This is a genomic window from Bradyrhizobium ottawaense (assembly GCF_900099825.1).
Taxonomy (GTDB): domain Bacteria; phylum Pseudomonadota; class Alphaproteobacteria; order Rhizobiales; family Xanthobacteraceae; genus Bradyrhizobium; species Bradyrhizobium ottawaense_A.
Map to the genome: position 1 here is coordinate 1,937,119 of NZ_LT629693.1, position 56,081 is coordinate 1,993,199.

Sequence of the window (56,081 nt, forward strand, 5' to 3'; positions counted from 1 at the left end):
ATTGTCCGAGGTCGCACCACAGGCCTGCGCCAGAGGTCCGGACATCTGCAGGGTCAAATCGGCGCCCGGCGTCAGCGTCAGGCGATCGGCGCAATCGGCGAACGCCACCACGCTTTCAAGATCATGATAGCCGTCGCTACGGCGGCCATTCACGCGCAAGGTCAGGTTGACCTTCGCACGCCCCTCTTCACTCAGTGCCTGCACCGCCCCAACGCCCTTTTTTAATCAGCCGCCCTTGCCGTCTTCTTTTTTCTTGTCGGCGGAAGCCGCAGAAGAGGTGTCCTCGGGCAGGCCGTTGGCGATCTTGGCCTCGATCTTCGGCAGTTCTTCCGCCTCAGGCTTGAGGTCGCGGGCATGGGCCCACTGGAACTTGGCTTCCAGGGTGCGGCCGATGCGCCAATAGGCGTCGCCGAGATGGTCGTTGATGGTGGGATCCTCGGGCTTGAGGTCGATCGCGCGCTCGAGATTCTTCACCGCGTCCTCGAAATTGCCGATGCGATAGTAGGCCCAACCAAGTGAATCGACGATGTAGCCGTCATCGGGGCGCTGATCGACGGCACGCTTGATCATCTTCATGCCTTCGTCGAGATTGATGCCCTGGTCGATCCAGGAATAGCCGAGATAGTTCAGGACATGCGGCTGCTCGGGCTGCAGGTCGAGCGCCTTGCGCATGTCGGCCTCGGCCTTGCTCCACTGCTTGGAACGCTCCTCGCAGATGCCACGATAGTAGTAGGTGACCCAGGTGTTCTTGTCGGTCACAGCCGCCGTCACGTCGAGCGCCTGCGAGTAGGTCACGGCACAATCGCTGAACTTCTTGCGGCCGCGCTCGATGTTGCCGAGCGCCATGATGGCCTCGATATCCTTCGAATCCTCTGCCGTGACTTCCTTGAGGATCTTGATCGCCTCGTCGCTGCGGTCGGCGGCGTCGAGATCGGTGGCGAGCTGGATCTGCGCGTTGCGCTTCAGCGGCGAGTTCGCCGGCATGCGCTCATAAACCTTGATCGCCATCTGCGGCTTCTTAACCGACTCATAGAGATCGGCGAGCGACAACAGCGCCAGCGGATGGTTGGGCTGCAGGTAAAGCGCGAGCTGCAGGTAGACCAGAGCGAGGTCCTCGCCGCCGCGGCGGGTCAGCGTGGCGCCGATGCCGTACAGCGCTTCGGCCGCACCGGCCTGTGCGCTGTCGATCAGCGGCGGCATCTTCTTGCCGGCCTTGAGTTCTTTCAAGCCTTCCTGCACCAGCGGATGGCGCGGCAGCTTTTTGTCGAAGACCTCGAAGATGGCGCTTGCCGCCGCCGTGTCCTTGTTGCGCGAGGTCCAGCGCGCATAGGCCTCGGTGATCCGCAGCATGGAATCGTCGAGCTTGTAGGCGCGCTCGAAACGGGCACCGGCGTCCTTTTCCTTGCCCGAGAGTTCGAGGATCATGCCGGCGTGAAGGTCCTTGAAGATCGGATACCATTCCGGCCCGGTCAGCTTGTCGATGGTGGCGACCGCCGTCTTGGCGTCGCCGGCGCCGTAGCTGGCCCAGCCCGACAGCAGCGTCGCCACCAGGTCGGTGATCGGGCCGCGGATCGACTGGTTGATGTTGAGCTGCGCGGACGGATATTTCTTCAGCTTGAGGTCGCGGACGCCGACCACCAGCCGCGCGACGCGGTTGGATTTGTCCAGCGTCAGGATGCGATCGGCGAGCTTGACCGCCTCATCGATGTCGCCATCCGCCAGTGACGAAATGAAGGCGCGATCGAGCAGTTCGTTGTTCTTCGGATCGGAGCGCAGCGCCGAGCGGTAGAACGCCGCCGCGGAAGCGGCGTCGCGTTCGACGCTGGCGTGACGCGCGGCCAGATAGCTGCCGGAGGTGGTCAGCGCCTTGAGATCGGTCTTGCTCGGGAATTGCGCGGCGCTGTCGCCGGTATGCTCGGGCGTCTGCGCGGCGAGCTGGCCGGGTACGGCCAAGACGGCAACGGTAACGGCAGCGATCGTCCAGCGATTGAAACGAGTGGAAAGCATCACGTTCGCCTAGCTCCAGGATTGACGGCAGGACATTACGATCAGTGACATCATGATCAGCGGCATTACGATCGGTCTGGCGATCAGTCTCGAATGCTAACCCAAACGGCGGCATCACGGCCTTCGACCAAGGCCCTCGACAATGCCGCTTTTGGCCTTCATCCGCAAGGATACGGGTTGGCGAATCGATTGGCAGATTAGGCGCTTGTCAGGCTCTTGGGCCGCCGATTCTGCCAGCCTGACCCGGAAACGCTTTTACTGTGGCGGTATCGTGGCCGGTCCGGGCGTTAGCCCGCCCGCCGGAACGCCGAAAGGCGTTCTGATTGATATTTTGACGCGTTTTCTTCACGCGAAACCGGCGCCCACTTCGCTGGAAAACGCTTTACCTCACGCAATCGTGGTCGGCGGGATGCGTTACATCGCCTCGTAGTTGGGCCCGCCGCCGCCCTCCGGGGGAACCCAGGTAATGTTGCCGTTCGGGTCCTTTATGTCGCAGGTTTTGCAGTGGACGCAGTTCTGGGCGTTGATCTGGAAGCGCGGGCCGGCAGCTTCCTCGACCCATTCGTAAACGCCGGCCGGGCAATAGCGATTCGACGGCCCGGCAAAGACGTCGTGTTCGGAGGTCTTCTGCAGGTTGAGGTCCGCGACCTTCAGATGAACCGGCTGGTCCTCTTCGTGGTTGGTATTGGACATGAACACCGACGACAGCTTGTCGAAGGAAATCTTGCCGTCCGGCTTCGGGTAGGCGATCGGCGCATGGGTCCTGGCCGGATCCAGCGTCTTGCGGTCGGGCTTGGCATGCGACTGGGTTCCGAACAGCGAGAAGCCGAACAGCGTGTTGGTCCACATGTCGAAGCCGCCGAGCGCCACGCCGACGATGGTGCCGAACTTCGACCATAGCGGCTTGACGTTGCGAACCCGGTGCAGGTCCTTGCCGATGGCGGAATCCCGCCAGGCATTTTCGTATTCCGAAAGCTCGTCATTGGTGCGGCCGGCGCCGAGCGCGGCGGCGACATGTTCCGCCGCCAGCATCCCGGAGCCCATCGCATTATGCACGCCCTTGATGCGCGGCACATTCACAAAACCCGCGGCGCAGCCGATCAGCGCGCCGCCCGGAAAACTCAGGCGCGGCACCGACTGGTAGCCGCCCTCGGTGATGGCGCGGGCGCCATAGGCCAGCCGCTTGCCGCCTTCGAACACGCTGCGGATCGACGGATGGGTCTTGAAGCGCTGGAACTCATCGAACGGCGAGAGGTACGGATCGTCGTAGTTCAGATGCAGCACGAAGCCGACCGCGACCTTGTTGTCGTCGTAGTGATAGAGGAACGAGCCGCCGCCGGTCGAATTGTTCAGCGGCCAGCCGAACGAATGCTGGATCAAGCCCTTCTGGTGCTTGGCCGGATCGATCTCCCAGACCTCTTTCAGGCCGATGCCGAATTTAGGCGGCTCGCTGTTGGCGTCGAGCGAGAACTTCGCGATCAGTTGCTTGGAGAGGCTGCCCCGCGCGCCTTCGGCGAACAGCGTGTACTTGCCGAGCAGCTCCATGCCGCGGGTGTAGGAATCCTTGTGGCTGCCGTCCTTGGCGATGCCCATGTCGCCGGTGGCGATGCCGCGCACCGCGCCCTTGTCGTCGTACAGCACTTCAACCGCGGCGAAGCCCGGATAGATTTCGACGCCGAGCGCCTCCGCCTTCGGCGCCAGCCAGCGGCAGACATTGCCGAGCGAGCCGATATAGCAGTGATGGTTGTCCATCAGCGGCGGCATCATGAAGTTCGGCAGCCGGATCGCACTGGTCGCCGTCGTCCAGTAGAAGCGGTCGTCCTTGACCTGGGTCTTGAGCGGGCAGTCGGCGTCTTCGCGCCAGTCCGGCACCAGTTTGTCGAGCGAAACCGGATCGATCACCGCGCCCGACAGGATATGCGCGCCGACCTCGGAACCCTTCTCCACCACGACGATGTTGAGGTCCGCGTTGAGCTGCTTGAGCCGGATCGCGGCCGCGAGGCCCGACGGGCCGGCGCCGACGATCACGACGTCAAATTCCATGGATTCGCGCGGGGGAAGTTCTTCGGTGCTCATGATCAGGTCCCGGCCCGGTTGAGAAGGCTTCTAAAGGTGCGTTGTTTCCGATTTTTCGGGGGAGGACAACCATGGAAATCGAATGTCAGGCGTTTCGCGGCGGGCCGATCCGTCCTAGATAGATTGGCATAATGGATTTCATGCCCGAACCAGCACCTACCGTGCAGCAATTGCTGGCCTTTTATCTGGAGGCCGGGGTTGATTGCGCGCTTGGCGACGCGCCGGCCGACCGGCTGGCCGAGCCGGATAGCGTTCCCGTCGCCGTCGCCGCGCCCCGCGAGATCGTGCCGCCAAGACCGGCGCGGGAAATTCCGGCGGCGATGCCGGCCGTGCCCCGGGCCGACGTGGCGCTGGCGCCGGACGAAGCGATTTCCTCCGCCCGGGAGGCGGCGCGAACCGCGCCTTCGCTGGAGGCGCTGCGGCAGCTGCTTGAAAACTTCGACGGCTGCGCGCTGAAACACACCGCCACCCGGCTGGTGTTCGCCGATGGCAACCCGCAGGCCCGCGTCATGTTCGTCGGCGAGGCGCCCGGGCGCGAAGAGGATATCGAGGGACTGCCGTTCGTCGGCCGTTCCGGCAAGCTGCTGGACCGGATGATCGCGGCGATCGGGCTCGACCGCAGCAAGGCCTATATCGCCAACGTGATTCCGTGGCGGCCGCCCGGCAACCGGACGCCGACCCCGCAGGAAACCCAGATCTGCCTGCCGTTCATCCGCAGGCAGATCGAACTGGTCAATCCCGACGTGCTGGTGACGCTCGGCAATCCCTCGACGCAGACGCTGCTGTCGACCCGCGACGGCATCATGAAGACCCGCGGCAAGTGGGTTGATTACGACACCGGCACGCGCACCATCCGCGCCTTGGCAACCTTTCATCCGGCCTATCTGCTGCGCTCGCCGTCCTACAAGCGGATGACCTGGCAGGATCTGCGCGCGATCGCAAAGGCGCTGGAGAACCCGGCCGCGCCGACGTAGCAAAACCGATGGACAGCGAGCGCGGCGGTCACGAAAAAAGCGAACGCTACCGGGATTTCTTCGACTTGCAGCTTCGTTTCGCCGAAGCGGTTGCCGAGAAGACATCGATGCCGATCGCCGAAGCGGTTTTGCTCACCACCAATTTGCACCGTCGCTTTGGCCTAGGCGATGCGCCCGCCGAGGGCGCACCGGGTCCGGCATGGCAGGAATATGCGCGCGGGCTCAAAGGCCTGACGACGCATCGGCAGCGCGCGGACTGGACCCAGATTTTCTATGCGCGATCACCTGAAGAGCCGTCTGCATTTCCCGATCATGTGTTCGGCTGCTTTAAATTTGATGCGAGCGATGCGACCGATATCGTCCGTCTCCACTTCTCCAACCGCGACGCCTCGAACCGTGATTCCTTGGGCCCGCTGAGCAAAGCCCGGGCGGAGGTGCGACGATGCGAACTCAAAAGCATGTTCGCTTTTATCAAGGCGCGCTTTCCGAACGCCGGCTATGTCGAGGGACGTTCATGGCTTTACGGCACCGAAGCCTATCGGCGGCTGTTCCCCGACGATTACGCAGGGTCGCGCGTCATCATCGAGAGCGGCAACCGGTTTCAGGGCATGTCGCGGTGGGGACAGGTTCTCGACCGCGAAGGTCGCGTAAAGCCTGAGCTGAAGGACAAGTTTCTCAAGAACATCGAGCGGCTGAACGCCGACCGGCTGTGGGAGGCTTTTCCGCTTCCATCCTTTCGCGTTCGCGCGCCGATCGATGTGTTCTACGAGAGAGGTTCGTTGCTCCGGGATCGTGCGTAAGCACCAGACCCGGAATGACGTAGCGCTACTGCGCCTTCGGCCGCACGATGGCCCAGCCGACGCGCAGCAGCGGTTGGCGGCCGTTCACCAGCCATTCGAACACGCGCGGCACTTCCGGCACCAGGCCGGGAAAGCGTTGCAAGAGTTCGGGCGGCGGCGTGCCCAAAGTATCGGACGCGCGCCAGACCACGACACCGCCGGTCTCGTTGAATTTCGCAACCGACAGCCACGGCGTTCGTTCCGGGGTGGTATCGAGCAGCAGATGCGGCCGGCCGGCGTCCATCGCAATGAAGCTCGCCAGTTGCGGATCGCCCGTCACGGCGCGAAGCTTCTGGTTGGTTCGCCGTTCAAAGCTGTCGCCGAAGAAATGCGCGATCGCCTTCGCCGGCAACGAGGTCTGCACTTCGTTGGAGCCGGTCCAGGGAAGAAACAACGTCGCCGCGATCGCCACGAAAGCGGGCGCGGCAACCGCCACCGCCCAGACCGAGCGCAACAGACGCTGGCGCCTGAGATAGACGAGGTCACCGGTCGCGACGATCACGGCAAGACCGGACATCAGCAAGACAACGCCGGCGCCGCCGCTGACGCGCTCGAGATTGAACAGGCCAGCGACCAGGCTGCCGAGCAGCGCCGGACCGATCGCAAAGCAATAGACGAACTGGCGCGCCAGCGGATCGACCGGCGGCCGGTAGATGATCGGCGCCTCCTCCGCGTTGCGGGCGAACCAGCCGGAGTTGAGCACTACCAGCAGCACGATGCCCGACATTGCCAGCACCAGGCCGCCGAGCAGGCCGCCCCAGTGCAGCGCGCGGGCCGAGAGATCGTCGATCGCAGGCCAGGGCGGCATCGTCAGCACATCGGCGCGGACGATCCAGATCAGCCAGGGCAGCGCCAGCACGACAATCACCAGCAGCGCATACAGCGGGTCGAGCGACATCAGGGTGCGCCGCCCGCGCACGGTAGCGACCGCAAAGCCTGCGACCAGCAGCAACAGCCCGATCGCGGCCGAGGTCGTCAGCAGCAACAGGCCGGCCTCGATCGACCAGGCGAACCACGCGCTGCGCCGGTTCTGGCCGATGATCTGCCACGAATGCAGCAGCAGCAGCGCCCATAGCGGCCGCGCCAGCACCAGCGGGCCGAATTCGACGCCGGGCGAGCTGAAGGCCACCACCGTCATCGAGAGCAGCACCGCGAGCACCGCCTGCTGTCCGCCGACGATGGCACGCGCGAGTTGATAGAAGGCCCAGAAGGTGGCGATCGCACAGAGCTGCGCCAGCAGATAGACGCCGAACATGTAATTGCCGACGGCGCGGAAGGCGATATCGGCAAGCCAGAACGCCAGCGGCGGACCGAAATAGGTTCCGACCTGGTATTCCCGGCCGAAGGCCAGCACGGTCGCGAGTTCCCCGGGCGGGCTGCGATAGAGCAGCACCGGCAGTATCAGCCACAATGCGGCCTGCAGCAGCACCACAAGCAACACCACCAGCCGCGGCCGGGCGCGGATCAGTTCGACAACCAGGGAGGTGAAGCGCATGAACCGTCCGAAATGCCCGGGCCGAGCAGCCCTGTTCGATGGCATTTGATAGAGCGCACCGGCCGCCGAGGCAACCTATCCTAAATGGTTGCCGGAATTTCGGTCACGATCTGCGTCTCAACCGTGAACAAGTCACGCTCGATGACGACGGTTTCTGGCTGGTGCTTCTCGCGCGCCGCGACCACAGGCGCAAAGAAGCGGCGGTGATGGACGCTCGGGCCGAGCCGGTCCAGCGCCTCGCGATGCTCGGGGACTGCGTAGCCCTTGTGGGTCTCAAAACCGTAGCCGGGGCAATCCAGTGCCAGCGCACACATCAGGCGGTCGCGCGTCACCTTGGCGATGATGGAAGCGGCGGCGATCGACATCACAATGCCGTCGCCGCCGATCACGGCATCGCAATCGCAGGCGACGTCGATGCGGTCGCGGCCGTCGACAAAGACATGCCGCGGGTTTTCCGGCAGCGCCTGCACGGCGCGCGTCAGTGCCCACAGCGAGGCGCGCAGGATGTTGTCGCGGTCGATCCGCGCCGGCGAGGCAAAGGCGACCGCAAACGATGCGGTCGCGCAGATCTCCTCGAACAATTCCTCGCGGCGCTCGGCGGTGAGCCGCTTGGAATCGTCGATGCCCTTGGGGATTCGCTTTGGATCCAGCACGACGGCGGCAGCCACCACCGGCCCCGCCAGCGGGCCGCGCCCGGCCTCGTCGCAACCGGCCACCGGCCAGACGCCGCGCTTGATCAGCGCGCGCTCGCGGCGAAAGCTCGGCGGCGTCACCGCGATCACGCCCCTGGCCGGTTTGGCTTTTGTCTTTGAAGACTTGTCCCGAATCATGCCGGGATGGTGCGAAAGCGGACGCCGCGGCGCAACCCGGAACCGCGTTCAATTCCCGCTATTCAATCCAACACTTGCCAAAACCTAGTCGGGCAGATGGACCCGCCGGTCGTCGCCGACCTCGATGCCCGGCGCGACCACGACCTCCCAGGGATGGTTGTCGGGATCGCCGAAATAGCCGGAATAGCCGCCATAGTCGGTCTTGTGCGCGGGTTTCAGCAGCGAGGCGCCCTTCGAAATCGCGAAATCCAGCACCTGGTCGACCTCCTCGACCGAGCCGCAGTTCCAGGCCAGCGTCACACCGCGAAAGGCTGTTGGCCGCGGCTGGTCCGGCAGCGTGACATCCGCGGCCAGTTGATCCCACGGGAAAAGCCCGATCACCGTGCCGCCGGTATCGAAGAAGGCAACAGCCTCCCCGGTGGCGCGAAATTTCCGTTGAAAGCCCAGCGCTTCATAAAAAGCGATGCTGGCGCGGATGTCGCCGACGCCGAGCGTGATGACGGTGAAGCGCGGGGTGGGTGCGTTGGAACTCATGATACTCCCTAGCTGTCATTCCGGGATGGTGCGTTAGCACCAGACCGCAGATGCGCAATTGCGCATCGGGGAATCTCGAGATTCCGGGTTCGATGCTTCGCATCGCCCCGGAATGACCGAGGAATTGTCGCTTCGCTCGCAATGACGACTAGAACAAACTCAACTGCTGACCGCTTCGATTCGGCTTGACGAAATGATCGATCGAAAGCTTCGAGCGGCGCTTGTTGAGGCCGAGCTTCTCGCAGGCGACCTCGAACCGGCGTCCGATCATCCAGGCCATCGGACCGGAGCCTTTCATCCGCGTGCCCCATTGCGAGTCATAGTCGCGGCCGCCGCGCATGTCGCGGATCAGGGTGAAGACGTGGCGGTAACGGTCGGGATAGTTCGCCATCAGCCATTCGCGAAACAGGTCGCGCACTTCCAGCGGCAGCCGCAGCAATACGTAGCTGGCCTCCCTGGCGCCGGCATGGGCCGCCGCATCGAGAATGCGCTCGATCTCGGAATCGTTCAGCGCGGGAATCACGGGTGCTACCATCACGGTCGCCGGAATGCCGGCGTCCGCCAGTTTCCGGATTGCCTCCAGCCGCTTCGGCGGCGTCGAGGCCCGTGGCTCCATGGTGCGCGCGAGCTTGGGATCGAGCGTCGTCACCGACAGTGCGACCTTGACCAGATTGCGCTTTGCCATCCGCGAGAGAATGTCGATGTCGCGCGTCACCAGCGCCGATTTGGTGACGATGCCGACGGGATGGCCGACGCGCTCGAGCACTTCGAGAATGCCGCGCATGATTTTGTACTCGCGCTCGATCGGCTGATACGGATCGGTGTTGGTGCCGATCGCGATCATGCGCGGTTCGTAACCCGGTGCCGCCAGTTCCTTCTCGAGCAGTTCGGGCGCATCGGGCTTGGCGAGCAATTTCGATTCGAAATCGAGCCCGGGCGACAGACCGAGATAGGCATGGGTCGGCCGCGCGAAGCAGTAGACGCAGCCATGCTCGCAGCCCCGATACGGGTTGATCGAGCGGTCGAAGCCGATATCGGGCGAGTCGTTGCGGGCGATGACCTTGCGCGAGGTGTCGATCCCGACCGTGGTCTTGAAGGCCGGCAGATCGTCGAGGCTTTGCCAGCCGTCGTCGAACGCGACCCGCGCCTCGGCTTCGAACCGGCCGCTGTCGTTGGACTGGGCGCCGCGGCCGCGCCGCCGCTCGCGCTCGATGGCGACCGCGAGCTCTGGAAAAGGAGTCGCACCCGCCGGAGCGGAGGGCGCCGTGACCGGCGGGTGCTTGAGGGCATGAGAGGATGCTCGGCTCATGGATCAGTACATAGCACGCCTTGAGAACAAAGCAAGAACATGAATCGCGGCAATCCACAGCGCGCGCGAAAAAATGCTGCTTGACCCACAGTTAGCGGCTGCCGCAAAAAACTGCACAACGGTGGCTGCTTTGAATGTGACAAGGTGATAACAGTGCGGCGTTTTTCACCGTTTGAGCCACCGAAGCCTCATCATGCTGAGCGTCATCATTCCGACCGAAGGTGTCGAACAACCAGCCGTCGCAACCCTTGCGGCGCTGGTGCCGGGCGCCGCTGCCGGCATCATCCGCGAGGTGCTGCTGGTCGATCGCGCCGGAACCGGTGTCATCGAACGGGTCGCCGACGTGGCCGGCTGCCGTTTTCTATCGTTTGAGGGCACCCGCGCCGCGGCGATGGCGGCGGGCGCACGGACCTCGCGCTCGCCCTGGCTGATGTTCCTGCACGCCGGCGCCGTGCTCGACAGTGGCTGGATCGAAGAGACCTCGCAATTCATCCAGGGCGTCGCCAACAGCGGCAGGCCCCGCGCCGGCATCTTCCGCTACGCCCACTCGCCCTATGCCGACACCGGCTTTCGCGACGGCCTCAAATTCGTCGCCCGCATGTTCGCCGGGCCGTCGGCGGACCAGGGACTGCTGATCGCGCGCGACCACTACGACCGGCTCGGCGGCTACCGGCCGGACTCCCGCCGTTCCGAGGCGCGCCTGCTGCGGCAGCTCGGCCGCTCCGCGCGCACGACACTGCGCAGCCGGATCATGGTGGTGGCCTGAACCATCCACTGAACCATCCACCGAACTATCCTTGGCCCGCGACGGGGGCTGGACCCAAAATCGCGAAAACAACCCCATGCAAAGTAGACCGGGAACCGCTTCGCGCGGAAATATACTTGCCAAAGTCAAATAATTGTTTGACGATGGCAAGTATCGAGGTTTGCCCATGTCCCAGACGGATACCGACCACCACGTCGCGGCGGTCCGCGCCTTCAACCGCTTCTACACCCGCAAGCTCGGCGTGCTCGACCAGCAACTGCTGAAAAGCCCGTATTCGCTGAGCGAGGCCCGGGTGCTGTACGAACTCGCCCACCGCGAAGACCTGTCCGCCAAGGAAATCGGGAGCGAGTTGGGCCTCGACGCCGGCTACCTCAGCCGGATCGTCCAGAATTTCGATGAAACCGGCCTGATCACGCGCAAGCCGCTGCCGTCGGACCGCCGCCAATACCGGCTCAGCCTGACCGCCAAGGGCCGGCAGGCCTGTGCCAGGCTGGAGCGCAGTTCGCAGGAAGATGTCGGCGCGATGCTGGCAGCACTGCCGGCAAACGGTAGCCAACAGCTGATCGGCGCCATGGCCGTGATCGAACGGCTGCTCGGCGCGCCAAATACCCCGCCACCCGCGGCCATCCTGCGCGGCCCCCGCCCCGGCGACATGGGATGGGTGGTGCAGAGCCACGGCGCGCTCTACGCCGGCGAATACGGCTTCGATTCCTCGTTCGAGGGTCTGGTCGCCGAGATCACCGCGAAATTCCTCGCCTCGTTCGACGCGTCGCGGGAACGCTGCTGGATCGCCGACATCGACGGCGCCCAGGTCGGCTCGGTGTTTCTGGTGCGGCATAGCGACGATGTCGCGAAAATTCGCCTGCTGCTGGTCGATCCGGCCGGGCGCGGGCAGAAATTGGGCCAGCGGCTGGTCGCCGAATGCATCGCGTTCGCGAAAGCCTGCGGCTACCGCAAGATCACGTTGTGGACCCAGAGCATTCTGCTCGCCGCCCGCAAGATCTATCAGGATGCCGGCTTCGTGCTGGTCGCGAGCGAGGCGAACCGCAGCTTTGGGCAAGACCTGATCAGCGAAACCTGGGAACTGGAGCTGTGAAACCGGGGCGCCGCGATTCTCCGCGACGCGTCACGCCGGATCTCATCGCGTTCTACACCAGGCGCGCGCACGAATTGCGCGCCGAATATTATCGCAACATGTGGCGCGCGATCTGGGCTCTGCTGACCCGCGGTTGGCGCTAACGTTCAATTGTACCGCCGTCATTGCGAGCCAACGGGTCGCGCGAATGCGCGCCCGATGACAGGCTCCGCGAAGCAATCCATATCGCGGCATAACGGATAGATGGATTGCTTCGTCGCTTCGCTCCCTTGCACAAACGCTTCGCGTTTGTTGCAGGCAATGACGGAGGGCGTCTTCAACGCGTCCCCGGCAACGCTAGGCCGACGCGCCCTTGGCCTTCGGCCGGCGCAGATGCTCGTCCAGCCGCGGCATGATCTCGACGAAATTGCAGGGGCGGGTGCGGTAATCGAGCTGGGCGGCGAGGATGCCGTCCCAGCCGTCGCGGCAGGCGCCCGGCGATCCCGGCAGGCAGAAGATGAAGGTCGCGCCGGCAACGCCGGCGGTGGCGCGGCTCTGGATCGTCGAGGTACCGATCTTGGCGTGGCTGAGCATATGAAAGGCGATGGAAAAACCGTCCATCCGCTTTTCGAACAGGGGCTCGACCGCCTCCGGGGTGACGTCGCGCCCGGTAAAGCCGGTGCCGCCGGTGGTGATGATGGCATCAACGCTCGCGTCGGCGATCCAACGCCGGATGACGACGCGGATCGCGTCGATGTCGTCGACGATGATCTCGCGCGCCGCCAGATGATGACCGGCCGCTGTCAGCCGGTCCGCCAGCGTCGTGCCGGATTTGTCATCGGCCAGCGACCGCGTGTCCGAAATCGTCAGCACCGCGATATTGAGCGGAACGAATGGATTGGTTTCGTTGGTGGAGGACATTGGACTCTATCCCTCGTGTCCCGGACGCGGTGCAGCGCGGAGCGATGCGCCGCAGAGCCGGGACCCACTGTTCTTCGCCGGCGCCATGGGCCCCGGATCAGCAGCGCACCGCTATCGCGCTGCGCAGCATCCGGGGCACGCGAGCGCCACTACCCACCCGACCCAAACGTGTTGCAGGCCTGCACCGTGCCTTGTTGATAGCCGGTCATGAACCATTGCTTGCGCTGCGCGGCGGAGCCGTGGGTGAAGGAGTCGGGCACCACCCTGCCCGTCGCCTGCCGCTGCAGCGTGTCGTCGCCGATCGCGCTTGCCGTGGTCAGCGCCGCGTCGATATCGCCGGCTTCGAGGAAGCCCGGACGCTTCTTCTCTTCGCGGTTGACCCAGACGCCGGACAGGCAATCGGCCTGCAGCTCGACCTTGACCTGCAGCGCGTTGGCTTCCGCCTTGCTGCCCGCCTGCTGCTGCAGCCGCGTGACGCGCGGCAGGATGCCGAGCAGGTTCTGGATGTGGTGTCCCGCTTCATGCGCGATAATGTAGGCCGCGGTGAACTTGCAGGCGTTGCCCGAGCAGCCGTGGAAGCGCGTCTCGACCTCGCGGAAGAAGTTGGTGTCGAGGAAGATCTGCTTGTCCGGCGGGCAGTAGAACGGCCCCATCGCCGCCTGCGCCATGCCGCAGCGCCCGCCATTGGTGGCGTTGCGGAACAGCACGATGCGCGGTCCCGAATAGGATTGCCCGCTGGCCTGGAAAATCTCGCTCCAGCGATCGTCGATTTCGCCGAGCACGCCGGAGATCATGCTGCCCATCTCGTCCTTCGGCGCGCCGGTCTTGGCCGGCCCCGACCGGCGATCGGTCTGATAGCTCGGTGCCTGGCTGCCGCCGCCGGTGAGGATTTCGGCGCCGCCGATCAGGATGCGCGGATCGATGCCAAAGGCATAGCCGACCAGGCCGAGCACGATGATGGTGCCGATGCCGAGCCCGCCGCCGCCCATCGGAAGACCGAAGCCGCCACCGCCCCCCATTCCGCCGCCGCCGCTATCGTCGCGACGGTCATCGATATCGTCGCTGCGGCGAAAATCATCGTAACGCATGGCGGTATTTCCTCATCCCGGCTGGTGGCTCAGATACCCAACGCAGCAGTCACGTAAAATTTCCATTCCGTTAATCAATAACCCGCCCGGCAATTATTGCCTAGTCCGCATAAGCGGCAATATCTCCTCGGCAAATCTCGCTCAGTACTTCGACCGATTAAGTCGATTTTTACTTTGCCCGGTCAATGTATCGCCAGTCGGTTGTTTAGTCCCGCGTCGCCGACAGCGTCGCCTGAGTCAGAGTAGTTGAGTCATGGTTGTGTCGCGTCGCGGGGCGTCTGCAAGGGCGCCCCGCACCAAATTCGAGTTCGATTCCAGCGCTCGTATCGTCGTCGGCGATTGCGTCGCCGAGATGTCGAAGCTTCCGGCCGGTTCGGTCGATCTGGTATTCGCAGATCCGCCGTACAACCTGCAGCTCAGGGGCGATCTGAAGCGCCCCGACGAATCCCATGTCGATGCCGTCAACAACGACTGGGACAAGTTCTCATCCTTTGCCGCCTATGACGACTTCACCCGCGCCTGGCTCTTGGCCTGCCGCCGGATCATGAAGCCGTCGGCCACCCTGTGGGTGATCGGCTCCTACCACAATATTTTCCGCGTCGGCTCGATCATGCAGGACCTCGGCTTCTGGGTTCTCAATGACATTGTGTGGCGCAAGACCAATCCGATGCCGAACTTCCGCGGCCGCCGCTTCACCAATGCCCATGAGACCATGATCTGGGCGGCGCGCGACGAGAAGGCCAAGGGCTATACCTTCAACTACGAAGCGCTGAAGGCCGCCAACGAGGACGTTCAGGCGCGTTCGGACTGGCTGATTCCGTTGTGCACCGGCGAAGAGCGCCTCAAGGGCGCCGACGGCAAGAAGGTGCATCCGACCCAGAAGCCCGAAGGCCTGCTGGCCCGCGTGCTGCTGTCGTCGTCCAAACCCGGCGATCTCGTCATTGATCCCTTCAATGGCACCGGCACCACAGGCGCCGTGGCAAAACGTCTCGGCCGCCGCTACATCGGGTTCGAGCGCGACCAGACCTATGCAACGGCCGCGGAAGAACGCATCGCCGCGGTCGAGCCGCTTCCCGAAGCCACGCTGGCGCCATTCATGACAGCGCGCGACGCGCCCCGCGTCGCTTTCTCCGAACTGATCGAGCGCGGCATGATTTCGCCCGGCACCAAACTGGTCGATTCCAAGAAGCGCCACGGTGCCCTGGTCCGCGCCGACGGCGCCATCATGCTCGGCGACAAGGTCGGTTCGATCCACCGGATGGGCGCGGTGGCGCAGGGCTCCGGCGCCTGCAACGGCTGGACCTTCTGGCACGTCGAGACCAACAAGGGCCTGCGCCTGATCGACGAGCTGCGCGCCGAAATCCGCTCGGGGATGGCGGCGGGCTGAGCCCGCGCGGCGTTCACGCCCTTTCGACTTGATTGGTCGCGAAAGCCGGGCTTAGAATTGGCAGTATCAGTTGCTGTTTCGATTGGTTCGCCGATGCGCAGTCGATCCGAGACATGGCTGCTCCTGCCGCTGCTACCGATATTCCTCGTCAGCATGTTCCCGATGCTGCTGATCGGCATGCTGGGATCCGCCGGCCTTGTCATCTTCGGTATCCTCCTGATCCGCGTTGGCATTGCCTGCACCATGGACGCCCATGGCGATTTCGATCGGGAAGTCATCGTCCACGGCTATGCTCGGGGACCGGACCGCGCCGCCCAGGTCTCCGACCTGAAGTCGGCAACCCGCATGGCTGTGCCGCTGCACCTGTCAGGCGCGGCAATGATTGTCGCAGGCCTCTTCCTGGTCGGCTGATCGACGAGCTGCGCGCCGAAATCCGCTCCGGGATGGCGGCGGGCTGAGATTCCTCACTTCAAGCTGTCATTCCGGGGCGATGCGAAGCATCGAACCCGGAAGTTCGAGACCTGGAATCTCGAACTTCCGGGTTCATCGCTGCGCGATGCCCCGGAACGACGGCAGACTCCCGCCCTCACGAACTCGTCGCTTGCTTCCCCCTCAAAAATTTGCGCATGGACAGACCGCCGCGCGGTTACCGTCGCCGCGGCCGGATTTTTTGTCGACTCCAACAGAGGCAGGGAGAATTTCCAAATGCTCAAATTCTACTTCAACGGATCGCCCAACCCGACCAAGGTCGCGCTCTTCCTCGAGGAAGCCGGGCTCGCCTACGAGCCGGTGGCCGTCGACACCCGCAAGGGCGACCAGTTCACGCCGGAATACCTCGCCATCAACCCGAACGCCAAGGTGCCGGCGATCGACGATGGCGGCGTCAAGGTGTTCGACAGCAACGCCATCCTGCTCTACCTCGCCGAAAAGACCGGAAAATTCCTCCCCGCAAACACCCCGGCCAATCGCGGCGAATTGCTGTCCTGGCTGATGTTCGTCGCCACCGGCGTCGGCCCCTTCTCCGGCCAGGCCGTCCACTTCAAGCATTTTGCGCCGGAAAAGGTCGACTACGCCCATAACCGCTACCAGTTCGAGGCGCAGCGGCATTACGCGATTCTCAACGACCACCTCGCCGGCAAGCGCTACATGGTCGGCGACACCTACACCATCGTCGATATGGACGTGTGGGGCTGGGCCCGCATGATCCCGTTCGTGCTCGGCGAGGACGCCGTTGCGAAATATTCCAACGTCAAAAAGCTGGTCGACGAAATCTCGGCACGGCCCGCGGCTGCCAAGGCGATCGCGCTGAAGGACAACTTCAAGTTCAAGGCCGAGATGGACGACGAAGCCCGCCGCAACATGTTCAAGCATCTGGCGGTCAAGGCCGCCTGATCTGACTGAAATATCCGCCGTCATTCCGGGGCACGCGCCTGCGCGTGGCCCCGGAATGACAACAATTCAGCCCGCCGCCACCTTGCGTTCTTCCGGAAACGGCCCGAGCACGCGCTCGACCAGCGCCGAGTCGCAATATTCCTTGATCTCCTTGATCCGGCCGTCCTCGATGCGCCAGACGATGCAATATTGATTGTCGTAGCGAAGGCCCGCCCTGGTGACGTTGTCGCCGCGCGCCTCGACCACGACATAGTCGCCTTCAGCGATGAAATTGAACGCCACGGTGCGCGGCCGCGCCGCGAGCAACGATCGGAGTTGGCCCAAAAGGCCGTTCTGAATCGCCTCACGTCCCTTGAACTCATGCGACCAGGAATATTGCCCGGTCACGACCCAGACCGCGTCCTCGGCGAGATGGTCGGCGAAGGTGGTGCCGCTGCGGTTGGCGGAATCCGTATAGACCTGCTGTACCAGTTTCTTGTTCGCTGCTGCGCTCATGGCGGCTTTCTCCGTTGATCCGATGCCTCAGACCATCGCGCGCCGCACGATATTCTTCCAATCGATAGTGGATATGATATATATTCACCCAATGAATTTGAATTCGCTTGACCTCAATTTGCTGGTCGCCCTCGACGCGCTGCTGAAGGAGGCCAATGTCAGCCGCGCCGCGATGCGGATCGGGCTGTCGCAGCCGGCCGCCAGCCATGCGCTGCAGCGGTTGCGCGACCTGATCGGCGACCCGCTGCTGGTGCGCACCGGCGCCCGCATGGAACTGACGCCGCGGGCCCAGGCGCTGCGCGGGCCGCTGGCGCAGGCGCTCGACCACGTACGCGCCTTGTTTGTTCCCGACGGTTTCGACGCTTCAACCAGCGAGCGTCAGTTTCGCCTGATGATGCCTGATCTGGCCGTCGAATTGCTGATGCCGCCGCTGATGGAAAAGATCACCAGGATCGCGCCCAACGTCCGGATCGACGTGGTGCCGTGGCGCGGACCGGCGATCTTCACCGCCGAGTTCGCCCGCACGATCGACATCGTGATCAGCATCGGCAACGCCTTCAGCGGCTTTCACCGGCAGCTTCTCTACACCGACAGCGACGCGCTTGCCGTGCGGCGCGGCCATCCGGTCGGAGCGAAGCTGAAGCGTCGCGAACTATTTCTCGATGCGCGGCATGTCGCAGTCATCATCCGCGGCCAGAGCGAAGATCTGATCGACACCTGGTTGCGCACCAAAGGCATCGAGCGGCGGATCGCATTGGTCGTATCAGGCTATCTCGAAGCGCTGCATGTCACCGCGCGCACCGATCTCGTCGCGTTCGTGCCGCGCCGGCTGATATCAGCGCTGTCGAAGCAATTGTCGCTTGTGGCGATCACGCCGCCGCTCGATCCCGGAATCGACGAGCAGTTCATGTTCTACCCGACCCGCGCCCAGATGGACCCCGGCTCGGTCTGGCTGCGCAACATCATGCTCGGCATCGGCCGCGATATGGAACGCGGGAAGAAGAAGGCATAGCGTTTTCAAGCGAAGTGGGCACCGGTTCGCGTGAAGAAAACGCGTCAAACAAAAAAGTCGCGTAGGGTGGGCAAAGCGAAGCGTGCCCACCCTTCAAGTGCGTAACGTAAAATGGTGGGCACGGCGCAAGTGCGCCTTTGCCCACCCTACGAAGTTACGCCTTCTCGTCCGCGAGCACCTTCTGCACGGCCGGCCGTTCCGACATCCGCTGGCGGTGCGCGGCGACTTTCGGCAGCGTCGCGATATCGACGCTGTCGCCTTCCAGCCAGCCGCCGAGCGTAAACAGATAGGCGTCGCAGGCCGTGTATTGCTCGCCCATCACCCATGGTCCCTTCAGCATGTCGCGCTCGATCAGCGCAAAACTGGCGGCCATGGTTTCCGGCACCTTGCGCTTCATGTCGGCGAACGAGGTTTCCTCGGTGGCCCAGCGATAACCGCGCCCCTTGTGGGCATGCGCGACATGCACCGTCGAACATAGATAGGTGTTAAAGGACTGCGCCTGTGCGAACGCAAAAGCATCTTCCGGCATCAGCTTCGCCTGAGGCGCAGTCTGCGCGACGAACGCCAGGATCGCCGGCGTCTCGGTCAGGACGCCGCGATCGGTCACCAGCGCCGGCACCCGGCCCTTCGGATTGATCGCGAGATATTCGGGGGTGGTCTGCTGGCTGCTTTTGAAGTCGAGCCGCTCAGCCGTATAGGCGACGCCGGCCTCTTCCAGAGCGATATGCGAAGCGAGCGCGCAGGTGCCGGTGGCGTAATAGAGCTTGAGCATTTCACATCCTCTTTTCGGGAAGGGCCACGTTAGCGGCGCGGTCCGGCGCCGTCCATCCCGCGGCCATCGACGACCGGAGGGGCCCGGTTTTCGCGGTTGCCCCCAGCGGCGCTCCCATGTCATGACCTTGTCAAATACGGGCGGACCAAGGGCGGATCATGACGGTTCTTATCGCGGGCGGCGGCATCGGCGGGCTGACACTGGCGCTCAGCCTGCACCAGATCGGGGTATCGGCCAAAGTCTTCGAAAGCGTGCCCGAACTGCGGCCGCTCGGCGTCGGCATCAACGTGCTGCCGCATGCGGTGCGCGAGCTGATCGAGCTCGGCCTGCACGATGCGCTCGACGCATCAGGCGTGCGCACCAAGGAGCTCGCCTATTTTTCCAAGCACGGCAAGCCGATCTGGAGCGAGCCGCGCGGCATCGAGGCCGGTTACAAATGGCCGCAATTCTCGATCCATCGCGGCACGCTGCAGCAGATCCTGCTCGATGCCGCGACCGAACGGCTGGGCAAGGAGAACATTCTTACCAGCCATCATCTTTCCGGCTGGACCGAGACCGATGAAGGCGTCCGCGCCGAATTCGTCGACAAGGCGACCGGTAAAGTAGTCGGCCATCATGAAGGCGCGCTGCTGATCGCCGCCGACGGCATCCATTCGGCGGTTCGCGAAAAACTTTATCCGAATGAAGGCCCGCCGATCTGGAACGGGCGCATCCTGTGGCGCGGCATCACCAAGAGCAGTGCCTTCCTCTCCGGCCGCACCATGATCATGGCCGGCCACGAGATCCTGAAGTTCGTCTGTTATTCGATTTCGAAGACAGCGGACGCCGACGGCAAATTCTCGATCAACTGGGTGGCCGAGCGGCACATGCCGCCAACCTATCAGTGGCGGCGCGAGGACTATAACCGCACCGCCAACCTCGACGAGTTTCTGCCCTGGTTTAGGGATTGGACATTCGACTGGCTCGACGTCCCCGGCCTGATCCGCAACTGCCCGCACGCCTATGAATATCCGCTGGTCGACCGCGATCCGATCCCGCAATGGACTTTTGGCAAGGTCACGCTGATGGGCGATGCCGCGCATCCGATGTACCCGATCGGCTCCAACGGCGCGTCGCAGGCGATCCTCGACGCCCGCGTCCTCACCCGCGAAATTCTCGCGCATGGCGAGGTCAACGCCGCGCTGGTGGCCTACGAAGCCGAACGCCGCCCCGCCACGTCAGACCTCGTGATGCTGAACCGCCGCAACGGGCCCGAGCAGGTCATGCAGATGGTCGAGGAGCGCGCGCCCAATGGCTACGACGTCGTCACCGACGTGCTGTCGCTCAAGGAACTGGAAGACATCGCCGCCAACTACAAGCGCGTCGCCGGTTTTCAGGTCGAAGGCCTCAACGCCAAGCCGCCGATCGTGCAGGGCAAGGCCGGTTGACGCGGCGGCTCACTTAACCTCGCCCCGCTTGCGGGGAGAGGTCGAAATTCGCGCTAGCGAATTTCAGGTGAGGGGGTACAGGTCTCACCTCACCTACGGAGTTCGCGGAGAGAAGCCCCTCATCCCTATCTTCTAAGAGCGAGATTCGCTCGTCTCGACCCCGTAAGAACGGGGAGAAGGAGAAGAATCAGCGTATTGCCTTGGCGGTCTCGACCAGCCGCGCGCTGGTCGTGGCGGTCGCGAGCAAGGTGCCATCCTCGGCCGTCAGCCGTCCCTCGACGAAGGCGATGGTCTTGCCGAGCTGGGTGACGGTCGCCTCACCGGTGATCGGCCCCGGTCTGGCCGGCGCCAGGAAATTTATCGTCATGGTCACGGTCGCCGTATAGAGCCTGCCGTCGGTCATGACGAACACCGCCGGGCCCATGGTGTCGTCGAGCATCGCCGAGAGAATACCGCCCTGGACGAAGCCGGCCGGGTTGCAGAAGTCTTTCTTGCCGTCGAAACCGATCCGGACCCAGCCGTCCCCAGGGCGGGCATCGATGAGATACCAGCCGAGCAGTTTTGAAGACGGCGGGGCAACGAGAGTGTCGAGGGCAGTTGCGATCATGGGAACCTCCGTGAGGTCCCTTCGTAGGCCAGCCCTGTTGCCAGCATGGTGTCAGCAGCTTGACCGTCTTCGGGCCAAGCTCGCTTAGAGACCAAGCCCGTGCGCAATCGCCTTGCGCATCACGTTGGGCAGCGCTTCATCGGCGAGCGTCGCGATCGGCACCCAGCGCATGCCCTCGGGCGGCCGCGTGCGCGCGGCAACATCAGCGGTATAGATGACGAGTTCCAGCGGAAAGTGTGTGAACACATGGGTGACGACGCCCGCTTTGCGATGCCAGCGTGTCACGCCCTTGAGCACCGGCGCCTGCTTCAACGCCGTCTTGTCATCCTGTCCGGCCAGCCATTCGGAACCCGGCACTTCGGTCATGCCGCCGAGCAGGCCCTTTTCCACGCGCGTACGCACCAACAGCTGCTCGCCGCGCGTGACGATGAAGGCCGCGCCGCGGCGCAGCGTTCCCGTCTTCTTCGGCGCCTTGCGTGGAAATGCCTCCTGATCGCCGCGCGCGCGGGCCACGCAATCCTCGTTCAGCGGACACAGCGCACAGGCCGGTTTCTTCGGCGTGCAGATCGAGGAGCCGAGATCCATCAGCGCCTGGGCGCTATCGCCGGCGCGAGACTTCTCGTCGCCGGCGCGAGACTTCTCGTCGCCGGCGCGAGACGGATCCAGCAGTGTCGACGCCAATTCGCCGATCAGCGGCTTGGCCTGCGGCAACGGTTCCTCGACCGCGTAAAGCCGCGACACCACGCGTTCGATATTGCCGTCGACCGGCATGGTCCTGACATCGAAAGCGATCGCCGCGATCGCCGCCGCGGTGTAGGGCCCGATCCCCGGCAGCGCGCGCAGGCCTTGCTCGGTGTCGGGAAACACCCCGCCATGTTCGCGCAGCACCGCGACCGCGCAGGCGTGCAGGTTGCGCGCGCGCGAATAGTAGCCGAGCCCGGCCCACATCCGCAGCACGTCGTCCTGCGACGCGCTGCCGAGTGCGGCGACATCCGGCCAGCGCGCCAGAAACTTCTCGAAATAGGGCCCGACGGTTTTGACGCCGGTCTGTTGCAGCATGATTTCCGACAGCCAGACCCGGTACGGATCGGCGCGCTCGCCCGCCGGCGGCCGCCACGGCAACCGCCGGCGATGCCGGTCATACCAGTCGAGCAGCAGCGCGGGACGGTCGCTTGGCTCCGCTCCGCGTCGTTTAGCCTTGGCGACGACACCTGAATTCATGAAGGCACTCTAGTGTCGGGATTCCGATCTCTCCACGTCATGCCCGCGCTTGTCGCGGGCATCCACGTCTTTCTTTACTGCGGCAGCCAAAAGACGTGGATGGCCGGGCATGGGCGAGCGGTAGCGACGCCGTCCTCAGACGGCTATGCCCGGCCATGACACTTGGGTGGTTCCGTCCACACTCCACCAAGAAGTGTTATAAGCCCCCCATGGCAAAACCCGGCTTCATCAGCGCCAAACCGCTTTCCGTCCTGCTCAGCGACGTGTTTTCCGACGCCTATGCCAAGCAGGGATTTGCCGCGCGCGAGCTGGTGACGCGCTGGGCCGAGATCGCGGGAGCCGAAATCGCCGCCCACTCCCAGCCGCTGAAGATGCAGTGGCCGCGGCCGGTGGAAGGCCAGCCGCAGGAACCGGCGACGCTGGTGTTACGGGTCGAGGGGCCGATGGCGCTGGAGATCCAGCATTCTTCCGACGTCATCCTGGCACGGGTCAACCGCTTCTTCGGCTGGAGCGCGGTCGGCCGGCTGGCGCTGCGGCAGGCGCCGCTGTCGCGCCGAAAACTCGCCGCCCTGCCCCGCCCGCCGGACCCCAAGGCCGTCGCCAGGGTCGCCGAAACGCTGTCGGCGGTCGAGGATGAACAGTTACGCGCCGCGCTGGCGCGGCTCGGCGCCTCGATCAAGCGAAATTGAGCCTGCCGCCTGTTCCGGCTGCGGCAACCTGCCATTGCCACAATTATCGTTTCAAGCTAGCGAAGGCTTCTTTTCGCAAACGTTGGGCGTGAACGCGCCATTCGGGGACTTCTCATGATCACGCGCCGCGCCTTCACCGCCGCCCTGTCGCTGACCGGCCTTGGCCTGCTCGCCGGCTTCTCGCCGCTGCGCCTGATATCGGACGCGATGGCGCAGGGTGCGGCCGACGTCGCCAAGCCGCAGTCGCTGCCCGACATGGGGCTCGGCCCGGCCAACGCCTCGGTGACCATCACCGAATACGCCTCGATGACCTGCCCGCACTGTGCCGCCTTCACCGAAACCGTGTTTCCGAAGATCAAGTCGGAATTCATCGACTCCGGCAAGATCCGCTTCGTGTTCCGCGAATTCCCGCTCGACATCAAGGCGGCCGCGGGCTCGATGCTGGCGCGCTGCATCGCCAAGGACGATGCGCCGAAATATTTCGCCGTCGTCGACCTGCTGTTCAAGCAGCAGAACGAATGGGTGGTGAAGAACACCACGGAGACCCTGACCCGGATCGGCAAGCAGGCCGGCCTCACCCAGCAGGCGGTCGAGGACTGCCTGAAGGACCAGGCGCTGCTCGACAAGATCGCCGCCGACCAGAAATTCGCCGCCGAGGTGCTGAAGGTCAATTCGACGCCGACCTTCTTCATCAACGGCGAGATGCTCAAGGGCGAAACGTCGTTCGAGGAATTCAGCAAGCGCATCAATTCGCTGCTGAAGAGCTGACCGGTTCATTTTCGGGAGCGCACCTTGCTCATCACCCGCCGCGCCTTCGTTGCCGCTTTGCCATTGACCGCGCTGGTCACCAGGGCGATCGCGGTGCCTGCCAGCGAAGTGACAAAACCGCAGGCGCTGCCCGACATGGCGCTCGGTCCTGATGACGCCAGGGTGACGATCGTCGAATACGCGGCGCCGACCTGCCCGCATTGCGCCGCCTTCAACAGGGACGTATTTCCGAAGATCAAGTCGGAATTCATCGACACCGGCAAGGTGCGTTACGTGTTCCGCGAGTTTCCGCTCAATATCAAGGATCTGGCGTGCGCGATGCTGACGCGCCGCATCGCCGGTGAGGACTCGGCCAAGTATTTTGCCGTGGTCGACATCATGTTCCGGCAGCAGGACCAGTTGGTGGAGAAGACCTCCGATACGCTGCGGCTGATCGGGCGGCAGGCGGGTCTCAGCGCGCAGGCGGTCGAGGATTGCCTGAAGGACCAGGCGATGCAGGACAAGATCAGCGCCGGCCAGAAGTTTGCCGAGGACGTCCTGAAGGTCGAGGGCACGCCGACCTTTTTCGTCAACGGCGACGAAATCGTGGGTGAAGCCGGCTTCGAGGAATTCGCCAGGCGGATCAATTCGCTGTTGAAAAGCTGATTCGCGCCCGCTGATTCGCGCGATCGCATAAGTCCAGCAAAAGGCTCGACAAAAGCCTACAAAACCCTTGGGAAAAGCCGCGTCGGCCCGTTGCCCTCCGGCCCCGGCCTCGCCATTGTCCGGACGATAAGAGCCGCCAAAGGTGGTTCGTCCACACACCGACATTGCCTTCCATGGTATTGTCACGGCAGGGAGATTCGCGCCCGGCCAAGCGAGATTTGGTTCATGAAACTCACGCGCCTCCGCCTCCACGGTTTCAAGTCGTTCGTTGAACCCACCGACTTCCTGATCGAACCCGGTCTCACCGGCGTGGTCGGACCGAACGGCTGCGGCAAATCCAACCTGGTCGAGGCGCTGCGCTGGGCGATGGGCGAGACCTCGCACAAATCGCTGCGCGCCGCCGACATGGATGCGGTGATCTTCGCCGGCTCCGGCAACCGTCCGGCGCGCAACCACGCCGAAGTCGTGATGTCGATCGACAATGCCGATCGCACCGCGCCTGCGGCCATGAACGACAGCCAGGTGCTGGAAATTTCGCGCCGCATCGAGCGCGAGGCCGGCTCGGTCTACCGCATCAACGGCCGCGATGTGCGCGCCCGCGACGTGCAGATTCTGTTCGCCGACGCCGCCACCGGCGCGCGTTCGCCGGCACTGGTCCACCAGGGCAAGATCGGCGAGATCATTCAGGCCAAGCCCGAACAGCGCCGCCGCGTGCTGGAAGACGCCGCCGGTGTTGCCGGCCTGCATGCCCGCCGCCACGAAGCCGAATTGCGGCTGAGGGCAGCCGAAACCAACCTGACCCGCGTCGAGGACGTGATTGGTCAGCTCGCCGGCCAGGTCGACGGCCTGAAGAAGCAGGCAAGGCAGGCGATCCGGTTCCGCGAAGTCGCCGCCAAGGTGCGCAAGGCCGAAGCCACGCTGTTTCATCTGCGCTGGCTCGAGGCCCATGCCGACGTGGCCGAGGCCGCCCATACCCACGACCTCAACGTTCGCGAGATGGCCGAACGTACCCGCGAACAGGCCGAAGCGGCGCGTATCCAGGCGATCCGCGCCTCGGAACTGCCGGCGTTGCGCGAGGGCGAAGCCCGCGCCGCCGCCGGACTGCAGCGGCTGACGAATGCCCGCGAGCTGCTCGACCGCGAGGAAGCCCGTGCCAAGGAGCGCGTTTCCGAACTCGACCGCCGGCTGACGCAATTCGCCGCCGACATCGCCCGCGAACAGCAGCAGAACCTCGATGCCGAAGTCGCGCTGCAGCGGCTCGACACCGAAGATTCCGAATTGAAGGAAGAGATCAAGTCGCGCGTCGAAAAGCGTTCCGGCGTCGACGAACGCGTCTCGGAAGCGGAAGCGACGCTCGAAGCGGCCGAGCAGATGTTCGGCGAACTGACGACCGCGCTTGCCGATCTTACCGCCAAGCGCAACCAGCTCGAGGCCGGCGTGCGCACCCATCGCGACCGGCTGGCGAAGCTCGATCAGGACATCGCCAACGTTGCCAGCGACGAGCAGAAGCTCGCGCAGGAAACCGGCAGCCTCGGCGACGTCGATGCGCTTGCAGGCGCGATGGAGACCGCGCAGGAAAGCTTGGCGGCGTCCGAAGCCGCCGCGCACGCCAACGAAGCCAGCCATATCGCCGCGCGGCAGAAGCTTGAGGCCTCGCGCGCCCCGCTCGCCGAGGCCGACAAGCGCGTGCAGCGGCTCGAGACCGAAGCGCGCACGATTTCCAAGCTCGTCAATGGCGAGACCAAGAACCTCTGGCCGCCGATCATCGACGGCGTCACCGTCGCCAAGGGTTATGAAAAGGCGCTCGGCGCCGTGCTCGGCGACGATCTCGACGCGCCCGTCGATCCCTCCGCGCCGATGCGCTGGACCAACGCGGGTGCCACCTTCGACGATCCGGCGCTGCCCGCCGGCGTCGAACCCCTCGCCTCCCTGGTCGAGGCACCCGCCGAACTGACGCGTCGTCTGGCGCAGATCGGCGTCGTCCCCAAGGAGCGCGGCGCGGAGCTGGTGTCGCAACTCAAGACCGGCCAGCGGCTGGTGTCGCTGGAAGGCGACGTCTGGCGCTGGGACGGTTTTGTCGCCGCCGCCCACGCGCCGACCGGCGCGGCACGGCGTCTCGCCGAACGCGCCCGTCTCGTCGATATCGAGCACGAACTGGAGCAGGCCCGCACCGACGCTGCCGCCAAGCGGCAGGCGCTGGAAGACGCCGAGTCTGAGCTGAAGATGGCATCGGGTGCCGAGACCGCCGCCCGCGAGGCCTGGCGTGCCGCGCAACGCGAAGCCGATACGGCACGCGAACGCCATGCCACGACCGAACGCGAGATCAACCGCCACAGCGCCCGCAAGTCGGCGCTGACGGAAGCGCACACACGCCTCAATGCCGACCTCACCGAAGCCTATGGTGCGCACCAGACCGCGACCGCAGCGCTTGAAGAATTGCCGCCGACCCACGACACCGAGGCCCGGCTTGCCGCCGTTCGCAGCGATATCGAAGGTCACCGCCGTTTTGCGGCGCAAGTCCGCGCCGAAGTGCAGGCGCTGGCGCGCGAGGCTGAACTCGCCGACCGCCGCGTGCAGGCGATCCTCGCCGAACGCACCGAATGGCAGAACCGCAAACAGAGCGCGGCTTCGCAGGTCACCACCGTCGAAGCGCGCATCACCGAAGTGACCGCCGAGCGTGCCGAGCTTGAGAACGCGCCCGCCGCGTTCGCGGAAAAGCGCCGCGCGCTGATCAACGAAATCGAGCAGGCCGAAGGCGCCCGCCGCGTCGCCGCCGATGCGCTGGCCGCGGCCGAAAGCCTGATGGCGGAAACCGACCGCGAGGCCAAGGCGTCGCTTGAAGCGCTCTCCTCAGCCCGCGAGGCCTGCGCCCGTGCCGAAGAGCGCATGGAGGGAACAAAACGCCGGCTGTCGGACATCGAGCGCGAAATTCACGACATGCTCGAAGTCGAGCCGCACGCCGTGGCGGCGCTCGCCGAACTGGAGCCCGGCGCCGAATTGCCGCCGCTCAACGAGATCGAGGAAAACCTCGAAAAGCTGCGCCGCGATCGCGAGCGGCTTGGCGCGGTCAACCTGCGCGCCGAGGAAGAGCTGCGCGAGGTGGAAGCCCAGCACACTGCGCTGACCACGGAACGCGACGACCTCGTCGAAGCCATCAAGCGGCTGCGCCAGGGTATCCAGAGCCTGAACAAGGAAGCGCGCGAACGGCTGTTGACCTCGTTCGAGACCGTCAACGCGCACTTCAAGCGGCTGTTCGTCGAACTGTTCGGCGGCGGCGAAGCCGCATTGCACCTGATCGAGAGCGACGATCCGCTGGAAGCCGGTCTCGAAATCATCGCCAAGCCGCCCGGCAAGAAACCGCAGACCCTGTCCCTGCTGTCAGGCGGCGAGCAGGCACTGACCGCGCTGGCGCTGATCTTCGCGGTGTTCCTCACCAACCCGTCGCCGATCTGCGTGCTGGACGAAGTCGACGCCCCGCTCGACGACCACAACGTGGAGCGGTTCTGCAACCTGCTGAACGAGATGACCTCGTCGACTGAAACCCGCTTCATCATCATCACGCATAATCCGATCACGATGGCGCGGATGAACCGGCTGTACGGCGTCACCATGGCCGAACGCGGCGTCTCGCAACTCGTCTCGGTCGGCCTCGACGACGCGGTGAAGATCCTCGACCAGAACGTGGCGTGAGCTGAAATCCGTCGTTCCGGGGCGGCGCGCAGCGACGAACCCGGAACCTCGAGATTCCGGGTCTGGTCCTTCGGACCATCCCGGAATGACGTGGATGACGGCAACAAATGACCTCACCCGACCTCCCCGCCGAACTGAAAGCAGCACTCGACGGCAGGCTGCGGGGTTTTTCGCGCAACGACGCGGCGACCCGCGCCGCGTCGATCTCGAAAACCTACCGTGACGGCGGCGGCTCCGGCGCGATCCGGTCGGAGACCGATGCGCTGGCCTACGCGCTGGCGCGGATGCCCGCGACCTATGCTGCGGTCACGGCAAGCCTGAATGCGCTCGCCGAGATCCGTCCGGACTTTGCCCCGGCAAGCCTGCTCGATGTCGGTGCCGGGCCGGGCACAGCCACATGGGCCGCGGCCGAAGCCTTCCCGTCGCTGCAAAGCTTTGCGCTGCTCGATGCCAACGACGCACTTCGCGCGCTGGCGCTCAACCTCTTCAGCGACAGTTTTCGCCTGCGTGAAACCAACTACGAGCGTGGCGAGGCCCGATCCGCGCTGGCCAAGGCTGGCGCCGCCGACCTCGTCATCGCCAGTTACATGATCGGCGAAATCGGCGCTGCCGAGCAGAAGGCCTTGGCTGAACTGATGTGGCAAAAGACCGGCGATACGCTGCTGGTGGTCGAACCCGGCACGCCTGCGGGCTATGCACGGATCATCGCGCTGCGTGAACGCTTGATCGCTCAGGGCGCGCATGTTGCCGCCCCCTGCCCGCATGACGGCAAGTGCCCGCTTGCCGCGCCGGACTGGTGCCATTTCACCCAGCGCCTGCAGCGCTCGCGCGCGCACAAGCAGGTCAAGGGCGCGGAGTTGCCGTTCGAGGACGAGAAATTCGCCTATGTCGCGCTGACCCGCACACGAATAGAAAAACGTCCGGCCCGGGTATTGGCGCAGCCTGAAATCAGCAAGGTCGAAGTATCGGCAAAGTTGTGCACCCCCGACGGCCTCGCGTGGACGCGCACGCCGCGCCGCGCCAAGGCCGATTACGCCCGCGCCCGGCGCTGGCGATGGGGCGATGCGGTGATGGACGAACGGTAGCCGCAGCAGCGATCTCCGTGCCCCGGATGCTGCGCAACGCGCCGCCTTTGCGGCGTGGTGCGCTGCTGGTCCGGGGTCCATTAAATCCGGCGAGGTGGGTCCCGGCTCTGCGGAGCAGCGCAAAGAGGCGCTGCACCGCGTCCGGGACACGACGAGCTTGAACTTATCCCGCCTTGGCTTCGACTAACGGCGTGCCCCAGGTCGTGGCGGGGTGCCGCGCGCCCGATTTTTCGTCTAGTTTCCCCGGATTGTCAGTCCCACAGGAGTTGCTTGCCATGTCGACCGGCTGGATCGTTCTCGGCGTCATCGCCATCATCGTGTTGTTTGCCTTCGCCGCCTATAACCGGCTGGTCGCACTCGGCCAGCGCGTCGGCCAGGCCTTTGCCGACATCGACGTGCAGCTCAAGCAGCGCCACGACCTGATCCCGAACCTGGTCGAGACCGTGAAGGGCTACGCCGCCCACGAGCGCGGTACGCTCGATGACGTGATCAAGGCCCGTAACTCCGCGATGTCGGCGCAGGGACCGGCCCAGGTCGGCGCCGCCGAGAACCAGTTGAGCGGCGCGCTCGGCAGGCTGATCGCGCTGTCGGAGGCCTATCCGGACCTCAAGGCCAACGCCAATTTCCAGCAGCTCGCCGGCGAATTGTCCGACCTCGAAAACAAGATCGCGGCCAGCCGCCGCTTCTTCAACAACGCGGTTCAGGAATACAACACCGGCATCCAGCAGATGCCGGCCGCGTTGTTTGCCGGCATGTTCGGCTTCACCCGCAAGGACTTCTTCGACCTCGGCGCCAGCCGCACCGAAGTCGAGGCGACACCGACGGTGAAGTTCTAAGCATGAGGCTCCGCCACTTCAGTCATTCCGGGGCGTCGCAAAGCGACGAACTTGGACGTGCAATTGCACGTCCGAGAATCTCGAGATTCCGGGTTCACGCCGTTGGCGTGCCCCGGAATGACTGCGCCTAGCGAAAGCCCATCATGGCCGCGTATGGTCTCTACACGCACATCGCGTCGAACAAGTTTCGTTCGATGCTGCTGCTCGCTGGCCTGTTCCTGCTGATCTATGTGCTGGTCTATGCCGGCGCATTGATCGCCGAGGTCGTGATCAACAGCGACGCCTCGGCCAGCTACTACCTGAGGGTCGCGTTTCGCGACCTGATCACGGCAGCACCTTACGCAACCATCGCCGCCGCACTGTGGATCGGGATCGCCTATTTCTTCCACCAGAACATGATCGACGCCGTCACCGGCGGCGAGGACGTGACGCGGCAGCAGCAGCCGCGGCTGTATAATCTCCTGGAAAATCTCTGCATCTCGCGCGGCATCCCGATGCCGAAGCTGAAGGTGATGGACAGTCCGGCGCTGAACGCATTCGCGACCGGCCTCAACCGGCGGCAATATGCCGTCACCGTCACCACGGGACTTCTCAACGCGCTCAACGACCACGAAATCGAGGCTGTGCTGGGCCACGAGCTGACCCATATCCGCAACGGCGACGTGCAGCTGATGGTGGTCGCGGTCATTATCGCCGGCGTGGTCGGCTTCTTTGGCGAGCTGTTCTTCCGGATGTTCACCAATTTGAGCTGGAGCGGCGGCTGGGGATCCTCGTCGTCATCGTCGAGGTCCTCGTCGTCCTCCTCGGACAGCGACAGCAAGGGCTCCGGCGGCGGCGGCGCCGTCATCGTCGTCATCATCGCGATCGCCCTGATCGTGGTGGCCTGGCTGTTGTCGCAGGTCGTCAAGCTGGCGCTGTCGCGCTCACGCGAGTTCCTGGCCGACGCCGGCTCGGTCGAGCTCACCAAGGATCCCGACGCCATGATATCGGCGCTGCGCAAGATCGAAAACCGCGGCGAGCTTCCCGGCGCGACCTCCGCCGTCATGGAGCTTTGCGTCGACAACCCGCGCGAAGGTTTTGCCGATCTGTTCGCGACCCATCCGTCGGTGGATTCGCGCGTCAAGGCGCTGGTCCAGTTCGCGGGCGGCCACGATCCGGGCCCGCTGGCCCTGCCGTCGGATGCGCCCAGTGAGCCCGACGACCATGACGAGCAGACGGACCAGCCGGCTTCGGAACAGACCCCGCCGCCGCTCCCCCGCGGCCCCTGGAGCGATGCCGCCGGACCGGCAGGCGGCGCAGCGGGACGAACCCCGCCTCCGTTATCAGGTCCCTGGGGCCGCCGCCGCTAAGTCCGGTTGCGCCCGCCGCCCCGCGCACTTGCGAAGGAATCTGGGAGGAATAACGCAAGCGGCGGTCTAAGGAATTGAATTCTCCCTTGTTTCTGCCATGTTCGCGCCCAAAGCAGGGGATGGGGACCTGCCGATCGCTCCCGCGGTCGGGGGCACTGTTCAAGGGAATTCCATGGCAAAGCCGGTCGTGATTGTGGTGGGCGCGGACAAGGGCGGGGTCGGCAAGACGACGGTCTCGCGAACTCTTCTGGATTATTTCAGTGCCAACAACGTGCCGACGCGGGCGTTCGACACCGAGTCGCCGCGCGGTACGCTGATGCGTTTCCACCCCGACATCACTGAGATCGTCGACATGACGACGACCTCTGACCAGATGAAGATCTTCGATACGCTGAACGCCGCCAGCCCTTCGGTCACCGTGATCGACGTCCGCGCCGGACTATTGTCGCCGGCGCTGGCCTCGCTGCGCGACATCGGCTTTCTCGATGCGGCGAAATCCGGCCAGATCACCTTTGCCGTGTTCCATATACTGGGACCCTCGATCGCCTCGCTGGACGAAATCGCCGAGACCGCGAACTTCATGGTCGGCGCCAAATATTTTCTGGTGAAGAACTTCATCAACGACACCCAGTTCTTCCAGTGGGACCAGGCGACCTACAATTCCTATTTCCACCGCATCAAGGACGCCACCGAGCTGACGATCCCCAAGCTCAACGAAATGGCCTATGAGCAGGTCGAGGTCTCCTCGGTGCCGTTCCTCAAATTCGTCGCCAACAAGGGCAAGGAAGACGAGGCCGCGAACTATTCCTTCGTGCTGCGCGGCTATGTCCGGCACTGGCTCGCCAACGTCTGGAGCGAGTTCGACCGCATCAAGCTGACCGACCTCGTCGGCGCCGGCAAACCGATGACGCGCAGCGGTGAAAAATAGTCGCGTCCCAAGCGTGATGGGGCTGGATTAGGCGAAAAAATCCACTGATATAGCGCGTGATGCCCGTCACGCCCGTTTACATCATCTGCTCGCCCCGTCCGCTGGTCGGCAAGACGCTGATCGCGCGGTTGCTCAGCGAATTCCTGCTGTTGAAAAACGGCACGGTGAACTCCTTCGATATCAATCTGAAGGAGCCGTCGCTGCTCGAATATCTGCCGCGCACCACCGAAACCGCTGATGTCATCGACACCTACGGCAAGATGCAGCTGATGGACCGGCTGATCGTCGATGACGGCATCGCCAAGGTGATCGACCTCGGCTTCCACGCCTTCGACGAGTTTTTCAAGATGACCGGGGAGATCGGATTCCTCAAGGAAGCCGCACGCCGTCATGTCGCGCCGGTCATCCTGTTCGTGGCCGACATCGACCGCGTCTCGGCGCGGGCCTTTCCGATGCTGCAGCAGCAGATCCCGCCGAACGCGCTGATTACGGTCGACAACGAGCATGTGGTGCGCGGCGAACTGCCGGCGGCAATGGAGGGGGAACGGGTATTGCGGATCTCGGCGCTGCCGACGTTCCTGAAGACCTATGTCGACCGCCTGAACTTTTCGTTCACCGGCTACCTGCGCAACGAAAAGGACTCGTCGACCGAGCTGCATCAATGGATCCGGCGCAATTACTCGAGCTTCCGGGACCTCGAACTCAGCCTGCTGCTGCAGGGGTCGTAGGTCCCTGCTTGGTGGCGTAAATATTACCCGGGTAATATTGACGCCTGCCTGCTCGCCTGCTACCGCTTCGCGCGACCCTGAAACCCCGCGAGGCTACCCCGTGACGTCAGACCGAAAGGCAGCGATCGCCGCCTACAAGGAGCGAAAGACGATCGCTGGGATTTACGTCGTCCGCTGCGCGGCTACCGCGGAGACATGGGTGGGACAGTCGCCCAACCTGGAGAAGATCCAGAACCGGATCTGGTTCTCGCTGCGCCAGGGCAGCCATACCTGCCGCAGCCTGCAGGCGGCATGGACCACGCACGGGCCCGACAGCCTGACGTTCGCGGAGTGCGAACGGCTGGAAGAGGAAGAGATCCCCTATGTCCGCGATGCGCTGCTGAAGGAGCGCGTGCTGCATTGGCGATCGGAGCTGGGCGCGATGGCGACCTGAGAGACCCGTCGTCCCGGCGAACGCCGGGAGGTGGATTCACACTCGAAGTGCAACACTTGGGCAAAGGTCTCAGCCGGGGTCCTGAAGTCAAGGCATTTGCGCGGGTGTTGTTGTAGGCGGCAACGAGACTGCGAAATCGGCTGTTTGAGAGTGTTGCGAGGTCGGTTTTGCGGGGCATGAAGCGGCGCATCCTGCCGATGGCGTTCTCGATGCCGCCCTTTTGCCAGGGGGCGTAGGGATCGCAGAAGAAGGTCTCGATCGCCAGGCTGCGCAACGCGAGGTGACGAGCGAACTCGGTGCCGTTGTCGAAGGTCACGGTCTGACGAAGCGGTTGCGGCATGGAGCCGAACAGGTTGACGAGATGGCGGGCGACGCCGTGAGCCGCCTTGTTGGCCAGCCGGATCGCCAGCAAGAGGCGGGACTTGCGCTCATGCACGGTCAGGATGGCCTGCCCGTATTTTGAGAACATCATCAGGTCGGCTTCCCAGTGACCGCAGGTCTGGCGAGTGGAGACCTCGATCGGCCGTTTTGCCACCGGAACACGGCCTTCAATGAAGTTTGGCGAGCCTCCGCCCTTCCTGCCCCGGCAGCCGCGCTTGCTTTTGCCACGGGGCAGATAGTGCCGCCAACGGTAGTCTCTGGTGCGGGCAAGCTGGGCGTAGATGAAGCGATAGATGCTCTCATAGGAGATCACCTTGCGCCGCTGCTCGTGCTTGAGCCGGCCGGCGATCTGCTCGGGCGACCATCCGCTCGCGAGCCGCTCAAGGACGGCGGCTCGCAAGCTCTCATCGCGTTCCAGGCGCGAGCCCTTCCAGCGCCGCGCTTTGGTCTGCTGCTGGGCGTAGCCGGGTTTGTACCCCACCTGGGCGCCGCGATTGCGCTTCAGTTCCCGAGAAATCGTTGATGGCGAGCGATCCAGAGCTGCCGCGATTTGCCGGACCGAGCTGCCATTGGCAGAAAGCCGGGCAATCTCGCATCGATCTTCCAGCGAAAGCTGTCCGTAACTCCGCCCCATGGCAACACCTCCAATCGGAAGTGTTGCACTTCGTTTGTGAACTCAGGGGACCCATACCGCGTTGCTCTCGCGAGAGCGCAAGATGGCTGATGCCTTCTCCAACAATCACCGACGGTGGCTATGGGTGCCGGCTTTCGCCGGGACGACAATCAATGCCCGTCGAACGCCATCAGCGTTCGCACCGGCACGTCCATCGCGCGCAACTTGGCGGCGCCGCCGAGATCCGGCAGGTCGATGATGAAGCAGGCCGCGACCACGTTGGCACCGATCTGGCGCAACAGTTTTACCGCGCCTTCCGCGGTGCCGCCGGTGGCGATGAGATCGTCCACAAGGATCACGCGCTCGCCGGGGTGCACGGCATCGGCATGCATTTCCATTTCATCGAGACCGTATTCCAGGGAATAAGCGATCCGCACCGTGGTGTGCGGCAGCTTGCCTTTCTTGCGGATCGGCACGAAGCCAGCCGAGACCTGATGCGCCACGGCGCCGCCAAGGATAAAGCCCCTCGCCTCGATGCCGGCGACCTTGTCGATCTTGTTGCCGGCCCAGGGCTGCACCAGTTCATCGACCGCGCGGCGGAAGGCGCGCGCGTCCGCCAGCAGCGTGGTGATGTCGCGAAACAGGATGCCCGGCTTCGGGTAATCCGGAATGGTGCGGACGGTGGCCTTCAGATCGTGGTCGAATGTCATCGGGTTCTCGCAATCCTCAGTTGGCCGGCACGCCGAGCCGGAACGCGTTCTCGACAATGCGCAGGCCCACCTCGCCGCCGAGCGACATCAGCGACTCCGGATGAAACTGCACGCCGCCGACCGGCAATGATCTGTGTTCGATCGCCATCGCGACGCCGTCCTCGGTGGTCGCGGTGACCTCGAGCACATCAGGCACGCTGTCGCGCTCGACGAAGAGCGAATGATAGCGGCCGATGACGATTTCATTGGGCAGGTTCTGCATCAGCCGTCCGCCGCGGACCTGGATTCGCGACGGCCGTCCGTGCGCGGGCTGGCCGAGCTGGCCGAGCTGGCCGCCGAAATATTCGCCGATCGCCTGCACGCCGAGGCAGACGCCGAAGATCGGCAGCTTGTTGTCGAGCGCGGTGCCAATGGTTTTAGAGATTCCGAAATCCTCGGGTCTTCCCGGCCCCGGCGACAGCACCAGGAGATCCCACTTCTTCTTCAGCATGTCCTGCGCATGGATATGCCGGACCACGGTGACGTCGGCGCCGACCTGGCGGAAATAATCCGCCAGCATGTGCACGAAACTGTCGTCGTGATCGATCAGCAGCACCTTCTTGCCCGAACCGCTGGCGTCGGGCGCAAACGCCGACAACGGTTTTGGCGGATCGCCGCGCAGCGCCTGAAACAAGGCCGCCGCCTTGACCTGGCATTCGCGGTCTTCCGCGGCGGGATCGGAATCAAACAGGCAGGTGGCGCCGACGCGGACTTCGGCCAGGCCATCCTTCATCCGGATGGTGCGGATGGTGAGCCCGGTATTGATGCTGCCGTCGAAATTCACCGCACCGATCGCGCCGGCATACCAGCGCCGCGACGAACGCTCATTGTCCTCGACGAACTGCATCGCCCACAATTTCGGGGCGCCGGTCACCGTCACCGCCCAGGCATGGGTCAGGAACGCATCGAGCGAGTCAAAGCCCGGCCGCAAAATGCCTTCGACATGGTCGACGGTATGAAACAGTTTCGAATAGGTCTCGATCTGCCGCCGCGCGAGAACTTTAATAGTTCCCGGCACGCAGACCCGCGCCTTGTCGTTGCGGTCGACGTCGGTGCACATGTTGAGTTCGAATTCGTCCTTTTCCGAATTCAGCAACTGCCGGATCTGCTCGGCATCGCCGATCGCGTCGGCGCCGCGCGCGATCGTGCCCGAGATCGGACAGGTCTCGACCCGCCGGCCGTCGGAGCGCACGAACATTTCCGGCGAGGCCGACACCAGAAATTCGCCCTCGCCGAGATTCATCAGCGCGCCATAGGGCGACGGGTTGATGCGGCACAGCCGCTGGAACACTTCCGCCGGCGAGCGCTCGCAGGGTTCGGCGAACAACTGCCCCGGAACCGCCTCGAACAGGTCGCCGCGCGCGAACGCCGCGCGGGCAAACTCGACGGTGGCCTGATATTCGCCGGGCGCGTGATCGGCAAATCCCTGCCGCGGCGATTTGGCGTAGATGCTCTCGGCGGTTTCGCGCGGCAGCCCCTGGGTGGATTTTCCGTTCCAGGCGAAGTCGTAGCTCAGCACCACGCCGCGGCCGGTGGCGCGGTCGTAGGCCAGCAGGCGATCCGGCACGTACAGCACGATGTCGCGCTGGTCGCTTTCGCGCGCGCGCTTCTGCACGAGGTCCTCGATCTGGAACACGAGGTCGTAGGCAAAGGCGCCGAACAGGCCGAGCATCGGATCGTCATTGGACGACAGGGCAGCCACGAGATCGCGCACCAGCGACATCACGCTGGCGCGGCGGGTGCGCTGGTCTTCGTCGACCGGCGCCGCACCGCGGATGATATGGCCGGCCAGGCGCGCAGCACTTTTCTCCGAGATGACGACGCAGGGTTCGCGCAGCGCGTCGCCGAGAAAGGCGATCAGCACCTCGCCGCGGGCGTTGAGCGCGGTCAGCGAAAAGTTGGAGCCTGTGGTTTCCAGCACCAGCGGCGGATCGGAAAAGCCGAGGTCGAAACTCTCATAGCGGCCCGGCACCGTGGTGCCCGAGGACAGCACCACGCCGCGGCGGCGATCGAGCAGGTCGATCAGATCGTCGAGCCGTTTGGCATTGCCGGTGAACTGCTCGACCGCCCGCGACACCACGAGGCCGCCACGGGTCCGGTATTCGCTGTGCTCCGGCAGGGAAAAGGCTGTCCTGTTCATGTGATCCTCTTACGAAACTTCGGGAGGGAGCGCCACACAGGACAAACGAAGGACCGTCGCACTGCGATGGCGACCTTCGACGATTTTGGGAAAATGAAATCGCACCGGCCACCTCTTTAAGAGGTGCGCCACCAGAGACGGGATGGGCGGACGACGGTGTTCATGCCGGTTAAACACCATCCGCCGCCGACGATGTCAAGAGACGGCCGGGCGAGGCCGGCAGGCCTCCGCGCCCAACTTTTGGGGTTTGAAAGCGGCAAAATACGCGTAGCATTCGCACTGAGGAAGCGGCGGGCGAACCGCCCGGAATTGACACGAGGGAGGCAACAGATGGCATTGCTCGGTCTGGGATATGCAGGGTTCGGATCGGCCGCGCTCGAGGACTGGCGGCAGTTCGGCACCGGGCTCGTCGGCCTGCAGGCGGTCGAGCGCGGCAATTCGCTGCTGGCGTTCCGGATGGACGACCGCAAACAACGTATCGTCATCGACCGCGCCATGGGCGAAGGCGCGCGTTTCTTCGGCTGGGAGGTCGCGGATGCCGCTGCACTGGACGCCCTCGCGGCCCGGCTGGAACAGGCCGGCGTCCACGTCACGGCCGAGCCGCAGACGCTGGCCGATGCGAGGCGCGTCCGCAGCCTGATTTCGTTCCCCGATCCCGCCGGCAACCGGCTCGAGGCATTTTACGGCCCCGAGATCGATGAGACGCCGTTCAGCCCGGGACGATCGATCTCGGGTTTTCGCACCGGCCCGCTCGGCCTCGGCCATGCCGTGCTGACGGTCGAAAACATCGACCCCATGATGGCGTTCTATGTCGACGTGCTCGGCTTCGGGCTTTCCGACTACATCGAAAAGCCGTTCCGCGCCTATTTCTTCCACGTCAACGCGCGGCATCACAGCCTGGCGCTGATCGAGACCGGCAGGAACGGCATGCACCATTTGATGGTCGAGTTGTTTTCGCTCGACGATGTCGGCCAGGCTTACGACATCGCGCTGACCCAGGACGACCGCATCGGCGTCACGCTCGGCCGCCACACCAACGATTTCATGACCTCGTTCTACGCCAAGACGCCGTCCTCGTTCATGATCGAATGCGGCTGGGGCGGCCGCGAGATCGATCCCGCGACCTGGCAACCGGTCGAGATGCATGACGGCCCGAGCCTGTGGGGCCACGAGCGGGTCTGGCTGCCGCCGGAAGACCGCGCGGTGGCACGCGAGATGCGGATGCACGCCGCAGCCAGCGGCCTGCGGGCCCCGGTGCAGGTGATGGAAGGCAATTACAAGCTGATGTCCGGAACCTGCGCGTGGTGGGACGGGGTGAAGCAATAGCTGCGTGCGGCTGATAAATCCGCGGTTGGCACGGCTAGAGCATTTTCCACCTAGCATGCGGCATATCCGGAGTTGCGGAAGTAGTTGGCGCATTCGTCCGGCAGGAAGGCGTCGAGCAGGCAGGCGATGCGGTTCCAGAGGCTCTCCACGGAGCGCTCGGCAGCCTTTCGTAACAAGGCTTTGAGTTTTGCGAAGAGCTGCTCGATCGGATTGAAGTCCGGCGAATAGGGAGGCAGGTAAAGCAGCTTTGCGCCTGCAGCTTCGATCGCTTCACGTATCCCCGGCACCTTATGGGCACTGAGATTGTCCAGCACGACAATGTCGTTTGGCTTGAGGGTCGGTACCAGGACCTGTTCGACATAGGCGAGGAAGGCATTGCCGTTCATCGGGCCGTCGATGACGCATGGTGCGGTAAGGGCTGTGGAGCGCAGGCCCGCAACAAAGGTGCTGGTTTTCCAGTGACCATGCGGGATTTTGCCGACCAGCCGCTCGCCGCGCGGAGCCCGGCCGTACAGCCGTGCCATCTTGGTCGAGGTGCCGGTTTCGTCGATGAAGACCAGTCGGTCGGGATCGAGCTTGGGTTGATTGTCCGCCCATGCCGTCCGCGCCGCGGCGACGTCAGGCCGATCTTGCTCGGCCGCCCGAACGCTTTTTTTTGAAGCTGATGCCGTGGCGGTCGAAGAACCGCCAGACCGACCCGATTCCCGCCTTTTGTTGATGCTCATCGAGCAGACGGCGCTGGATCTCTTCCAGAGTCAGGTCCGGTTCCTGCCGAACCAACCCAAGCAACCATTCCTCATGCTTCTTCAACGGCGACCGGCTCTGACCCTTGTTGGATTTGGCCTCAAAGCTACCGGTCTCCCGCCAGCGCTGTGCCCAGCGGATCGCCGTCGAATCCCCAATCACAAACTGTCTTGCCGCAGCCCGCGCCGCCGCGCCACCCTCAACAACCTGGATCACTCGAATTCGTAAGTCGTTCGAATACCCCATTGCCAGCCTCCTCAGTCCGAGAAGGCCACAGAATCTTATTCGCAGCTCAATGGGAATCCCTTCGATTCACAGAAAATGGAAAATGCTCTAGAGCCCCGTTCCGATGGAATCGGAACAGGGCTCTAGATTTCTGATTTGACGCGTTTTCTTGACGCGAACCGGTCTCCACTTCGCTGGAAAACGCTCTAGCGGTAACACCCCTGTTCGATCTCCTCGATCAGGCTCCGCGCTTTCGGCTTCCAGCCGAGTTGCCGCGCCCGGACCGCGCGCACCCTGCTGTTGGAAGCCATCGTATCCTCGGCCGTGCCCTCGCCCCATTCGGCGGCCGCCTCTTCCATCGACATCGCCATCGGTGGTCCCGCAAGACCCAGCATGCGGTTAATGGCCTCGCAAACCTCGCGCATCGAATTTTCGCCGTTCTCGGCAAAGAAGAACGCTCCCGCCGCCGCCTTCTCGATGGCGAGCGCATAGAGCGTCACCAGATCGTCGATATGCACGTTCGACCAGATGTTCTCGCCGGGCCCGGCATAAGCGGCGCAACCTCGCTTTTTGGCGAGGTCGATCAACAGCGGCACCTGCGTCGAGTGTGGCTCGACGCCAAGGCCGAGACCGTAGATCAGGCTCGGGCAGATGATGACCGGACGGCACCCCTTGTCGCGGTAGCTGAGGATGAGATCGTTCAACGCGACCCGGGCCGCGCGGGCGGGCGAAGGCGTGATGGCCGAGCTTTCGTCAAAGACCGCGTCGGAGCGGTGCCCATGGCTGCGTGTACCGACGATGCTCGATCCTGATGTGTGGATGAAGGGCTTGCCGCTGCCGGCCAGCGCGTCAAGCAGGGCGGTGACCGCCCCCTTGTGATCGGCGCTCGCCGCATTGACGACGATGTCGGCGGCGTGGGCCGCCTGTACCAGGCGCTCCGCGTCATCCAGCGTTCCCAGCAACGGCTGAATGCCGCGGGCGCGAACCGCATCGGCCTTTTCCTGCGAGCGAACCAGGCCGGTGACCTGATGCCCGGCGGCAATCAGATGCGCGGCCACCGATCCGCCGATATAGCCGGACGCACCTGTGCAGAAGACCTTCATTCTCACCCGAGATGCTTTTTGAAGAACTCCGTCGCCCGGCCCCAGGCCAATTCCGCGGCGTGGCGGTCGTGCACCGATTGCCGCTGCTCGTTGACGAAGGCGTGTTCGGCGTCATAGCGAAACAGCTCGAGCGACTTGCCGGCCGCCTTCATCGCCTTCTCGAAACCGTCGACCAGCGCCGGCGTGCACCAGTCGTCCTTGTTGGCGAAATGGGCCTGCAGCGGAATTTTGACGTCGGCGGGCTTGGCCGCCTGCTCCGGCGGAATGCCGTAGAACACGACGCCGGCAGTGAGCTCGGGGACCTTGACGGCGCCGATGATGGTCACCGCGCCGCCCAGACAAAAGCCGGTCAGGCCGACCTTGGCGCCGTTCTTTGACAGATATTGCGCCGCGCCGCGCACGGTCTGCGTGGTGGCGTCCATGAAATCCAGCGAGTTCATCTCTTTGCCCGCGGCGTCGGTGTCGTGATACGGCACGACCTTGCCCTTGTAGAGATCGGGCGCCAGCGCGTCGAAGCCCGCCACCGCGAAGCGGTCGCACAGGCCCTTGATCTGGTCGCACAGCCCCCACCATTCCTGGATCACGACCACGCCCGGTGCATTGCCGCGCGCGGCATTGGCGAGGTAGCCGTTGGCGTCCTTGCCGTCCGGGCGCTTGAAGGTGATGCTGGTACCCATGATTTCCTCCGGGATGATTTCTGGCTGATTGGCGAGCATTTTGTCCGCTGGGCGGCCCGGATGCAATGCACTAGCCCGTCATCACGAAGAGACAACAAAAAAGCCCCCGCAGGGGCTTTTCCGAATTCGCCGTCGAAGGCGGTCTCAGTGGGCGTTGGCCCAGACCTTCTTCTTGGTGAAGTACAAGAGGACGCTGAGCAGGATCAGGAACACGAACACCTGCAGGCCCAGCCTCTTGCGCGCTTCCATGTGCGGCTCCGCGGCCCACATCAGGAACGTGGTGACGTCCTTGGCGTATTGCGCAACGGTGGCCGGCGAACCGTCGTCAAAGGTCACCTGGCCGTCGCTGAGCGGCTTCGGCATCTTGATGGCGTGGCCGGGGAAATACTTGTTGTAGTAGGAGCCGTCGGGAATGGTCACGCCGGCCGGCGGCTTTTCCTCAAAACCCTGCAGGATCGCGTCGACGTAATCCGGACCCTGTTCCTGGTACTGGCTGAAGAAGTCAAAGATGAAGGTCGGGAAGCCGCGCTTGTAGGAACGCGCCTTCGTGATCAGCGACAGGTCCGGCGGATAGGCGCCGCCATTGGCCGCGCGGGCCGCCTGCTCGTTCGCGAACGGCGACGGGAAATAGTCGGCCGGCCGGCCCGGCCGATCGAACATCTCGCCCTGATCGTTGGGACCGTCCTTGACCTTGTAGTCCGACGCGAACGCCGCCGCCTGGGCCACCGAATAGCCGGGGCCGCCGGCATCGGCGAGATTGCGGAAGGCAATGTAGGACAGGCCGTGGCAGGCCGAGCAGACTTCCTTGTAAACCTTCAGGCCGCGCTGCAGCGAGCCGCGATCGAATGTGCCCACCGGGCCCGCGAACGACCACTTCTGGGATGGCGGCGAGTCCGAATGCTCCTCGGCGCGCGCGTTCTGCACGCTGCCTGCGAACAGGCCGCCGGCGACGGCGAGCGCGATCGCGATCGACGCCATGACCTTGCCGGCCGACTTCGCCAGCACGTCTTCGGCGATCGAATTCGGCACCGGACGCGGCTTCTCGATCCGGCTCAGCAACGGCAGCAGGATCAGGAAATAGGCGAAGTAGCAGAAGGTCAGGATACGGCCGGCGATCACATAGATGCCTTCCGGCGGCTGCGCGCCGAGATAGCCAAGTCCGATGCAGACGACGACGAAGACCCAGAAGAACTGCTTGGCCAGCGGACGATATTTCGACGAACGGGTCCTGGCGTTGTCGAGCCAGGGCAGGAACGCCAGCACGATGATCGCGCCGAACATCCCGGCGACACCGGCGAGCTTGTTCGGGATCGAGCGCAGGATGGCGTAGAACGGCAGGTAATACCATTCCGGCACGATGTGCGCGGGCGTCACGCCGGGGTTCGCCGGAATGTAGTTGTCGGCGTCGCCGAGATAGTTCGGCATGTAGAAAATGAACCAGGCGAAGAACAGCATGAAGCAGGAGACGCCGAACGCATCCTTGATGGTGGCGTAGGGCGTGAAAGGCACAGTGTCCTTTTCGGTCTTCGCCTCGACGCCGGCCGGGTTGTTCTGACCGGCAACGTGCAGCGCCCAGATGTGCAGCACGACCACGCCGGCGATTACGAACGGCAGCAGGTAGTGCAGCGAGAAGAAGCGGTTCAGCGTCGGATTGCCGACCGAATAGCCGCCCCACAGCAGCGTCACGATGCTCTCGCCGAAATAGGGCACGGCCGAGAACAGATTGGTGATGACGGTGGCGCCCCAGAAGCTCATCTGGCCCCACGGCAGCACGTAACCCATGAAGCCCGTGGCCATCATCAGCAAGTAAATGATGACGCCGAGGATCCAGAGCACTTCACGCGGCTCCTTGTACGACCCGTAATACAGGCCGCGGAACATGTGGACGTAGACGGCCAGGAAGAACATCGAGGCGCCGCTGGCGTGGATGTTGCGCAGCAGCCAGCCGTAATTGACGTCGCGGACGAGCAGCTCGACCGACTTGAAGGCGAGATCGGCATGCGGCGTGTAGTGCATCGCCAGGATCACGCCGGTCAGGATCTGCACGCCCAGCATCATCGAAAGAATGGCGCCGAAGGTCCACCAGTAGTTCAGGTTGCGCGGCGTCGGATACGCCACGAACGAGGAGTGCACGAGTCCCATGATCGGGAGGCGCCGTTCGATCCACTTCAAGGCGGGATTGGTCGGCTGGAAATCGGATGGTCCGCTCATTGATGCGATCCTGAGGAAGTAAGACGACGCGACGGATTAAGGGGTCTCGGACGGATGTCCGAGCCCTTAGCCGATCTGGATTTTGCTATCGGAAACGAAGGCATAGGGCGGTACCGGCAGGTTGGCCGGAGCCGGCCCCTGGCGAATACGGCCCGAGGAGTCGTACTGCGAACCGTGGCAGGGGCAGAAGAAGCCGTCGTAATTGCCCTCATGGGCGATCGGGATGCAGCCGAGATGGGTGCAGATGCCGATGACGACGAGCCACTGGTCGTGGCCGTCCTTGACCCGCGATTGATCGGTGGCCGGATCGGGCAGGCTCGAAACCGGCACGCTGCGGGCTTCGTCGATCTGCTTCTTGGTACGGTGGCTGATGTAGATCGGCTTGCCGCGCCAGAACACCTTGATGTCCTGTCCTTCGGCAATCGGAGCCAGATCGACCTCGATCGGCGCGCCGGCCGCAATGGTCGAGGCGTCCGGGTTCATCTGGGAGATCAGCGGCCACACGGTGGCGGCTGCGCCGACGGCGGCGACGGCTCCCGTTGCAACAAAAAGGAAATCACGGCGTGTCGGATGGTCCGCCGAAGACGCTGTCGTCACGATTCCAAGCCCTTTCTCATCTGCAGCCAGCGGAACCGCCCCGCAGACGCGGAAAGCGCGTCCGGAAGAGGCTGCCGGCGCCCGCGGCCCCCGCGGCGGCAGAACGACCGCATTATCCCTGCCAGACAGGCGGAACAGGCAGTCCAGAATCGTTCTATTGGCACCCTTGCCGGGCGAGCGCAAGCCCGCTATCGGCTCACAACGGTGCAATGCACTAAATCCGCGCTGGCCGTGATTTATTCGAGACATTTCATCGGGACTTCGCAGGCCACGACACCATGCAGATCGCCCTTTTCCAGCCTGACATCCCCCAGAACACGGGGACGATTCTACGCCTCTGCGCCTGTCTGGATGTGGCGGCCCATATTATCGAGCCGGCCGGGTTTCCGGTGTCCGACCGGCATTTCCGCCGGGCGGGCATGGACTATCTCGACCAGGTGTCGATCACCCGTCACGACTCATGGTCAAAATTCGAACAATGGCGTAACGAGGCGGGCTTCCGGCTGGTGCTGCTTACAACCAAGGCGGCCAGTTCCTATCTGGATTACCGCTACGGCCGGGACGATATCCTGCTGTTGGGGCGGGAATCCGCTGGTGTTCCCGACGAGGTCGCCGCCGCTGCCGATGCGCGGCTGGTGATCCCGATCAAGCCCGGTTTGCGCTCGCTGAATGTGGCGATGGCCGCTGCCATGGCATTGGGCGAGGCGGTGCGGCAGACCGGTTCCGCGATCCAGCGATAAAGGCGGCCCAAGGAAACATGGTGCAGAGACGGTGAGTTACGCGGTCAAAGAGATTTTCCTGACGTTGCAGGGCGAAGGCGCGCATGCCGGCCGCGCGGCGGTGTTTTGCCGGTTTTCCGGCTGCAACCTCTGGAGCGGCCGCGAACAGGACCGCGCCACCGCCACCTGCCAGTTCTGCGACACCGACTTTGTCGGCACCGATGGCACGCTGGGCGGCCGATACGCCTCGGCCGACCAACTCGCCGATACCATCGCCGCGCAATGGACCGGCGAAAATACCAACCGCTACGTCGTCCTGACCGGCGGCGAGCCGCTGCTGCAGGTCGACACGGCCTTCATCGACGCGCTGCATGCGCGCGGCTTTGCGATCGGCATCGAGACCAACGGCACCATCGAGCCGCCCGATGGGATGGACTGGGTCTGCGTCAGCCCCAAGGCCGGTGCCGGCCTCGTGGTGCGCAGTGGACATGAATTGAAACTGGTCTATCCGCAGGCCGGTGCCCGGCCGGAGGATTTCGCGGACCTCGCCTTCGAGCGGTTCTCGCTGCAGCCGATGGACGGGCCCGACGCGATCGAGAACACCGCACGCACCGTGGATTATTGCCTGCGCCATCCGCAATGGCGGCTCAGCCTGCAGACGCACAAGACACTCGGTATCAGATAGGATTTTGGGCTTTCACGATGTGGGAATTGACGAAATCGTTTCGCTTTGAAGCCGCGCATTCGCTGCCGGGAACGACCTTTGGCGCGGCCAGCGAGGAAATTCACGGCCACTCGTTTCGCGCCGAAGTGAGCGTGCGCGGCACGCCCGATCCCTCGACCGGCATGGTGCTGGATCTCGGCCTGCTCGAACGCAGCATGGCCGAGGTGCAGAAGACGCTGGACCACAAGCTCCTGAACCGGATCGAAGCGCTGGGGACGCCGACGCTGGAGAATATTTCGCGCTTCATCTGGGAACGGGTTCAGCACGCCGGCAAGATCACGCGCGTCAGCGTCCACCGCGACAGTTGCAACGAGAGCTGCACGTATTTCGGGCCGCAGGGATAGGTTTGAATTTTCCGTCATTGCGAGCCAACGGGTCGGCGCAAAGCGCCGCCCGATGATAAACTCCGCGAAGCAATCCAGACTTGTTTCCGGGAAAACTGGATTGTTTCGTCGCTGGCGCTCCTCGCAATGACGGCGAAGATGGTTGGGAGTTGTATATGGACGTTTCGCTGATCGAGGATCGCAAGGCGCGCGCCAGAACCTGGTTCGAGGCGCTGCGCAACGATATCTGCGCCGCCTTCGAAAAACTTGAGGACGACGCGCCGACCGCGCTCTATCCGGGTAGCGCCGGGCGCTTTGTCCGCACGCCGTGGGACCGCACCGATCATACCGGCAAGGCCGGGGGCGGCGGCGGGGTGATGTCGATGATGCACGGCCGGCTGTTCGAGAAGGTCGGCGTGCATTGCTCGACCGTGCACGGCGAATTCTCGCCGGAATTCCGCGCGCAGATTCCGGGCGCCGCCGACGATCCGAGGTTCTGGGCCTCGGGCATTTCGCTGATCGCGCATCTGCGCAACCCGCATGTGCCGGCGGTGCACATGAACACCCGCTTCGTCGTCACCACCAGGGCCTGGTTCGGCGGCGGCGCCGACCTGACGCCGGTGCTCGACCGCCGGCGCAGCCAGCAAGATGCCGATACGCTCGCGTTTCACGCCGCCATGAAAGCGGCCTGCACCGGGCCGAACGGCGTCGCCGATTACGACAAGTACAAGAAATGGTGCGATGAATATTTCTATCTGCCGCATCGCAAGGAGTTGCGCGGCATCGGCGGCATCTTCTACGACCATCATGATTCCGGCGACTGGGAAGCCGACCTGGCCTTTACGCAGGACGTCGGCCGCGCCTTCCTGAACATCTATCCCGAACTGGTGCGGCGCAATTTCGCGACGCCGTGGACCGCTGATGACCGCGAGGAACAGTTGATCCGCCGCGGCCGCTACGTCGAATTCAACCTGCTCTATGACCGCGGCACCATGTTCGGGCTGAAGACCGGCGGCAATGTCGATTCAATCCTGTCGTCGATGCCCCCGGAAGTGAAATGGCCTTGATCGGCTTGTCATGACAGGCCGCTAGACTGAGATTCGCGTCATTCAAAATCCCAGGAGCAGGTCATGGAAGTAAAACCAGGCGATGTCGTCATTCTGAAGTCCGGCGGCCATCCGATGAGCGTGGTCGAGGTGAGCGAGACCACCGCCGCGTGCGTGTGGATGGGCAACGAAGGCGATTTGTTCCGCGAGACACTGCCCCTTGCCGTGCTTGAACTCGCGGAAGCCGAACCGTCCGACGACGAGGAGGACGACGAGGACGAGCATGAAGACGAAGAAGAAGCGGACGAAGAAGACGAGGAAGAGGACGAGCACGAGCCCAAGAAGAAGAAAAAGTAAGGGCACCTGACGTCGCCGGGCCATCATCGTTCCCGGCGACGTCGTTCGCCGGGATTGGACCCGGCGCGAGGGATTTGATATGCGCGGGAGCCCGGCCGCGGCTTCCCGTCCATGCGTCCGGCCATGAAATGGCTTGGAGACCATGACGCACCTGCCCCGCGCGATGTTGATCGACATGGATGACACCATCCTGTCGGCCTATGGCCGCCCCGAAATCGCCTGGAACCAGATCGCCGCCGAGTTCGCCGACGAGTACGGGCCGTTCTCGCCGCACCAGGTGGCCTCGGCGGTTCTCACTTCCGCTCGCAAGTTCTGGGGCGCGGCCGGGCCCGAATGGCGGCTGAAGCTGGATGAAGCGCGCCGCATCGTCGTCAGGGACGGATTTGCCGCACTCGCCGCGGGCGGCCATGCCTTGCCGGATGATCTGGCAGCCCGTCTCGCCAACCGCTTCACCACCTATCGCGAGGAAGCGATGTACGTGTTCCCCGGCGCGCATGACGCCATCGACGCGCTGAAGGCGCACGGGGTCAAACTGGCGCTGGTGACCAACGGCGCCGCCGAGACCCAGCGCGCCAAGGTCGAACGCTTCGAACTGACCCATCGCTTCGATCACATCCAGATCGAAGGCGAGCATGGTTTCGGCAAGCCGGAAGAGCGCGCCTATCTGCACGCCATGCAGGCGCTCGGCGTCACGGCACAGGAGACCTGGATGATCGGCGACAATCTGGAGTGGGAAGTCGAGGCGCCGCAGCGCCTTGGCATCTATGCGGTCTGGATCGACGTTCACGGCGACGGCCTGCCGGCCGAATCCACCGTCAAGCCCGACCGTATCATCCGCTCGCTGACGGAGTTGCTGTCGGCCGATTAAATCAACGCAGCGCCGACCAGATCATCACCAGGCCGCCGGTGATCACGGCGACATCGAGGATCGCGGTGTGAATGTGCACCGGCATGCGCTCGACAAAGGCCTTGGCAAGAAATGCCCCGGGGATCGCCACCGCGCCGATCAGAAGCGCAAAGGCAAGCACCTGCGCCGTGACGACGCCGGCCATGCCGAACACCGAAATCTTGACGACGCTGGTCGCGAGCGAAATCACCGCGTCGGTCGCGATCACGGCGGCGCCTTCGAGTCCCGCCGCCATCAGCAACGACAGCAGGATGACGCCCGAGCCGGAGGTGCCGCCGACCACCACGCCGTAACCCACCGCGCCGGCGGCAAGCGCGGCGTCGCCGATCCTGACCTGGTGGTGCTTGGCTAGCCGGCGCAGCGGCACACTCAGGATCAGCATGCTGCCGATCACCAGCGCCGCACCGGCACCGCTCAGCCGCGTATAGCCGTAGGCGCCGAGCGCCGTGGAGAGGATCGCCGCCGATACGACGATCAGCGCGCGGCGACGGTCTGCATAGCGGATGTAGGCCACGAAGCGGCTGAGATTGGTGAAGATGGAGGAAATCGCGATGATCGGCACCACCGGTTCGGCCCCGATCAGCGGCACCAGCACCAGCGGCATCAACGCCCCGGTGCCGTAGCCCGCAAGGCCGCCGATGACGGAGGCAAACAGCGCCATGCCGGCGACCAACAGCAGCTGAGCCACGGAAATGTCGGCGAAGCCGGAAAGAATATTCACAAACGGTGATCGCGATGGAAGCGTGTGACGGTCTGGTCGGCAATAGCGGCAAGGGCTGCCGGGGCAAGCGGAAAATCCGCAGCCAGCCAGGCATCTTCGGCAAGCGTCAGCACATGGCCGAGCGCCGGCCCCTCGGCGATGCCGCGGGAAATGAAATCGGCCGCGCGGAGCGGAAACTTCGGCGCGGTCCAGCGCTGCGGCAGCTTGGCGAATTCGCGCCAATACGCGGCCTCGAAGCTTTCGCCCGAACGCGCCCAGGCCAGCATCAGGCGATCGCGGTATTGTGCCTCGCCGAGCCGGTAGAGCCGTTGCCGCGCCCTCAACTCGTCCATGCCGGCCAGCCGCCACCAGCGATGCCCCATGGAATCCAGCATCTTGGTTTCCGCGTTGGAAAGACGCAGGCGCGCGGCGACGCGTTTGGCATCCTCGGTCACGGCAACGGCAAGCGCAGCCAGCCGGCGCACCGGGTCCGGCGCGAGCCCCAGCGCCCGCTCCGCCGATATCATCGCCGCGAACGGCCCGGTATAGGTGACGCTGCCGACAATCGTCAGCAGCAGGCCGGCATCCGCCATCGCGGTGACCGCCGCCTCGGCGCCGTCGGCGACCAACAGCTTGAGCATCTCCATCCGCACGCGTTCGGCAGAAAGATTAGAAAAGCCCGCGCGCCCGGCGATGCAGGCCAGATAACCCGCGCGATCGGGCGCGCCGGCGCCATAGGCGGCATGCATGCGGAAAAACCTGAGGATGCGCAGATAATCCTCGGCGATCCGTTGCGCGGCATCGCCGATGAATCTCACCCGTCGGGCTTCGATATCGGCAAGGCCGCCGACGTGGTCGTGCACGAGGCCGTCGGCATCGACCGAAAGACCGTTGATGGTGAAGTCGCGCCGCTCGGCGTCGCGGACCCAGTCGCGGCCGAACGCGACTTTGGCCTTGCGGCCATAGGTCTCGGTATCCTCGCGCAACGTCGTGACCTCGAACGGCTGCGCATCGACGACCAGGGTCACTGTGCCGTGGTCGATGCCGGTCGGCACGCATTTGATGCCGGCGGCCTTGGCGCGGCGGACGACTTCGTCGGGCAGCGCCGTGGTCGCGATATCGATATCGCCGGTCGGAATGTTCAGCAGCGCGTTGCGCACCGCACCGCCGACCACGCGGGCTTCCTCGCCATCGCCGTTGAGCAAGGCGAGCACGCGGGCAGCCGCACCGGATTTGAGCCAGGGCGCATCAATGAGCACGCGCCACCTCGCTCATTTCTCGGTCCCTGGAACGAATTTGCCGTTCTCGATATGGGCGGGAATGTAGGTCGAGTCCGGCGCCGCCCCGGAAAAATGCGCCAGCAGCACGAAGCTGACCACCACCAGCAGCAGCGATCCCAGCACCAGCTTGGCGACCAGATGCGCCGGCCAGGAAGATGTCGCCATCAGGCCGGAACGGGTGGCAATCAAAAACACGGCATAGACCGCGAACGGGATCAGGAAAATTCCGACTTCGGTCAATACCGGACGGATCATGAGAGATAAATCCGCTCATACAGCACGCGCAGGATGCCCGCGGTCGCGCCCCAGATGTAGCGCTCGGCATACGGCATCGCGTAATAGGAACGCTCCATGCCGCGGAATTCCTTGTTGTGGATCTGGTGGTTCTCGGGATTCATCAGGAACGCCAGCGGCACCTCGAAGGCATCGACCACCTCGCCTTCGTTGATATCAAGTGTGAAGCCGGGTCTTACCCGCGCCACCGTCGGCAGGATGCGAAACCCGAACGCCGTGCCGTAGAGATCGAGATAGCCGATCGGCTCGACGAAGTCGCGGCTCAGGCCGACTTCCTCCTCCGCCTCGCGCAAGGCGGCGTCGAGCGGCGAAGCATCGGTCGCGTCGATCTTGCCGCCGGGAAAGGAAATCTGGCCGGCATGGCTCGACAGATGCGGCGAGCGCTGCGTCAGCAGCACGGTCGGCTCCGGATGGTCGATGACCGGGATCAGCACCGCCGCCGGCCGCACCGGCTGCTCGCGGGCGACAATCTCGAGCATGCGATCGTTGCCGGAATCGCCGGTCCTCGGAATGATGTTGGGATCGATCAGCCCGGCCGGCACGTCGAAGCTCAGCCGCGCCCGGCTGCGCGCGAAGAATTCCGCCGAACTGACCGGAGCCGCCTCCAGTTTCCTGCGTATCGGCTCGTTCAAAGCGCGTCCCTCACCTGCTTCGCATCCGCCATCGCAAAGAACTCGCCGCCGGATTCGACCCCGAACATCGGTTCGCCATCGACCACCCGCTCTTCGCCCATGTCAACCAGATCGTAATAGAGCGCACGGGTCACCTTGGCCCAGAGGTCGGCGCGAACGTGCAGATAGGGCGTCAATCCGCCATCGGCTGCCATCTCGAATCGCAGGCGATGTCCGGAGTCGCAAGGCACCCAGTCGTCAACATTGGTGCGAAAGCGCAAGAGCCGGCCGCGGTCGCCAGCCTCGTTCAGCATCTCGACCGCCATGAACGGCGCGTCGTCGACGCGGATGCCGACCTTCTCGACCGGGGTCACGAGAAAGTGCTTGCCGTCCTCGCGCTTCAGGATCGTCGAGAACAGCCGCACCAGCGCCGGCCGTCCGATCGGCGTCCCCATGTAGAACCACGTTCCGTCGCCCGCGATTCGCATGTCGAGATCGCCGCAGAACGGCGGATTCCACAGATGCACCGGCGGCAGCCCCTTGCCGGCTGCCGTGGCGTTGACGGCTTCTCGCGCGGCTACCGTCAGGCCTTCGAGCTTGTTGCCCTCAAGCTTGTTGCCTTCAAGCTTGTTGTCTTGGAGCCCCTGATCGCCGGTTTGCCCTTGCTTCGCCATTGTTTGACCTGAGTCTGACTGCTTCGATCTGGCACGATTGGTGCACGTCTTCCGATATCGATCCCGGACGATTTGCGCCCGTATTATTCCGGGTCAAGTCGCCACAACGTGATGCCGTTCATACCCCGAAATACCGATAATGTGGGGATAGTTTAATTCAACGAATACAGGGCCTTTGCATAGGTTTAGCATGAGGTTCGTGGCATGACGACGCAATCGGCGGCGTCATGAAGCGGTTTGGCTCCGGATCCGTAAATCTCTGGATCCGTGAAGGAGAGAGACATGGCGAACGCAGACGGTGTCGAGAAACTCGAGGACGCAATCGTCCGCTCGGCCGAGCAGGTCGCCGGCCAGATCCGCGCCGCCAAGGAAGCGATCGCCACCGTCATCTACGGCCAGGACCGGGTCATCGAAAACACCCTGGTGACGATCCTGTCCGGCGGACATGCGCTCTTGATCGGGGTTCCCGGTCTCGCCAAGACCAAGCTAGTCGAAACGCTCGGCATCACGCTCGGCCTCGACGCCAAGCGCATCCAGTTCACGCCGGACCTGATGCCGTCGGACATTCTGGGCGCCGAGGTGCTGGACGAGAGCAATTCCGGCAAGCGCTCGTTCCGCTTTATCGCTGGCCCGGTGTTCGCGCAGCTGCTGATGGCCGACGAAATCAACCGCGCCAGCCCGCGCACCCAATCGGCGCTGCTGCAAGCCATGCAGGAACAGCACATCACGGTTGCCGGCGCGCGCCACGATTTGCCAAAACCGTTCCACGTGCTGGCGACGCAAAACCCGCTGGAGCAGGAAGGCACCTATCCGCTGCCGGAAGCGCAGCTCGACCGCTTCCTGATGGAGATCGACGTCGATTATCCCGATCGCGACGCCGAACGCCGCATCCTGTTCGAAACCACCGGCGCTGACGAAACGCTCGCCAAGGCCTCGATGAATGCGGAGATCCTGATTGCCGCGCAGCGGCTGGTACGGCGGCTGCCGGTCGGCGACAGCGTCGTCGAGGCGATCCTTTCGCTGGTGCGCTCGGCGCGTCCCAATCCCGACGGCGACGGCGACAAGCTGATCGCCTGGGGACCGGGCCCGCGCGCCAGCCAGTCGCTGATGCTGGCGGTCCGCGCCCGCGCGCTGCTCGACGGCCGCCTCGCGCCCTCGATCGACGACGTGCTCGATCTGGCCGAGCCCGTGCTCAAGCACCGTATGGCGCTGACCTTCTCGGCGCGCGCCGAAGGACGCACCATTCCTGACGTGATCAGGCAGTTGAAGACGCGGATTGGTTGATGGCCGCAGAGACCAAGCACCAAAGTGGGGAGATTGTTGCGATCCGACGTGCCGATGGTGAAAGCCGAACGCTCGCCGCATCGTTGCCCCGTCTCGTGCTTGAAGCCCGCCGCATCGCCGCCAACGTCATCCATGGTCTGCACGGCCGACGCCGCGCCGGCGCCGGCGAGAGTTTCTGGCAGTATCGCCGCTTCGTCTCGGGCGAGCCGTCGCAGAACGTCGACTGGCGGCGCTCGGCGCGCGACGATCATCTCTATGTCCGCGAGCAGGAATGGGAGGCCGCGCATACCGTGTGGCTGTGGCCGGACCGCTCGCCGTCGATGGCGTTTGCCTCCAGGGGCGCGCGCGACAGCAAGCTGGAGCGCGGCCTGATCGTCACCTTTGCGCTGGCTGAGCTCCTGGTCGCGGGCGGCGAACGCGTCGGCATTCCCGGCCTGATGAACCCGACCGCCAGCCGCAGCGTGATCGACAAGATGGCGCAAGCGATGCTGCACGACGATGCCGCGCGCGCCAGCCTGCCGCCGTCGTTTGTGCCGTCGGCGCTGGCCGAGATCGTGGTGCTGTCGGACTTCTGGTCGCCGATGCCGGAAATCCGCACCATGCTCGCCGGCCTGTCGGCCTCCGGCGCCCATGGCACGCTGATCCAGATCGTCGATCCCGCGGAAGAAACCTTTCCTTATTCGGGCCGGGTCGAATTCGTCGAACCCGAGGGCGGCGGCGTCATCACCGCGGGCCGCGCCGAGAGCTGGGCGCAGGATTACGTCGCGCGCGTCGCACTCCATCGCGACGAGATCCGCAACGAGACCAACAAGCTCGACTGGCTGTTCTCGACCCACACCACCAGCCGCTCCGCCGCCGAACTCTTGCTGTTCCTGCACTCGGGCATGATGGTGAGCAAGGGCAGCGTGCGCTCCTCAACCGTGAAGGTGGGACGAAGCGCATGATCGCAGGGCTTCCCCTCACCTTCGCCGACCCGTTGCTGCTGATGGGGCTGTTGACCCTGCCGGTGCTGTGGTGGCTGTTGCGCGTGATGCCGCCGCGGCCCAAGCGGATCGAGTTTCCGCCGACGCGGCTGTTGTTCGACATCAGGCCCAAGGAAGAAACCCCGTCGCGCACGCCGTGGTGGCTGACCTTGCTGCGCCTCACCGCCGCGGCATTGGTCATTCTCGCCGCCGCCGGGCCGATCTGGAATCCGCAGACCGGCGTCGGCGGCAGCAACGCGCCGCTGGTGATCCTGCTCGACGACGGCTGGAGTGCGGCTTCGAGCTGGGACATCCGCATCAAGGCCGCCGATGAACTGATCGCCAATGCCGACAACGACCGCCGCGGCGTCGCACTGGTTCCGCTGTCCGAACCGGCGCGCGACATCACCCTGATGCCCGGCGGCACCGCGCGGGTCGCCCTGCGCCAGCTCGCGCCAAAGCCGTATGCGATCGAGCGCGTCGAAACGCTTGCCGCCGTCGAACGGTTCCTGAAGGCGACCGGCGATGCCGAAATCGCCTGGCTGTCCGACGGCATCGACACCGGGCGCGGCACTGAATTCCTCGAAGGCCTCGGCAGGACCGTCGGCGACCGCAAGCTGACGGTGTTCGAGGGTGGCGCATCGCCTGCGCTGGCGCTGGTCGCCGCCGAGAATGCCGCGGCCAAGATGACCGTGAAGGTGCTGCGCACCACCAGCGGCAATGCCGCCGGTGTGGTGCGCGCGATCGACGCCAAGGGTTCGCCGATCGGCGAGGCACGGTATGCGTTCGGATTGCAGGACCGCGAAGCCGAAGCGGCGTTCGATCTGCCGGTCGAACTGCGCAACGATATCGCGCGGCTGGAAATATCCGGCGAGCGCTCCGCCGGCGCGGTGCAACTGTTGGACAAGCGCTGGCGGCGTCGCGCCATCGGCGTCGTCACCGGTGCGACCAGCGATACCGCGCAGCCGCTACTGGCTTCGACCTTCTATCTGACCCGTGCGCTGCAGCCCTTCGCCGATGTGCGGCTCGGCGACCGCGGCGCGCCGCAGCAGGTGATCGCGCAGTTCCTCGATCAGCGGCTGCCGATGATCGTGATGGCCGATGTCGGCACGCTGTCGCCGGAAATCCGCGAACGCCTGAACGCATGGATCGATCAGGGCGGCGTGCTGGTGCGCTTCGCCGGTCCCCGTCTGGCGCAGGCCGATGACGATCTGGTGCCGGTGAAACTGCGCCGCGGCGGCCGCACGCTCGGCGGCAGTCTCACCTGGGAAAAGCCGCAGCATCTGGCCTCGTTCGCCGCCGACGGCCCGTTCGCGGGGCTTAACGTGCCCAAGGACATCACCATCAGCCGGCAGGTGCTGGCCGAGCCCGATGCCGTGCTCGCAACCAGGACCTGGGCGTCGCTGGAAGACGGCACGCCGCTGGTCACCGGCGAACATCGCGGCAAGGGCGTCGTCAGCCTGTTCCATGTCGGCGCCGACTCGCGCTGGTCGGACCTGCCGATGTCCGGCAGCTTCGTCGAAATGCTGCGGCGGCTGGTCGATATGTCCGGCTACACTTCCAAGCCCGGCCCCGGCGTCGCCAGCGAAGCGGCCAATGTCGAAACCGTGGCGCCGCTGCGCACGCTCGACGGCTTCGGCGCGTTCGGGCCGCCGCCCTCGACCGCCAAGCCGATGCCGGCCGACTATCGCGATCGCGCCACCTCAGATCATCCGCCCGGCTTCTACGGCTCCGCCGAAGGTCCGATCGCCGTCAATACGCTGGCATCGGCCGATCGCATCGCCGCGCTCGATACGTCATCGCTGCACGCGCAGCATGCCACCTACTCCAACGCCGAGCCGCGTGACTTGCGCGGCATCCTGCTGTCGTCATCGCTGCTGTTGTTCCTGATCGATGCGATCGTGATCGCGATGCTGGGCGCCGGCCTTGCCGCGCTGTGGCGCCGGCGTACCGCGACGGCAGCGCTTGTCCTGGCGCTGATCCTGGCCGCGACGTCGATCGCGCCGTCGCCGGTGCGCGCCGACAACCCGGTGCGCGCCGACAACAATGACGACTT

At 64.5% G+C, this 56,081-nt stretch carries 55 protein-coding genes and 1 pseudogene (2 of these 56 only partly in view); 30 read left to right on the forward strand and 26 right to left on the reverse strand.

Annotated elements, in window-relative coordinates:
• From BLR13_RS09030 to BLR13_RS09040, 3 genes are all read right to left on the reverse strand, one after another.
• Positions 1-204: the 5' end (the start) of a 4-(cytidine 5'-diphospho)-2-C-methyl-D-erythritol kinase gene (locus BLR13_RS09030; protein WP_074825342.1), read on the reverse strand. 684 nt of this gene lie to the left of the window's left edge; the window shows 204 of its 888 coding nt (coding positions 1-204); it begins with the start codon at positions 202-204; its stop codon lies off the left edge, out of view.
• A gap of 21 nt (positions 205-225) precedes the next feature.
• The gene (locus tag BLR13_RS09035; RefSeq protein ID WP_074825340.1) at positions 226-2,007 is read right to left on the reverse strand and encodes a tetratricopeptide repeat protein; all 1,782 of its coding nucleotides are present in this window, start codon (positions 2,005-2,007) and stop codon (positions 226-228) included.
• 414 nt (positions 2,008-2,421) lie between these two features.
• Complete coding sequence (locus BLR13_RS09040) at positions 2,422-4,083, reverse strand: electron transfer flavoprotein-ubiquinone oxidoreductase (protein WP_074825338.1); 1,662 nt, start codon at positions 4,081-4,083, stop codon at positions 2,422-2,424.
• A gap of 131 nt (positions 4,084-4,214) precedes the next feature.
• On the opposite strand from BLR13_RS09040, the gene BLR13_RS09045 reads away from it, so the two are divergent.
• Both BLR13_RS09045 and BLR13_RS09050 read left to right on the forward strand, forming a co-directional pair.
• Complete coding sequence (locus BLR13_RS09045; RefSeq protein WP_244525126.1) at positions 4,215-5,057, forward strand: uracil-DNA glycosylase; 843 nt, start codon at positions 4,215-4,217, stop codon at positions 5,055-5,057.
• 8 nt (positions 5,058-5,065) lie between these two features.
• Positions 5,066-5,857 (forward strand): hypothetical protein, encoded by a 792-nt coding sequence (locus tag BLR13_RS09050; protein WP_074825336.1) that lies wholly within the window; start codon positions 5,066-5,068, stop codon positions 5,855-5,857.
• Positions 5,858-5,882: 25 nt separating this feature from the next.
• On the opposite strand, the gene BLR13_RS09055 is transcribed toward BLR13_RS09050, so the two are convergent.
• The 4 genes from BLR13_RS09055 to BLR13_RS09070 all read right to left on the reverse strand — a co-directional run bounded on the left by BLR13_RS09055 (position 5,883) and on the right by BLR13_RS09070 (position 10,064).
• Positions 5,883-7,391: a glycosyltransferase family 39 protein gene (locus tag BLR13_RS09055; protein ID WP_074825334.1), complete on the reverse strand. Its 1,509-nt coding sequence runs from the start codon at positions 7,389-7,391 to the stop codon at positions 5,883-5,885.
• An 80-nt stretch (positions 7,392-7,471) separates the two neighbouring features.
• Positions 7,472-8,221, reverse strand: a complete 750-nt coding sequence (locus BLR13_RS09060; RefSeq protein WP_074825332.1) for a ribonuclease HII — start codon at positions 8,219-8,221, stop codon at positions 7,472-7,474.
• 84 nt (positions 8,222-8,305) lie between these two features.
• Positions 8,306-8,755 carry a VOC family protein gene (locus BLR13_RS09065; protein ID WP_074825330.1) on the reverse strand — a complete coding sequence of 150 codons (450 nt, stop codon included), beginning with the start codon at positions 8,753-8,755 and terminating at the stop codon, positions 8,306-8,308.
• A 148-nt stretch (positions 8,756-8,903) separates the two neighbouring features.
• Complete coding sequence (locus BLR13_RS09070; protein ID WP_074825328.1) at positions 8,904-10,064, reverse strand: PA0069 family radical SAM protein; 1,161 nt, start codon at positions 10,062-10,064, stop codon at positions 8,904-8,906.
• A gap of 193 nt (positions 10,065-10,257) precedes the next feature.
• Here BLR13_RS09070 and BLR13_RS09075 point away from each other — a divergent pair, with 193 nt between their 5' ends.
• From BLR13_RS09075 to BLR13_RS40015, 3 genes are all read left to right on the forward strand, one after another.
• Entirely contained in the window at positions 10,258-10,830 is a 573-nt protein-coding gene (locus BLR13_RS09075; RefSeq protein ID WP_074825326.1) for a glycosyl transferase, read from the forward strand.
• Positions 10,831-10,996: 166 nt separating this feature from the next.
• Positions 10,997-11,926: a bifunctional helix-turn-helix transcriptional regulator/GNAT family N-acetyltransferase gene (locus BLR13_RS09080; protein ID WP_074825322.1), complete on the forward strand. Its 930-nt coding sequence runs from the start codon at positions 10,997-10,999 to the stop codon at positions 11,924-11,926.
• Positions 11,923-12,069: an RSP_7527 family protein gene (locus BLR13_RS40015; protein WP_154070851.1), complete on the forward strand. Its 147-nt coding sequence runs from the start codon at positions 11,923-11,925 to the stop codon at positions 12,067-12,069. Before BLR13_RS09080 ends, BLR13_RS40015 begins: the two co-directional genes overlap by 4 nt.
• Positions 12,070-12,262: 193 nt before the next feature.
• Here BLR13_RS40015 and moaB read toward each other — a convergent pair whose 3' ends face one another.
• Positions 12,263-12,826: a molybdenum cofactor biosynthesis protein B gene (gene moaB, locus BLR13_RS09085; protein ID WP_074825320.1), complete on the reverse strand. Its 564-nt coding sequence runs from the start codon at positions 12,824-12,826 to the stop codon at positions 12,263-12,265.
• Between the two features lie 149 nt (positions 12,827-12,975).
• Positions 12,976-13,914 carry a KPN_02809 family neutral zinc metallopeptidase gene (gene ypfJ / locus BLR13_RS09090; RefSeq protein ID WP_074825318.1) on the reverse strand — a complete coding sequence of 313 codons (939 nt, stop codon included), beginning with the start codon at positions 13,912-13,914 and terminating at the stop codon, positions 12,976-12,978.
• 253 nt (positions 13,915-14,167) lie between these two features.
• Here ypfJ and BLR13_RS09095 point away from each other — a divergent pair, with 253 nt between their 5' ends.
• From BLR13_RS09095 to BLR13_RS09105, 3 genes are all read left to right on the forward strand, one after another.
• Positions 14,168-15,301 (forward strand): site-specific DNA-methyltransferase, encoded by a 1,134-nt coding sequence (locus tag BLR13_RS09095; RefSeq protein WP_074825316.1) that lies wholly within the window; start codon positions 14,168-14,170, stop codon positions 15,299-15,301.
• Between the two features lie 93 nt (positions 15,302-15,394).
• On the forward strand, positions 15,395-15,712 hold the full coding sequence (locus BLR13_RS09100) for a hypothetical protein (protein ID WP_074825315.1): 318 nt from the start codon (positions 15,395-15,397) through the stop codon (positions 15,710-15,712).
• 294 nt (positions 15,713-16,006) lie between these two features.
• A complete protein-coding gene (locus BLR13_RS09105) occupies positions 16,007-16,693 on the forward strand; it encodes a glutathione S-transferase family protein (protein WP_074825313.1) in 687 nt (228 codons plus the stop codon).
• Positions 16,694-16,759: 66 nt separating this feature from the next.
• On the opposite strand, the gene BLR13_RS09110 is transcribed toward BLR13_RS09105, so the two are convergent.
• The gene (locus BLR13_RS09110; protein ID WP_074825311.1) at positions 16,760-17,188 is read right to left on the reverse strand and encodes a nuclear transport factor 2 family protein; all 429 of its coding nucleotides are present in this window, start codon (positions 17,186-17,188) and stop codon (positions 16,760-16,762) included.
• Positions 17,189-17,279: 91 nt separating this feature from the next.
• Here BLR13_RS09110 and BLR13_RS09115 point away from each other — a divergent pair, with 91 nt between their 5' ends.
• On the forward strand, positions 17,280-18,200 hold the full coding sequence (locus BLR13_RS09115; RefSeq protein WP_074831730.1) for a LysR family transcriptional regulator: 921 nt from the start codon (positions 17,280-17,282) through the stop codon (positions 18,198-18,200).
• 154 nt (positions 18,201-18,354) lie between these two features.
• On the opposite strand, the gene BLR13_RS09120 is transcribed toward BLR13_RS09115, so the two are convergent.
• Entirely contained in the window at positions 18,355-18,972 is a 618-nt protein-coding gene (locus BLR13_RS09120) for a glutathione S-transferase family protein (protein ID WP_074825309.1), read from the reverse strand.
• A 158-nt stretch (positions 18,973-19,130) separates the two neighbouring features.
• Here BLR13_RS09120 and BLR13_RS09125 point away from each other — a divergent pair, with 158 nt between their 5' ends.
• On the forward strand, positions 19,131-20,399 hold the full coding sequence (locus BLR13_RS09125) for a flavin-dependent oxidoreductase (protein WP_074825306.1): 1,269 nt from the start codon (positions 19,131-19,133) through the stop codon (positions 20,397-20,399).
• Between the two features lie 187 nt (positions 20,400-20,586).
• Here the strand turns inward: BLR13_RS09125 and BLR13_RS09130 are convergent, their stop codons facing one another.
• Entirely contained in the window at positions 20,587-21,006 is a 420-nt protein-coding gene (locus tag BLR13_RS09130; RefSeq protein ID WP_074825303.1) for a PaaI family thioesterase, read from the reverse strand.
• 84 nt (positions 21,007-21,090) lie between these two features.
• On the reverse strand, positions 21,091-22,227 hold the full coding sequence (locus BLR13_RS09135) for an A/G-specific adenine glycosylase (protein WP_074825301.1): 1,137 nt from the start codon (positions 22,225-22,227) through the stop codon (positions 21,091-21,093).
• Positions 22,228-22,436: 209 nt separating this feature from the next.
• Between BLR13_RS09135 and BLR13_RS09140 the strand changes: the two genes are divergently transcribed.
• The 10 genes from BLR13_RS09140 to BLR13_RS09185 all read left to right on the forward strand — a co-directional run bounded on the left by BLR13_RS09140 (position 22,437) and on the right by BLR13_RS09185 (position 33,378).
• Positions 22,437-22,916, forward strand: a complete 480-nt coding sequence (locus tag BLR13_RS09140; protein WP_074825299.1) for a DUF721 domain-containing protein — start codon at positions 22,437-22,439, stop codon at positions 22,914-22,916.
• Between the two features lie 114 nt (positions 22,917-23,030).
• A complete protein-coding gene (locus BLR13_RS09145; RefSeq protein WP_074825297.1) occupies positions 23,031-23,684 on the forward strand; it encodes a DsbA family protein in 654 nt (217 codons plus the stop codon).
• A 24-nt stretch (positions 23,685-23,708) separates the two neighbouring features.
• Positions 23,709-24,329, forward strand: coding sequence for a thioredoxin domain-containing protein (locus BLR13_RS09150; protein ID WP_074825295.1), 621 nt, complete (start codon positions 23,709-23,711; stop codon positions 24,327-24,329).
• A gap of 225 nt (positions 24,330-24,554) precedes the next feature.
• Positions 24,555-28,019, forward strand: coding sequence for a chromosome segregation protein SMC (gene smc / locus BLR13_RS09155; RefSeq protein ID WP_074825293.1), 3,465 nt, complete (start codon positions 24,555-24,557; stop codon positions 28,017-28,019).
• Between the two features lie 107 nt (positions 28,020-28,126).
• Positions 28,127-29,104 carry a small ribosomal subunit Rsm22 family protein gene (locus tag BLR13_RS09160; RefSeq protein ID WP_074825292.1) on the forward strand — a complete coding sequence of 326 codons (978 nt, stop codon included), beginning with the start codon at positions 28,127-28,129 and terminating at the stop codon, positions 29,102-29,104.
• A gap of 275 nt (positions 29,105-29,379) precedes the next feature.
• Positions 29,380-29,940 (forward strand): LemA family protein, encoded by a 561-nt coding sequence (locus BLR13_RS09165; RefSeq protein WP_074825290.1) that lies wholly within the window; start codon positions 29,380-29,382, stop codon positions 29,938-29,940.
• 143 nt (positions 29,941-30,083) lie between these two features.
• Positions 30,084-31,289, forward strand: coding sequence for a M48 family metallopeptidase (locus BLR13_RS09170; RefSeq protein ID WP_074825288.1), 1,206 nt, complete (start codon positions 30,084-30,086; stop codon positions 31,287-31,289).
• Between the two features lie 172 nt (positions 31,290-31,461).
• Positions 31,462-32,217 (forward strand): hypothetical protein, encoded by a 756-nt coding sequence (locus BLR13_RS09175; RefSeq protein WP_074825286.1) that lies wholly within the window; start codon positions 31,462-31,464, stop codon positions 32,215-32,217.
• Positions 32,218-32,276: 59 nt separating this feature from the next.
• Positions 32,277-32,945, forward strand: a complete 669-nt coding sequence (locus BLR13_RS09180) for a hypothetical protein (RefSeq protein WP_074825284.1) — start codon at positions 32,277-32,279, stop codon at positions 32,943-32,945.
• A 100-nt stretch (positions 32,946-33,045) separates the two neighbouring features.
• Complete coding sequence (locus tag BLR13_RS09185; protein WP_074825283.1) at positions 33,046-33,378, forward strand: GIY-YIG nuclease family protein; 333 nt, start codon at positions 33,046-33,048, stop codon at positions 33,376-33,378.
• Between the two features lie 29 nt (positions 33,379-33,407).
• On the opposite strand, the pseudogene BLR13_RS42550 reads toward BLR13_RS09185, so the two are convergent.
• The 3 genes and pseudogenes from BLR13_RS42550 to BLR13_RS09200 all read right to left on the reverse strand — a co-directional run.
• A pseudogene (locus BLR13_RS42550) lies at positions 33,408-34,393 on the reverse strand (IS30 family transposase); the annotation flags it as partial.
• Positions 34,394-34,542: 149 nt separating this feature from the next.
• Positions 34,543-35,082 carry an adenine phosphoribosyltransferase gene (locus BLR13_RS09195; RefSeq protein WP_074825279.1) on the reverse strand — a complete coding sequence of 180 codons (540 nt, stop codon included), beginning with the start codon at positions 35,080-35,082 and terminating at the stop codon, positions 34,543-34,545.
• Between the two features lie 16 nt (positions 35,083-35,098).
• Positions 35,099-37,261 (reverse strand): anthranilate synthase component I, encoded by a 2,163-nt coding sequence (locus BLR13_RS09200; protein ID WP_079586485.1) that lies wholly within the window; start codon positions 37,259-37,261, stop codon positions 35,099-35,101.
• 330 nt (positions 37,262-37,591) lie between these two features.
• On the opposite strand from BLR13_RS09200, the gene BLR13_RS09205 reads away from it, so the two are divergent.
• Positions 37,592-38,587 carry a VOC family protein gene (locus tag BLR13_RS09205; protein WP_074825275.1) on the forward strand — a complete coding sequence of 332 codons (996 nt, stop codon included), beginning with the start codon at positions 37,592-37,594 and terminating at the stop codon, positions 38,585-38,587.
• Positions 38,588-38,637: 50 nt separating this feature from the next.
• Here the strand turns inward: BLR13_RS09205 and BLR13_RS09210 are convergent.
• The 5 genes from BLR13_RS09210 to petA all read right to left on the reverse strand — a co-directional run bounded on the left by BLR13_RS09210 (position 38,638) and on the right by petA (position 44,144).
• Positions 38,638-39,583, reverse strand: a protein-coding gene (locus BLR13_RS09210) for an IS630 family transposase (protein ID WP_143039769.1) whose coding sequence is annotated in 2 segments (ribosomal slippage) — positions 38,638-39,247 and positions 39,246-39,583 — 948 coding nt in all. Because the reading frame shifts where the segments join, the coding sequence is not laid out codon by codon here.
• Between the two features lie 179 nt (positions 39,584-39,762).
• Positions 39,763-40,659, reverse strand: coding sequence for an NAD-dependent epimerase/dehydratase family protein (locus tag BLR13_RS09215; protein WP_074825273.1), 897 nt, complete (start codon positions 40,657-40,659; stop codon positions 39,763-39,765).
• Positions 40,660-40,661: 2 nt separating this feature from the next.
• Positions 40,662-41,336: a dienelactone hydrolase family protein gene (locus tag BLR13_RS09220; protein ID WP_074831728.1), complete on the reverse strand. Its 675-nt coding sequence runs from the start codon at positions 41,334-41,336 to the stop codon at positions 40,662-40,664.
• 144 nt (positions 41,337-41,480) lie between these two features.
• On the reverse strand, positions 41,481-43,547 hold the full coding sequence (locus tag BLR13_RS09225) for a cytochrome c1 (RefSeq protein WP_074825272.1): 2,067 nt from the start codon (positions 43,545-43,547) through the stop codon (positions 41,481-41,483).
• A 66-nt stretch (positions 43,548-43,613) separates the two neighbouring features.
• Positions 43,614-44,144: a ubiquinol-cytochrome c reductase iron-sulfur subunit gene (gene petA, locus BLR13_RS09230; RefSeq protein WP_074825270.1), complete on the reverse strand. Its 531-nt coding sequence runs from the start codon at positions 44,142-44,144 to the stop codon at positions 43,614-43,616.
• A gap of 278 nt (positions 44,145-44,422) precedes the next feature.
• On the opposite strand from petA, the gene BLR13_RS09235 reads away from it, so the two are divergent.
• The 6 genes from BLR13_RS09235 (at position 44,423) to BLR13_RS09260 (ending at position 48,181) form a co-directional block, all read left to right on the forward strand.
• A complete protein-coding gene (locus BLR13_RS09235; protein ID WP_074825268.1) occupies positions 44,423-44,884 on the forward strand; it encodes a tRNA (cytidine(34)-2'-O)-methyltransferase in 462 nt (153 codons plus the stop codon).
• A gap of 31 nt (positions 44,885-44,915) precedes the next feature.
• On the forward strand, positions 44,916-45,548 hold the full coding sequence (gene queE, locus BLR13_RS09240) for a 7-carboxy-7-deazaguanine synthase (RefSeq protein WP_074825266.1): 633 nt from the start codon (positions 44,916-44,918) through the stop codon (positions 45,546-45,548).
• Between the two features lie 17 nt (positions 45,549-45,565).
• On the forward strand, positions 45,566-45,931 hold the full coding sequence (locus tag BLR13_RS09245; protein ID WP_074825265.1) for a 6-pyruvoyl trahydropterin synthase family protein: 366 nt from the start codon (positions 45,566-45,568) through the stop codon (positions 45,929-45,931).
• 155 nt (positions 45,932-46,086) lie between these two features.
• Positions 46,087-46,977 (forward strand): oxygen-dependent coproporphyrinogen oxidase, encoded by an 891-nt coding sequence (gene hemF / locus BLR13_RS09250; protein WP_091976406.1) that lies wholly within the window; start codon positions 46,087-46,089, stop codon positions 46,975-46,977.
• Positions 46,978-47,040: 63 nt separating this feature from the next.
• Positions 47,041-47,313, forward strand: a complete 273-nt coding sequence (locus tag BLR13_RS09255) for a DUF2158 domain-containing protein (protein WP_074825263.1) — start codon at positions 47,041-47,043, stop codon at positions 47,311-47,313.
• A gap of 142 nt (positions 47,314-47,455) precedes the next feature.
• Positions 47,456-48,181: an HAD family hydrolase gene (locus BLR13_RS09260; RefSeq protein ID WP_074825262.1), complete on the forward strand. Its 726-nt coding sequence runs from the start codon at positions 47,456-47,458 to the stop codon at positions 48,179-48,181.
• A gap of 1 nt (position 48,182) precedes the next feature.
• On the opposite strand, the gene BLR13_RS09265 is transcribed toward BLR13_RS09260, so the two are convergent.
• The 5 genes from BLR13_RS09265 to BLR13_RS09285 are packed head-to-tail and all read right to left on the reverse strand — an operon-like array spanning position 48,183 to position 51,779.
• Positions 48,183-48,941: a sulfite exporter TauE/SafE family protein gene (locus BLR13_RS09265; RefSeq protein WP_074825260.1), complete on the reverse strand. Its 759-nt coding sequence runs from the start codon at positions 48,939-48,941 to the stop codon at positions 48,183-48,185.
• A complete protein-coding gene (locus BLR13_RS09270) occupies positions 48,938-50,179 on the reverse strand; it encodes a CCA tRNA nucleotidyltransferase (protein WP_074825258.1) in 1,242 nt (413 codons plus the stop codon). Before BLR13_RS09270 ends, BLR13_RS09265 begins: the two co-directional genes overlap by 4 nt.
• 12 nt (positions 50,180-50,191) lie before the next feature.
• Positions 50,192-50,455, reverse strand: a complete 264-nt coding sequence (locus tag BLR13_RS09275) for a DUF6111 family protein (protein ID WP_074825256.1) — start codon at positions 50,453-50,455, stop codon at positions 50,192-50,194.
• Entirely contained in the window at positions 50,452-51,126 is a 675-nt protein-coding gene (locus BLR13_RS09280) for a CoA pyrophosphatase (RefSeq protein WP_074825254.1), read from the reverse strand. Before BLR13_RS09280 ends, BLR13_RS09275 begins: the two co-directional genes overlap by 4 nt.
• Positions 51,123-51,779: a DUF1285 domain-containing protein gene (locus tag BLR13_RS09285; protein WP_074825252.1), complete on the reverse strand. Its 657-nt coding sequence runs from the start codon at positions 51,777-51,779 to the stop codon at positions 51,123-51,125. Before BLR13_RS09285 ends, BLR13_RS09280 begins: the two co-directional genes overlap by 4 nt.
• 282 nt (positions 51,780-52,061) lie before the next feature.
• On the opposite strand from BLR13_RS09285, the gene BLR13_RS09290 reads away from it, so the two are divergent.
• The 3 genes in view from BLR13_RS09290 to BLR13_RS09300 are tightly spaced (each overlapping or abutting the next) and all read left to right on the forward strand, a layout consistent with a single transcriptional unit that may run on beyond the window.
• Positions 52,062-53,063 carry an AAA family ATPase gene (locus tag BLR13_RS09290; protein WP_074825250.1) on the forward strand — a complete coding sequence of 334 codons (1,002 nt, stop codon included), beginning with the start codon at positions 52,062-52,064 and terminating at the stop codon, positions 53,061-53,063.
• Positions 53,063-54,007: a DUF58 domain-containing protein gene (locus BLR13_RS09295; protein ID WP_074825248.1), complete on the forward strand. Its 945-nt coding sequence runs from the start codon at positions 53,063-53,065 to the stop codon at positions 54,005-54,007. The genes BLR13_RS09290 and BLR13_RS09295 overlap by 1 nt, the downstream gene beginning before the upstream one ends.
• A protein-coding gene (locus tag BLR13_RS09300; protein ID WP_074831725.1) for a DUF4159 domain-containing protein crosses the window boundary here: on the forward strand, positions 54,007-56,081 show its 5' portion. 754 nt of this gene lie beyond the right edge of the window; 2,075 of the gene's 2,829 nt are visible here — the first part of the coding sequence; the start codon lies at positions 54,007-54,009; its stop codon lies beyond the right edge, outside the window. The genes BLR13_RS09295 and BLR13_RS09300 overlap by 1 nt, the downstream gene beginning before the upstream one ends.

Excerpts from the sequence above, each read along its gene's own strand:
- BLR13_RS09035 (WP_074825340.1), bottom strand. The coding sequence starts at position 2,007 with ATGCTTTCCACTCGTTTCAATCGCTGGACGATCGCTGCCGTTACCGTT.
- BLR13_RS09040 (WP_074825338.1), bottom strand. The coding sequence starts at position 4,083 with ATGAGCACCGAAGAACTTCCCCCGCGCGAATCCATGGAATTTGACGTC.
- BLR13_RS09045 (WP_244525126.1), top strand. The coding sequence starts at position 4,215 with ATGGATTTCATGCCCGAACCAGCACCTACCGTGCAGCAATTGCTGGCC.
- BLR13_RS09050 (WP_074825336.1), top strand. The coding sequence starts at position 5,066 with ATGGACAGCGAGCGCGGCGGTCACGAAAAAAGCGAACGCTACCGGGAT.
- BLR13_RS09055 (WP_074825334.1), bottom strand. The coding sequence starts at position 7,391 with ATGCGCTTCACCTCCCTGGTTGTCGAACTGATCCGCGCCCGGCCGCGG.
- BLR13_RS09060 (WP_074825332.1), bottom strand. The coding sequence starts at position 8,221 with ATGATTCGGGACAAGTCTTCAAAGACAAAAGCCAAACCGGCCAGGGGC.
- BLR13_RS09065 (WP_074825330.1), bottom strand. The coding sequence starts at position 8,755 with ATGAGTTCCAACGCACCCACCCCGCGCTTCACCGTCATCACGCTCGGC.
- BLR13_RS09070 (WP_074825328.1), bottom strand. The coding sequence starts at position 10,064 with ATGAGCCGAGCATCCTCTCATGCCCTCAAGCACCCGCCGGTCACGGCG.
- BLR13_RS09075 (WP_074825326.1), top strand. The coding sequence starts at position 10,258 with ATGCTGAGCGTCATCATTCCGACCGAAGGTGTCGAACAACCAGCCGTC.
- BLR13_RS09080 (WP_074825322.1), top strand. The coding sequence starts at position 10,997 with ATGTCCCAGACGGATACCGACCACCACGTCGCGGCGGTCCGCGCCTTC.
- moaB (WP_074825320.1), bottom strand. The coding sequence starts at position 12,826 with ATGTCCTCCACCAACGAAACCAATCCATTCGTTCCGCTCAATATCGCG.
- ypfJ (WP_074825318.1), bottom strand. The coding sequence starts at position 13,914 with ATGCGTTACGATGATTTTCGCCGCAGCGACGATATCGATGACCGTCGC.
- BLR13_RS09095 (WP_074825316.1), top strand. The coding sequence starts at position 14,168 with ATGGTTGTGTCGCGTCGCGGGGCGTCTGCAAGGGCGCCCCGCACCAAA.
- BLR13_RS09100 (WP_074825315.1), top strand. The coding sequence starts at position 15,395 with ATGCGCAGTCGATCCGAGACATGGCTGCTCCTGCCGCTGCTACCGATA.
- BLR13_RS09105 (WP_074825313.1), top strand. The coding sequence starts at position 16,007 with ATGCTCAAATTCTACTTCAACGGATCGCCCAACCCGACCAAGGTCGCG.
- BLR13_RS09110 (WP_074825311.1), bottom strand. The coding sequence starts at position 17,188 with ATGAGCGCAGCAGCGAACAAGAAACTGGTACAGCAGGTCTATACGGAT.
- BLR13_RS09115 (WP_074831730.1), top strand. The coding sequence starts at position 17,280 with ATGAATTTGAATTCGCTTGACCTCAATTTGCTGGTCGCCCTCGACGCG.
- BLR13_RS09120 (WP_074825309.1), bottom strand. The coding sequence starts at position 18,972 with ATGCTCAAGCTCTATTACGCCACCGGCACCTGCGCGCTCGCTTCGCAT.
- BLR13_RS09125 (WP_074825306.1), top strand. The coding sequence starts at position 19,131 with ATGACGGTTCTTATCGCGGGCGGCGGCATCGGCGGGCTGACACTGGCG.
- BLR13_RS09130 (WP_074825303.1), bottom strand. The coding sequence starts at position 21,006 with ATGATCGCAACTGCCCTCGACACTCTCGTTGCCCCGCCGTCTTCAAAA.
- BLR13_RS09135 (WP_074825301.1), bottom strand. The coding sequence starts at position 22,227 with ATGAATTCAGGTGTCGTCGCCAAGGCTAAACGACGCGGAGCGGAGCCA.
- BLR13_RS09140 (WP_074825299.1), top strand. The coding sequence starts at position 22,437 with ATGGCAAAACCCGGCTTCATCAGCGCCAAACCGCTTTCCGTCCTGCTC.
- BLR13_RS09145 (WP_074825297.1), top strand. The coding sequence starts at position 23,031 with ATGATCACGCGCCGCGCCTTCACCGCCGCCCTGTCGCTGACCGGCCTT.
- smc (WP_074825293.1), top strand. The coding sequence starts at position 24,555 with ATGAAACTCACGCGCCTCCGCCTCCACGGTTTCAAGTCGTTCGTTGAA.
- BLR13_RS09160 (WP_074825292.1), top strand. The coding sequence starts at position 28,127 with ATGACCTCACCCGACCTCCCCGCCGAACTGAAAGCAGCACTCGACGGC.
- BLR13_RS09165 (WP_074825290.1), top strand. The coding sequence starts at position 29,380 with ATGTCGACCGGCTGGATCGTTCTCGGCGTCATCGCCATCATCGTGTTG.
- BLR13_RS09170 (WP_074825288.1), top strand. The coding sequence starts at position 30,084 with ATGGCCGCGTATGGTCTCTACACGCACATCGCGTCGAACAAGTTTCGT.
- BLR13_RS09175 (WP_074825286.1), top strand. The coding sequence starts at position 31,462 with ATGGCAAAGCCGGTCGTGATTGTGGTGGGCGCGGACAAGGGCGGGGTC.
- BLR13_RS09180 (WP_074825284.1), top strand. The coding sequence starts at position 32,277 with ATGCCCGTCACGCCCGTTTACATCATCTGCTCGCCCCGTCCGCTGGTC.
- BLR13_RS09195 (WP_074825279.1), bottom strand. The coding sequence starts at position 35,082 with ATGACATTCGACCACGATCTGAAGGCCACCGTCCGCACCATTCCGGAT.
- BLR13_RS09200 (WP_079586485.1), bottom strand. The coding sequence starts at position 37,261 with ATGAACAGGACAGCCTTTTCCCTGCCGGAGCACAGCGAATACCGGACC.
- BLR13_RS09205 (WP_074825275.1), top strand. The coding sequence starts at position 37,592 with ATGGCATTGCTCGGTCTGGGATATGCAGGGTTCGGATCGGCCGCGCTC.
- BLR13_RS09215 (WP_074825273.1), bottom strand. The coding sequence starts at position 40,659 with ATGAAGGTCTTCTGCACAGGTGCGTCCGGCTATATCGGCGGATCGGTG.
- BLR13_RS09220 (WP_074831728.1), bottom strand. The coding sequence starts at position 41,336 with ATGGGTACCAGCATCACCTTCAAGCGCCCGGACGGCAAGGACGCCAAC.
- BLR13_RS09225 (WP_074825272.1), bottom strand. The coding sequence starts at position 43,547 with ATGAGCGGACCATCCGATTTCCAGCCGACCAATCCCGCCTTGAAGTGG.
- BLR13_RS09235 (WP_074825268.1), top strand. The coding sequence starts at position 44,423 with ATGCAGATCGCCCTTTTCCAGCCTGACATCCCCCAGAACACGGGGACG.
- BLR13_RS09245 (WP_074825265.1), top strand. The coding sequence starts at position 45,566 with ATGTGGGAATTGACGAAATCGTTTCGCTTTGAAGCCGCGCATTCGCTG.
- hemF (WP_091976406.1), top strand. The coding sequence starts at position 46,087 with ATGGACGTTTCGCTGATCGAGGATCGCAAGGCGCGCGCCAGAACCTGG.
- BLR13_RS09255 (WP_074825263.1), top strand. The coding sequence starts at position 47,041 with ATGGAAGTAAAACCAGGCGATGTCGTCATTCTGAAGTCCGGCGGCCAT.
- BLR13_RS09260 (WP_074825262.1), top strand. The coding sequence starts at position 47,456 with ATGACGCACCTGCCCCGCGCGATGTTGATCGACATGGATGACACCATC.
- BLR13_RS09275 (WP_074825256.1), bottom strand. The coding sequence starts at position 50,455 with ATGATCCGTCCGGTATTGACCGAAGTCGGAATTTTCCTGATCCCGTTC.
- BLR13_RS09285 (WP_074825252.1), bottom strand. The coding sequence starts at position 51,779 with ATGGCGAAGCAAGGGCAAACCGGCGATCAGGGGCTCCAAGACAACAAG.
- BLR13_RS09290 (WP_074825250.1), top strand. The coding sequence starts at position 52,062 with ATGGCGAACGCAGACGGTGTCGAGAAACTCGAGGACGCAATCGTCCGC.
- BLR13_RS09295 (WP_074825248.1), top strand. The coding sequence starts at position 53,063 with ATGGCCGCAGAGACCAAGCACCAAAGTGGGGAGATTGTTGCGATCCGA.